Annotated in this window: 57 protein-coding genes (2 of these 57 cut by a window edge); 21 read left to right on the top strand and 36 right to left on the bottom strand. The window is 63.4% G+C overall.

The genetic code is table 11. The features are described 5' to 3' along the window. Together ABEA18_RS08590 and ABEA18_RS08595 are read right to left on the bottom strand one after the other, a co-directional pair. Positions 1–680 carry the 5' portion of an ABC transporter permease gene (locus ABEA18_RS08590; protein WP_345448881.1) on the bottom strand. The gene continues 130 nt to the left of window position 1, outside the view, so 680 of the gene's 810 nt are visible here — the first part of the coding sequence; its start codon is at positions 678–680; its stop codon lies beyond the left edge, outside the window. Beyond that, the gene (locus ABEA18_RS08595) at positions 677–1,597 is read right to left on the bottom strand and encodes an ABC transporter ATP-binding protein (RefSeq protein WP_345448883.1); all 921 of its coding nucleotides are present in this window, start codon (positions 1,595–1,597) and stop codon (positions 677–679) included. The genes ABEA18_RS08590 and ABEA18_RS08595 overlap by 4 nt, the downstream gene beginning before the upstream one ends. A 121-nt stretch (positions 1,598–1,718) precedes the next feature. On the opposite strand from ABEA18_RS08595, the gene ABEA18_RS08600 reads away from it, so the two are divergent. After that, positions 1,719–2,234, top strand: coding sequence for a DUF2127 domain-containing protein (locus tag ABEA18_RS08600; RefSeq protein WP_345448885.1), 516 nt, complete (start codon positions 1,719–1,721; stop codon positions 2,232–2,234). Between the two features lie 274 nt (positions 2,235–2,508). Then, positions 2,509–4,005, top strand: a complete 1,497-nt coding sequence (locus ABEA18_RS08605; protein ID WP_425550497.1) for an HNH endonuclease — start codon at positions 2,509–2,511, stop codon at positions 4,003–4,005. Between the two features lie 25 nt (positions 4,006–4,030). Here ABEA18_RS08605 and ABEA18_RS08610 read toward each other — a convergent pair whose 3' ends face one another. From ABEA18_RS08610 to ABEA18_RS08655, 10 genes are all read right to left on the bottom strand, one after another. Further along, positions 4,031–4,612 carry a cation efflux transmembrane domain-containing protein gene (locus ABEA18_RS08610; protein ID WP_345448888.1) on the bottom strand — a complete coding sequence of 194 codons (582 nt, stop codon included), beginning with the start codon at positions 4,610–4,612 and terminating at the stop codon, positions 4,031–4,033. After that, positions 4,548–4,739, bottom strand: coding sequence for a cation efflux transmembrane domain-containing protein (locus tag ABEA18_RS08615; RefSeq protein ID WP_345448889.1), 192 nt, complete (start codon positions 4,737–4,739; stop codon positions 4,548–4,550). The genes ABEA18_RS08610 and ABEA18_RS08615 overlap by 65 nt, the downstream gene beginning before the upstream one ends. Before the next feature lie 27 nt (positions 4,740–4,766). After that, positions 4,767–5,546, bottom strand: coding sequence for an enoyl-CoA hydratase/isomerase family protein (locus ABEA18_RS08620; protein ID WP_345448890.1), 780 nt, complete (start codon positions 5,544–5,546; stop codon positions 4,767–4,769). An 11-nt stretch (positions 5,547–5,557) separates the two neighbouring features. After that, complete coding sequence (paaE, locus tag ABEA18_RS08625) at positions 5,558–6,793, bottom strand: 1,2-phenylacetyl-CoA epoxidase subunit PaaE (RefSeq protein WP_345448891.1); 1,236 nt, start codon at positions 6,791–6,793, stop codon at positions 5,558–5,560. A gap of 10 nt (positions 6,794–6,803) precedes the next feature. Continuing rightward, positions 6,804–7,343, bottom strand: a complete 540-nt coding sequence (paaD, locus tag ABEA18_RS08630; RefSeq protein ID WP_345448893.1) for a 1,2-phenylacetyl-CoA epoxidase subunit PaaD — start codon at positions 7,341–7,343, stop codon at positions 6,804–6,806. Between the two features lie 11 nt (positions 7,344–7,354). Continuing rightward, on the bottom strand, positions 7,355–8,305 hold the full coding sequence (gene paaC / locus ABEA18_RS08635; RefSeq protein WP_345448895.1) for a 1,2-phenylacetyl-CoA epoxidase subunit PaaC: 951 nt from the start codon (positions 8,303–8,305) through the stop codon (positions 7,355–7,357). Next, positions 8,302–8,664 carry a 1,2-phenylacetyl-CoA epoxidase subunit PaaB gene (paaB, locus tag ABEA18_RS08640; RefSeq protein ID WP_345448897.1) on the bottom strand — a complete coding sequence of 121 codons (363 nt, stop codon included), beginning with the start codon at positions 8,662–8,664 and terminating at the stop codon, positions 8,302–8,304. The genes paaC and paaB overlap by 4 nt, the downstream gene beginning before the upstream one ends. Then, positions 8,661–9,656, bottom strand: coding sequence for a 1,2-phenylacetyl-CoA epoxidase subunit PaaA (gene paaA / locus ABEA18_RS08645; protein ID WP_345448899.1), 996 nt, complete (start codon positions 9,654–9,656; stop codon positions 8,661–8,663). The genes paaB and paaA overlap by 4 nt, the downstream gene beginning before the upstream one ends. Before the next feature lie 516 nt (positions 9,657–10,172). Beyond that, positions 10,173–10,565 (bottom strand): hypothetical protein, encoded by a 393-nt coding sequence (locus ABEA18_RS08650; RefSeq protein WP_345448901.1) that lies wholly within the window; start codon positions 10,563–10,565, stop codon positions 10,173–10,175. A 256-nt stretch (positions 10,566–10,821) separates the two neighbouring features. Then, positions 10,822–12,522: a sensor histidine kinase gene (locus ABEA18_RS08655; RefSeq protein ID WP_345448903.1), complete on the bottom strand. Its 1,701-nt coding sequence runs from the start codon at positions 12,520–12,522 to the stop codon at positions 10,822–10,824. 254 nt (positions 12,523–12,776) lie between these two features. Here ABEA18_RS08655 and ABEA18_RS08660 point away from each other — a divergent pair, with 254 nt between their 5' ends. Further along, positions 12,777–13,607, top strand: coding sequence for a response regulator transcription factor (locus ABEA18_RS08660; protein WP_345448905.1), 831 nt, complete (start codon positions 12,777–12,779; stop codon positions 13,605–13,607). A gap of 15 nt (positions 13,608–13,622) precedes the next feature. On the opposite strand, the gene ABEA18_RS08665 is transcribed toward ABEA18_RS08660, so the two are convergent. The 13 genes from ABEA18_RS08665 to ABEA18_RS08725 form a co-directional block, all read right to left on the bottom strand. Beyond that, complete coding sequence (locus ABEA18_RS08665) at positions 13,623–14,078, bottom strand: Hpt domain-containing protein (RefSeq protein WP_345448907.1); 456 nt, start codon at positions 14,076–14,078, stop codon at positions 13,623–13,625. Positions 14,079–14,205: 127 nt separating this feature from the next. Continuing rightward, positions 14,206–15,090 (bottom strand): type II secretion system F family protein, encoded by an 885-nt coding sequence (locus tag ABEA18_RS08670; protein ID WP_345448909.1) that lies wholly within the window; start codon positions 15,088–15,090, stop codon positions 14,206–14,208. Positions 15,091–15,098: 8 nt separating this feature from the next. Then, on the bottom strand, positions 15,099–16,031 hold the full coding sequence (locus ABEA18_RS08675) for a type II secretion system F family protein (protein ID WP_345448911.1): 933 nt from the start codon (positions 16,029–16,031) through the stop codon (positions 15,099–15,101). A gap of 7 nt (positions 16,032–16,038) precedes the next feature. Next, a complete protein-coding gene (locus tag ABEA18_RS08680; protein WP_345448914.1) occupies positions 16,039–17,565 on the bottom strand; it encodes a TadA family conjugal transfer-associated ATPase in 1,527 nt (508 codons plus the stop codon). Continuing rightward, positions 17,565–18,758, bottom strand: a complete 1,194-nt coding sequence (locus tag ABEA18_RS08685) for a CpaE/TadZ family protein (protein WP_345448916.1) — start codon at positions 18,756–18,758, stop codon at positions 17,565–17,567. Before ABEA18_RS08685 ends, ABEA18_RS08680 begins: the two co-directional genes overlap by 1 nt. Beyond that, a complete protein-coding gene (gene cpaB, locus ABEA18_RS08690) occupies positions 18,755–19,504 on the bottom strand; it encodes a Flp pilus assembly protein CpaB (protein WP_345448918.1) in 750 nt (249 codons plus the stop codon). Before cpaB ends, ABEA18_RS08685 begins: the two co-directional genes overlap by 4 nt. A 33-nt stretch (positions 19,505–19,537) precedes the next feature. Continuing rightward, positions 19,538–20,572 carry a Tad domain-containing protein gene (locus ABEA18_RS08695; protein WP_345448920.1) on the bottom strand — a complete coding sequence of 345 codons (1,035 nt, stop codon included), beginning with the start codon at positions 20,570–20,572 and terminating at the stop codon, positions 19,538–19,540. Beyond that, positions 20,560–20,934 (bottom strand): TadE/TadG family type IV pilus assembly protein, encoded by a 375-nt coding sequence (locus ABEA18_RS08700; RefSeq protein ID WP_345448921.1) that lies wholly within the window; start codon positions 20,932–20,934, stop codon positions 20,560–20,562. The genes ABEA18_RS08695 and ABEA18_RS08700 overlap by 13 nt, the downstream gene beginning before the upstream one ends. A gap of 125 nt (positions 20,935–21,059) precedes the next feature. Further along, the gene (locus ABEA18_RS08705; protein WP_345448923.1) at positions 21,060–21,287 is read right to left on the bottom strand and encodes a Flp family type IVb pilin; all 228 of its coding nucleotides are present in this window, start codon (positions 21,285–21,287) and stop codon (positions 21,060–21,062) included. Positions 21,288–21,337: 50 nt separating this feature from the next. After that, positions 21,338–21,553: a Flp family type IVb pilin gene (locus tag ABEA18_RS08710; RefSeq protein ID WP_345448926.1), complete on the bottom strand. Its 216-nt coding sequence runs from the start codon at positions 21,551–21,553 to the stop codon at positions 21,338–21,340. Positions 21,554–22,164: 611 nt separating this feature from the next. Beyond that, positions 22,165–25,017 carry a PEP/pyruvate-binding domain-containing protein gene (locus ABEA18_RS08715; RefSeq protein ID WP_345448928.1) on the bottom strand — a complete coding sequence of 951 codons (2,853 nt, stop codon included), beginning with the start codon at positions 25,015–25,017 and terminating at the stop codon, positions 22,165–22,167. Positions 25,018–25,116: 99 nt separating this feature from the next. Further along, on the bottom strand, positions 25,117–25,797 hold the full coding sequence (locus tag ABEA18_RS08720) for a PAS and ANTAR domain-containing protein (RefSeq protein WP_345448930.1): 681 nt from the start codon (positions 25,795–25,797) through the stop codon (positions 25,117–25,119). A gap of 196 nt (positions 25,798–25,993) precedes the next feature. Further along, positions 25,994–26,956, bottom strand: coding sequence for a plastocyanin/azurin family copper-binding protein (locus ABEA18_RS08725; protein ID WP_345448932.1), 963 nt, complete (start codon positions 26,954–26,956; stop codon positions 25,994–25,996). 419 nt (positions 26,957–27,375) lie between these two features. On the opposite strand from ABEA18_RS08725, the gene ABEA18_RS08730 reads away from it, so the two are divergent. The 6 genes from ABEA18_RS08730 to ABEA18_RS08755 all read left to right on the top strand — a co-directional run bounded on the left by ABEA18_RS08730 (position 27,376) and on the right by ABEA18_RS08755 (position 34,850). Then, positions 27,376–28,419 (top strand): LCP family protein, encoded by a 1,044-nt coding sequence (locus ABEA18_RS08730; protein WP_345448934.1) that lies wholly within the window; start codon positions 27,376–27,378, stop codon positions 28,417–28,419. A gap of 203 nt (positions 28,420–28,622) precedes the next feature. After that, positions 28,623–29,249: a TasA family protein gene (locus tag ABEA18_RS08735; protein ID WP_345448769.1), complete on the top strand. Its 627-nt coding sequence runs from the start codon at positions 28,623–28,625 to the stop codon at positions 29,247–29,249. 84 nt (positions 29,250–29,333) lie between these two features. After that, positions 29,334–30,320 carry a signal peptidase I gene (locus tag ABEA18_RS08740; protein WP_345448936.1) on the top strand — a complete coding sequence of 329 codons (987 nt, stop codon included), beginning with the start codon at positions 29,334–29,336 and terminating at the stop codon, positions 30,318–30,320. Positions 30,321–30,378: 58 nt separating this feature from the next. Beyond that, positions 30,379–30,876, top strand: a complete 498-nt coding sequence (locus tag ABEA18_RS08745; RefSeq protein WP_345448939.1) for a hypothetical protein — start codon at positions 30,379–30,381, stop codon at positions 30,874–30,876. Positions 30,877–30,942: 66 nt separating this feature from the next. Further along, positions 30,943–33,162: a S9 family peptidase gene (locus ABEA18_RS08750; RefSeq protein ID WP_345448941.1), complete on the top strand. Its 2,220-nt coding sequence runs from the start codon at positions 30,943–30,945 to the stop codon at positions 33,160–33,162. 56 nt (positions 33,163–33,218) lie between these two features. Then, complete coding sequence (locus ABEA18_RS08755) at positions 33,219–34,850, top strand: ATP-binding protein (protein ID WP_345448943.1); 1,632 nt, start codon at positions 33,219–33,221, stop codon at positions 34,848–34,850. A 188-nt stretch (positions 34,851–35,038) separates the two neighbouring features. Here ABEA18_RS08755 and ABEA18_RS08760 read toward each other — a convergent pair whose 3' ends face one another. The 3 genes from ABEA18_RS08760 to ABEA18_RS08770 form a co-directional block, all read right to left on the bottom strand. Next, complete coding sequence (locus ABEA18_RS08760) at positions 35,039–35,212, bottom strand: hypothetical protein (RefSeq protein ID WP_172465637.1); 174 nt, start codon at positions 35,210–35,212, stop codon at positions 35,039–35,041. 82 nt (positions 35,213–35,294) lie between these two features. Then, a complete protein-coding gene (locus ABEA18_RS08765) occupies positions 35,295–36,104 on the bottom strand; it encodes a response regulator transcription factor (RefSeq protein ID WP_345448946.1) in 810 nt (269 codons plus the stop codon). A gap of 67 nt (positions 36,105–36,171) precedes the next feature. After that, positions 36,172–36,738 (bottom strand): GNAT family N-acetyltransferase, encoded by a 567-nt coding sequence (locus tag ABEA18_RS08770; protein ID WP_345448948.1) that lies wholly within the window; start codon positions 36,736–36,738, stop codon positions 36,172–36,174. A gap of 130 nt (positions 36,739–36,868) precedes the next feature. Here ABEA18_RS08770 and ABEA18_RS08775 point away from each other — a divergent pair, with 130 nt between their 5' ends. The 3 genes from ABEA18_RS08775 to ABEA18_RS08785 are packed head-to-tail and all read left to right on the top strand — an operon-like array spanning position 36,869 to position 39,367. After that, positions 36,869–37,351, top strand: a complete 483-nt coding sequence (locus ABEA18_RS08775; RefSeq protein ID WP_345448951.1) for a hotdog fold thioesterase — start codon at positions 36,869–36,871, stop codon at positions 37,349–37,351. 7 nt (positions 37,352–37,358) lie between these two features. Continuing rightward, positions 37,359–38,711, top strand: a complete 1,353-nt coding sequence (gene paaK / locus ABEA18_RS08780) for a phenylacetate--CoA ligase PaaK (protein ID WP_345448953.1) — start codon at positions 37,359–37,361, stop codon at positions 38,709–38,711. 53 nt (positions 38,712–38,764) lie between these two features. Then, positions 38,765–39,367: a TetR/AcrR family transcriptional regulator gene (locus ABEA18_RS08785; protein WP_236812614.1), complete on the top strand. Its 603-nt coding sequence runs from the start codon at positions 38,765–38,767 to the stop codon at positions 39,365–39,367. A 156-nt stretch (positions 39,368–39,523) separates the two neighbouring features. Here ABEA18_RS08785 and ABEA18_RS08790 read toward each other — a convergent pair whose 3' ends face one another. Further along, entirely contained in the window at positions 39,524–39,931 is a 408-nt protein-coding gene (locus ABEA18_RS08790) for a VOC family protein (protein WP_345448956.1), read from the bottom strand. A gap of 212 nt (positions 39,932–40,143) precedes the next feature. On the opposite strand from ABEA18_RS08790, the gene ABEA18_RS08795 reads away from it, so the two are divergent. After that, entirely contained in the window at positions 40,144–40,464 is a 321-nt protein-coding gene (locus tag ABEA18_RS08795; protein ID WP_345448958.1) for a GYD domain-containing protein, read from the top strand. Positions 40,465–40,600: 136 nt separating this feature from the next. Here ABEA18_RS08795 and paaZ read toward each other — a convergent pair whose 3' ends face one another. Next, the gene (gene paaZ / locus ABEA18_RS08800; protein WP_345448960.1) at positions 40,601–42,703 is read right to left on the bottom strand and encodes a phenylacetic acid degradation bifunctional protein PaaZ; all 2,103 of its coding nucleotides are present in this window, start codon (positions 42,701–42,703) and stop codon (positions 40,601–40,603) included. Positions 42,704–42,945: 242 nt separating this feature from the next. Continuing rightward, positions 42,946–43,671 carry a tyrosine-protein phosphatase gene (locus tag ABEA18_RS08805; protein ID WP_345448962.1) on the bottom strand — a complete coding sequence of 242 codons (726 nt, stop codon included), beginning with the start codon at positions 43,669–43,671 and terminating at the stop codon, positions 42,946–42,948. 296 nt (positions 43,672–43,967) lie between these two features. Here ABEA18_RS08805 and ABEA18_RS08810 point away from each other — a divergent pair, with 296 nt between their 5' ends. From ABEA18_RS08810 to ABEA18_RS08840, 7 genes are all read left to right on the top strand, one after another. Beyond that, on the top strand, positions 43,968–44,981 hold the full coding sequence (locus ABEA18_RS08810) for a LacI family DNA-binding transcriptional regulator (RefSeq protein WP_345448964.1): 1,014 nt from the start codon (positions 43,968–43,970) through the stop codon (positions 44,979–44,981). Positions 44,982–45,122: 141 nt separating this feature from the next. Then, the gene (locus tag ABEA18_RS08815; protein ID WP_345448966.1) at positions 45,123–46,358 is read left to right on the top strand and encodes a sugar ABC transporter substrate-binding protein; all 1,236 of its coding nucleotides are present in this window, start codon (positions 45,123–45,125) and stop codon (positions 46,356–46,358) included. Between the two features lie 10 nt (positions 46,359–46,368). Beyond that, complete coding sequence (locus tag ABEA18_RS08820; protein WP_345448968.1) at positions 46,369–47,385, top strand: carbohydrate ABC transporter permease; 1,017 nt, start codon at positions 46,369–46,371, stop codon at positions 47,383–47,385. Between the two features lie 175 nt (positions 47,386–47,560). Next, entirely contained in the window at positions 47,561–48,313 is a 753-nt protein-coding gene (locus ABEA18_RS08825; RefSeq protein ID WP_345449082.1) for a carbohydrate ABC transporter permease, read from the top strand. Positions 48,314–48,426: 113 nt separating this feature from the next. Next, positions 48,427–49,194, top strand: coding sequence for a ThuA domain-containing protein (locus tag ABEA18_RS08830; RefSeq protein WP_345448970.1), 768 nt, complete (start codon positions 48,427–48,429; stop codon positions 49,192–49,194). Beyond that, positions 49,191–50,324, top strand: a complete 1,134-nt coding sequence (locus ABEA18_RS08835; RefSeq protein WP_345448972.1) for a Gfo/Idh/MocA family protein — start codon at positions 49,191–49,193, stop codon at positions 50,322–50,324. The genes ABEA18_RS08830 and ABEA18_RS08835 overlap by 4 nt, the downstream gene beginning before the upstream one ends. 167 nt (positions 50,325–50,491) lie before the next feature. Continuing rightward, positions 50,492–51,343: an SGNH/GDSL hydrolase family protein gene (locus ABEA18_RS08840; RefSeq protein ID WP_345448974.1), complete on the top strand. Its 852-nt coding sequence runs from the start codon at positions 50,492–50,494 to the stop codon at positions 51,341–51,343. 35 nt (positions 51,344–51,378) lie between these two features. Here ABEA18_RS08840 and ABEA18_RS08845 read toward each other — a convergent pair whose 3' ends face one another. After that, positions 51,379–51,972 carry a GNAT family N-acetyltransferase gene (locus ABEA18_RS08845; RefSeq protein ID WP_345448976.1) on the bottom strand — a complete coding sequence of 198 codons (594 nt, stop codon included), beginning with the start codon at positions 51,970–51,972 and terminating at the stop codon, positions 51,379–51,381. A 71-nt stretch (positions 51,973–52,043) separates the two neighbouring features. Here ABEA18_RS08845 and ABEA18_RS08850 point away from each other — a divergent pair, with 71 nt between their 5' ends. Then, complete coding sequence (locus ABEA18_RS08850) at positions 52,044–52,565, top strand: hypothetical protein (protein ID WP_345448977.1); 522 nt, start codon at positions 52,044–52,046, stop codon at positions 52,563–52,565. A gap of 127 nt (positions 52,566–52,692) precedes the next feature. Here ABEA18_RS08850 and ABEA18_RS08855 read toward each other — a convergent pair whose 3' ends face one another. From ABEA18_RS08855 to ABEA18_RS08870, 4 genes are all read right to left on the bottom strand, one after another. Further along, complete coding sequence (locus ABEA18_RS08855) at positions 52,693–53,556, bottom strand: 3-hydroxyacyl-CoA dehydrogenase family protein (protein ID WP_345448978.1); 864 nt, start codon at positions 53,554–53,556, stop codon at positions 52,693–52,695. A gap of 2 nt (positions 53,557–53,558) precedes the next feature. Next, positions 53,559–54,359 (bottom strand): enoyl-CoA hydratase/isomerase family protein, encoded by an 801-nt coding sequence (locus tag ABEA18_RS08860; RefSeq protein ID WP_345448979.1) that lies wholly within the window; start codon positions 54,357–54,359, stop codon positions 53,559–53,561. Continuing rightward, complete coding sequence (locus ABEA18_RS08865) at positions 54,359–55,582, bottom strand: thiolase family protein (RefSeq protein ID WP_345448980.1); 1,224 nt, start codon at positions 55,580–55,582, stop codon at positions 54,359–54,361. The genes ABEA18_RS08860 and ABEA18_RS08865 overlap by 1 nt, the downstream gene beginning before the upstream one ends. A gap of 130 nt (positions 55,583–55,712) precedes the next feature. Next, positions 55,713–56,316, bottom strand: partial view of a pentapeptide repeat-containing protein gene (locus ABEA18_RS08870; protein ID WP_345448981.1) — the 3' portion only. The gene runs 56 nt beyond the window's last position; 604 of the gene's 660 nt are visible here — the last part of the coding sequence; its start codon lies off the right edge, out of view; it ends in the stop codon at positions 55,713–55,715.

Genomic DNA, 56,316 nt, shown 5'->3' on the forward strand with positions numbered 1-56,316 from the left:
GTGCCCACAATGGTGTTGAACACCCGGCCCGGGAACCACTGGGTGACCTGCGGCAAAACCACCGCGATGATGCCTTCTACGACCAACATGTAGGCCAATGCGATCCCGACGGCGGCCGCGACCGAACGGGTGAGCACGGCGATGAGCATGCCCAGGGCGCTCACCCCGATGAGGCACAGCACCTCATTGCCCAGGAACGCGAGGAAGACCTGCAGCCCCTCCGGCGAGGTCCAGGCATCCGTCTGAATCCCCTGACCTTGGGCAATGACAAGGATGAATGTGCCGCTGATGAGCAGGGTGAGCAGCATCGAGAGCAGCACAAAAAGCACCAGCGCCAGCATTTTGCCCGCCAGCCAGCGCAGGCGGCGCGGCTCGCAGATCAACAGGTTGCGCAGTGTCCCTTGGGACCATTCCGCGGCGAGATTGGCTGTCACCATCACCAGCGCGATGGCAATGATCACTGAACGGGCCTGACCAATGATCGAGACCAATCCCTGAGGTGTGTTGAACGCAGCAATCAGGCCGGTCATCTCCCGGCCTGTGGATCCGGATGCGATCTGGTGGAACGTCAGATAAGCAATAAAGGTGCTCACCACCAGCATCGCCCCCGCGACCGCTAAAACACTCCAGCGGCGGAACTTGAGCACTTCGTTGCGGAATGCACGGATCACGGAAATCATGAGCGCTCTCCTTTCAGCAAAGCCAGGAACAGCTGCTCGAGGCTGGCTTCCCTTACCCGGATGGCCAGGTCCGGCGCGCCGGCTTCCCTGGCCTGCCGTTTCAACGTGTCGGCAAAACCGGCAGAACAGGCGATGCGCAATATCCGGTCCTCCTTCGTAACCGTGTAGCCGGCCTCGCCCGCGATCCGGCCCACCAGATCCAACTGGACAGCGTCCTGGGCTTCGACCACTACCTCGACGAGTTGGGCCAACAGTTCCCGGGCCGGCCCGCAGAACAGGGCCTTCCCCTGATTGAGCATGATCAGCCAGTCGGTGAGCTGTTCCAACTCGCCGAGCAAGTGGCTGCTGAGCAAGATGGTTTTCCCCTGGCCGGCCAAACGGCGGAGCATCTCGCGCATTTCGATGATGCCCAGGGGATCAAGGCCATTGGCTGGCTCGTCGAGAATGAGCAGTTCGGGATCGGGCAGCAGGGCCATCGCCACCCCAAGGCGCTGCTTCATGCCCAGCGAATACGTCCCGACCCGGTCACGCGCCCGATCGGAGAGTCCCACCACCTCCAGCAGTTCGCCCACCCGGGAACCGGGGTGGCTCCCAAGGCGGGCGAGCACCTCCAGATTGGTCCGGCCGGAGAGGCCCGGATAGAACGCCGGCGCTTCGACGAGTGCCCCCACGCGCGGCAGGTAGCGCTCGAATTCAGTGAGAGAGTGGCCCAGAACAGTAGCGCTGCCCGCATCCGGCCGCACCAGCCCCAGGAGGAGGCGAAGAGTGGTCGTCTTGCCTGCCCCATTGGGACCGATAAAGCCCGCGATGGCTCCCGCAGGCACGCTCATGGTCAGGCCGTCGACGGCGGTATGCCTGCCAAAGTGCTTGCTCAGGCCATGTGTTTCAATGGCGAAGGCTCCTGCGGGATCAGGCATGTGCTACGTCCGTGCGGTTCATGGAAATAGTTCCTTTCGCGGAATGGACGTTCCGGCGCAATGAAATCCCGCAGTGTCCACATAAGAAAGAATGTATCTTGAGGTAGCGGAGGGAAGCGTGATGGAAACGAAACCGGCTGGAACAACCCTGCTCGACCGGACATTTCGCGTGAGCCTCATCCTGAAGGGCCTGGACGGCATCCTGGAACTGGTCGGCGGCGTCCTCCTCTTGCTGGTGACGCCCAAACAAATCGGAGATCTGGTCCGGTTCCTTACCCAGCACGAACTCGCCCAGGATCCGAACGACTTCCTGGCGAACAGCCTGGTGCACCTGAGCTCAAACCTCTCAGGTTCGGCGACGCTCTTCGGCGCGATCTACCTGTTGCTGCACGGACTGGTCAAAATCGTTCTGGTCTGGGCCGTCCTGAAGGACAAGCTCTGGGCTTACCCGTGGATGATCGCGTTCCTGCTGATCTTCATCTTCTACCAGGGCTACCGGATCGTTGTGGCTTTCTCCTGGGGCCTTGTCCTCCTGACGGCCTTCGACATCTTCATCGTCTGGATCACCGGGCGTGAGTACCGGCTGCACCGGGCCCGGAATCAACAGCCCTCCCCTACGTCCCAGCCGGCAGACTAAGGAACCTGCTCGCTTTTTGTCACCGTCGGATCCGTGGGTGCGGGCCCAGCGCTAGGTTCCGGAACGCAGCGGCCGGACCTCACCCACGATTTCAACAGACGAGGGCTTCCAGCAGGGAGCCCGCTACCCCTTTAAGACCGGCGCCCCCCTTCTTTTGGAACGCCCGGAAACCCTCGGCTTAGTCCTCGGTCTTGCAGAGCCGCGCCTGCTCGCTTTTTGAGCGGAAGGGGTCCTCCGGCCTAATAATGTCAGGGGTCCCTGAAATGCTTTGGTTATGGCCGGGAACCGGGGAACACAGCTGATCGGATCAGGCGCGCCTTCCGGCGACGCTGGTTCGGGAGCTGCAATGTCGGGCGTCCGGGGGCCGGGCGTCCGGATGCGGGATCTGATCGACGCCGTGAGCTCGCTTCGTCCGACCGCTGCATTTGAACTTGCCGACCCCGCTGAACTGATAGACCAGTTGCGTGGACTTGAGGATTTGAAGTCCGCGGCCGCGGCTGCGCAAGCCCGGATCGCCGTCGCGTTCGATGCCGCCCAGCGCAGCGCCGACGCGGCGGCGGGTGTCCCGGCCGAGGAGCAAGGACGCGGCGTCGGAGCCCAAATCGCGTTGGCCCGGCGGGAGTCCCCCGCCCGCGGATCCCGGCTCCACGGCCTCGCCAAAGCGCTCGTGAGCGAAATGCCGCGCACCCTCGCCGCCCTCGAGACCGGGCAGCTGAACGAATGGCGGGCGACGCTGCTGGTGAAGGAAACAGCCTGCCTGTCCGCCGAAGACCGCTGCGCGGTGGACGAGGAGCTCGCCGCCGACACCGGAACCTTCGACGGCTCCGGAGACAAGGCGATCATCGCCGCGGCCCGGGCCGCTGCCTACCGTCGGGACCCCCGCTCGGTCACCCAACGCGCCAGCCATGCGGCGGCGGAGCGGCACGTGAGCCTGCGCCCGGCGCCTGACACCATGGCCTACCTGACCGCCCTGCTCCCGGTCGCCCAAGGCGTGGCCGTGCACGCGGCTCTGACCCGGCACGCCGACACCCTCCGAGCGGGAGGGGACACTCGCACCCGCGGACAGCTCATGGCCGACACCCTCGTCGAACGCACCACCGGCACCCCCGGCGGGATCACGGGCGTGGAGATCCAGCTCGTCATGACCGACCGGACCCTGTTCCAGGGCGATGCCGAACCCGCCCGTCTGCCCGGTTACGGCATCGTGCCCGCGGGTTGGGCCAGGACACTACTCGCCGGGAACCAGAACCAAGCCGAGCCCGGGCAGGACCAGGACCTGAAAGCCTGGCTCCGTCGCCTCTTCACCGCCCCCGGGACCGGGGACCTTGTCGGCGTCGATTCGAGGGCGCGGCTTTTCCCGGCAGGGCTGCGGCGCTTCATCCAGGCCCGCGACGACACCTGCCGCACCCCGTACTGCGACGCACCCATCCGGCATTTCGACCACATCATCTCCTGGCACGACGGCGGCCCCACCAGCCTTGCCAACGGCGCCGGCCTGTGCGAAGCCTGCAACCACACCAAAGAACTCACCGGCTGGACAGCACAAACCAGAGCAGCACGAACCGGAGCACCAACAACAAGCCCCGGGACACGGCATGTCCTCGACATCCGCACCCCCACCGGACATACCTACCGTTCAACAGCCCCACCCTTACCCGGGACCCCCGAGCCGGAGATTCAACCTGCGCGTTCCAGGCACCACCGGCGGCGACTTCGCCACCCAGCCAAGGCGCTGAAATACGCCCATCTTACGGAACTCCAGATCGCGTGAATCGCGCCCGGGGGGCCTGGGGCGCTCATGGCCGCGAGGCACTTCGCCGATGCGCGTGCAAAGCCTCGAAGATTTCGATGAGCAGCCGGACCGCGTGATATCCCACCACCACGGCAATGATCGCCGCGACAACAGGATCAAGCCAGTAAAGGCCCTTCGTCATGTAAATGATGGCACCGGCCACGGCGACGCCGGCCGCAGCCGCAGCATCGCCGGCGGTATCGAGAAGGACGGCGCGCATGTTCAGGTCGCCGCCGGCTTTGTTGTCGCTATCACTGTTGTCGCTGTCACTGTTGTCGCTGTCACTGTTGTCGCTGTTGTCGCTGTCACTGTTGTCGCTGTCACCGCCGAGGATAAGCGCACCCACGAACATCACCACGGCCGCAATCCCGCTGACAATGAGGACCGGCAGCCCGTGAACCTCACCGGTCCCGGTGAGGAGTCGTCCGGCCGCGCCCACCAGAATCGCGACGCTCAAGACGAGCAGCCAGCCGGCGTTGACACCTGTGGCCCAGTGTGGCCATCGGATATCCCTGCGGACGCTAAGAAGTCGGCGGCAGCTTGGACACCCTGACAGCCAACAACGACCCCCCGATGGCGGCAGCATCGGCCAGGTACTCCGCGCCCTCGGCAAGCACACCCAACGAGTTCGCCGAGATTCCCACAACAACCAGCCCGGCCACGAGCACCAGGTTCAAAATCAGGACGACGCTCAGCCGACGAGTACGGGTCACCCCTTCAGCGTAACCATCGGGAGCCTGCTACCCCTTGAAGACCGGTGCCCGCTTCTCCTGGAACGCCCGGAAACCCTCCGCGTAGTCCTCGGTCTTGCAGAGCCGGGCCTGCTCGTCGTTCTCTTCGGACATGGCGGCCCACAATCCAAGTCGCTGATCGCGGATATGGGCCACGAGCTCTTTGCTTGCCGTGAACGCACCGGTGGCACCCGCGGCGACCCGCTCAACGATGATCCGTGTGGCCTCCAGCAAGGCGTCATCAGGCATGACCCGGCTGAACATTCCCTGCGCCACGGCCTCGGCGCCGCTGATCAGGTCCGCGGTGTAGATGAGGTCCAAGGTCCGGTGCATGCCCAGGCGTTCCGTGAAGTACCAGTGCCCGCCCGAGTCCAAAGTGGCGCCCAGCTTGGCGAACGGCGAACCGAACTTCGCGTTCTCCGCCACGTACACCACGTCCGTGGCCAGCAGCAGGCCGAGCCCGACGCCGAGGCACGCGCCGTGCGCTGCGGCGAAGGTCGGGGCGGGGAAGGCTGCCATCTTCTTGAGCAGCGGCTCCACGAGCCCGTTCAAGTACGCCTTCGCATCGTCGCTCTCCGGCGTCACCCCGGCAATGTCGCGTCCCGCGCAAAAGGCGCGGCCCTCTCCGCGGATGAGCAGCGCCCGCACCATTCCGCGGGAGGCGGCGGCAGCGGCGTCGTCGTACGCTCTATCCAGTTCCGCAAGCGCCACCTCGTCGAGCGAGTTCAGCTTTTCCGGGGCGTTGAGGACAATTTCGGCGATGCCGTTGGCGATGGAGAGCTCGATCATTCGTATATTCCTTAGACGTCGAAATCGACCGTGACGGATTCACTTGTGGGGTGGGACTGGCACGTCAACACGTAGCCCTTGTCCAACTCATCCTGCTCCAAGGCGTAGTTCTCGTCCATGCTGACCGTCCCAGAGACCAGTTTGGCGCGGCACGTGCCGCACACGCCACCGGCGCACGCGAACGGAACGTCCGGGCGGACCCGCAAGGCGGCGTTGAGGATGGATTCACGCGCGTGGGTGGGGCTGGCGACGTCGCCGGTCAAACCATCGAGCTTGAAGGTGATCTTGAACGTATCCTTCGACTCGTCCTCCACAACGGGCCGGCCGGCGTTGCCTTCGGGGCGGTCCGGGCGGCCGGTGGTGAAGAGTTCGAAGCGGACGTGCTCGGGCGCCACGCCGCGGGCGGCGAGGGTATCCCGGCACAACTGGACCAGCTCGAACGGTCCGCACAGGAACCATTCGTCCACATCCTGGGCGTGGATGGCCGTGCCCAGCAGTTGCTGCAGCTTCTCGGCGTCGATACGTCCAGTCATGAGCGGCGCAATGCGCTGCTCGCGCGACAACACGTGGTGCAGCGCCAGTCGCGAGGGGTACTTGTCCTTCAGGTCCGCGAGTTCCTCGAGGAACATGACGTCCATGGCGGCCTTGTTGGCGTAGATCAGGTCGAAGCGGGTCTCCGGGTTCGCGGCCAGCAGCGTGCGGGCGATCGCGATCACCGGGGTGATTCCCGAGCCGGCGGCGATGGCCACGAAGGAACCGGCGTCGCCGAACTCCCCTGCCATGTTCTCCGGATTGTTCATGGAGTTCATGACGTTCTGCTGGACAGTCTTGCCGTCCTTGCCATGCTTGGAAATGAACGCGCCCATGGGGCTCATGACGTCCAGCGTGTCGCCGGCCTTGAGCTCCGCATTCGCCCATGTGGAGAAGATGCCGCCCAGGTCCTTCTTGATGGCCACGCGGATCTCGCTGCTGCCGTCCGCGAAGCTGCGCGGCTCTGCGCAGATGGAGTAGCTGCGGCGGACTTCGTGCGGCTCACCGCTCTCATCGGGAAGCGTGGTCCGCAGCGCCACGTACTGGCCGGGAAGATAGTCGTACTGGCCGGCGAGTTCAGCCGGAACATCGAACGTGACCTCGATGGCGTCTTCAGTCAGGCGGCGGACTTCCGAAACACTGAGGGAATGAAAAGACGCACGACGGCGGCCGGTGGCCTGCGCTTGTTCGGCTGCGGTCTGGCGGACAACGGGCATGTCGGATTCCTTACAGGACTTTGAAGTAGTCGAACGGTTCTTTGCAGTCCTGGCAGACGAAGAGCGCCTTGCAGGACGTGGAACCAAAGCGGGTGATTTCCTTGGTGTTCAGCGAAGAACACTGGGGGCATTTCACGGCGAGCTTGAGCCGTACCGGCCCGGAGTGGCCGCCGGCCTTTGAGTGGCCACTGGGGGGTGCGATTCCGTACTCCAGCAGCTTGGCCTTGCCGTGCTCCGTCATCCAGTCCGTGGTCCAGGCCGGGGCCAGGACCAGTTCCACATGGACGCTCGGGTAGCCCGCTTGGTGGAGGGCCGTCTTGACGTCGTCCCGGATGGCATCCATCGCAGGGCAACCTGAGTACGTCGGCGTGATGGTGACCTGGACCGCGGGGACCAGCCCGCCGTCGTCGAATAGTTGGACGTTCCGGAGGATCCCCAGATCCTCAATGGTGAGGACGGGAATCTCCGGATCGCAGACCGTGGCAGCAATCCCCCAGGCCTTTTGCTCGGCGGTTTGCTTGGTCTGGATTGGCGTCTCTTGAACGAACATGTCCATCACTGTCACCAGCTTGCACCGGGATGTTCGCGGGCCAGCACCTGCATCTCGGCGAGCACGTAACCCAAGTGCTCGGAATGCTTGCCCTGGCGGCCGCCACCCAAGGATTGCGGGATTCGTTCGAGGTTCAGCTCCTCATCGAGGCCGGCTTCGCTCAGGATTTCGCCCGTGAGCTGGTCGAAGTCCGCGCGGAGGCTGGAAGGCTGTACGCCTGCTCCGCTTTCGGCGAGGCGGGCCGTGAGCTCGTCGTCTTCGAAGAGTTCTTCGACGTACGGCCAGACGAGCTTGAAAGCCTGGACGATACGACGGCGGGACTCTTCGGTGCCGCCGGCAAGCCTGAGGACCCATTGCGCGCTGTGGTCGCGGTGATAGTCGACCTCTTTGAGGGCCTTCGCCGCGATGGCCGCGATGGTGGCGTCCGTGGATGCGGTCAGCCGCTTGTAGAGCTCGAACTGGTAGTAGCTCACAATGAACTGCCGGGCGATGGTGACGGCGAAGTCCCCGTTGGGCTGCTCGAACAGGTGGGCGGAGCGGAACTCGTGCTCCCGGCGGAAGTACGCCAGATCGTCCTCGGACTTGTCCCATGCCGCACCGGCGTAGGTAAGGAAGGAACGGGCGTGGCCGAGCTGGTCGAGGGCGATGTTTCCGAGGGCGACGTCTTCCTCAAGCTCGGGGGCGCGGGAGATCCAGTGGCCCAGGCGCTGGGCGAGGATCAGCCCGTCGTCGCCGATGCGCAGGGCGTATTCCGCGACGTCGTCGCTTGGCTTGACTTGTCCCTTGCGGATCTCGAGGGCGATGTCCTCGGGGCGCAGTGCGTTCCCGGGGGTGATGCGCGTGGCGCTTGCCGAACCGTCTCCGGAAGCACCTGCACCCTTGACGCCGACGGAAATGTCGCCGTGGCCCTCGATGGCGAAGTCCTTGTTTTCGTTTTCGTTTTCGTTTGCGGGGGCGGTCACAGGTGCTTCACGCCTTCGCTCTTGGTGTAATACGTCGCGTGGCGGTAATCCTTGCCCTGCGGGGATTCGAAGAAGGAACCCTTGGAATCCGGGTCGCTCGAGGAAATAGCATCGGCCGGAACCACCCAGATGGACACGCCTTCGTTGCGGCGCGTGTACAGGTCACGGGCGTTGCGCAGCGCCATCGCCGCGTCGGGTGCGTGCAAGGATCCGGCGTGGACGTGGGACAGGCCGCGGCTTGAGCGGACGAAGACTTCCCAAAGGCTCCAGGGAGTTTCGTGGGGTTCGGCCGAGGCAGGGGCCACGACGACAGGGGTCCCCGGCCGAGCTTGCGAGGTTGGGGAGTCGTTGGGGATCATGCTGCGTATTCCTTCTCTGCTTGCTTGCGGGCGTACTCGGCGGCCGCTTCGCGGACCCAGGCGCCGTCGTCGTGCGCTTCGCGGCGGCGCTCAAGCCGCTGGGCGTTGCAGGGACCCTTTCCGGCGAGAACGTTTTTGAATTCGTTCCAGTCCAGGGGGCCGTGCTCCCATTTCTTGGTTTCTTCGTTGAAACGGATGTCCTTGTCCGGGAGGGTGAGGCCCAGGACTTTGACCTGCTCCACCATCATGCCCACGAAGCGGCTGCGGAGCTCATCGTTGCTGAACCGCTTGATGTTCCAGGCCATGGACTGCTTGGAGTTAGGTGAATCGTCGTCGGGCGGGCCGAACATCATCAGCGCCGGCGCATACCAGCGGTTGACTGCGTCCTGGGCCATTTGCTTCTGGGCAGGCGTGCCGTTGGACAGTTCAAGGAGGATCTCGAAACCCTGGCGCTGGTGGAACGACTCTTCCTTGCAGATGCGCACCATTGCGCGTCCGTAGGGGCCGTAGGAAGCGCGGCACAGGGGAACCTGGTTGCAGATCGCGGCACCGTCGACGAGCCAGCCGATCGCGCCCATGTCCGCCCAGGAAATCGCGGGGTAGTTGAAGATGGACGAGTACCGGGCCTTGCCGGCGATCAAGTCGCTGGTCATCTTGTCCCTGCTTTGGCCGAGGGTTTCCGCGGCCGAGTAGAGGTACAGGCCGTGGCCCGCCTCGTCCTGGACCTTCGCCATGAGGATAGCCTTGCGCTTGAGGCTCGGAGCCCTGGAGATCCAGTTGGCTTCCGGCTGCATGCCGATGATCTCCGAATGCGCGTGCTGCGAGATCTGGCGGAGCAGCGTCTTGCGGTAAGCCTCCGGCATCCAGTCGCGGGGTTCGATGCGCGAGTCCTCGGAGATGATGCGGTCAAAGTACGCCTGACCGGCCTGTTCCCGCTCAAGCTCTTCGGGGGACAGCTCAGCGGGCACAGACTGCAGATTCTGCGATGCCATGGTTGCTCCTAAATATTTACCGACCGTTCGTTCAGAATATGCGGAAGGCGCGAGATGCGTCAAGCGTTCGGGTCGGCGGGGCTGGGTCTACACAACGCCCGCTCACATATAAGGCTCTCTCCCCCGACGCGCGCTCACATATAAGGCTCTCTCCCCCGACGCGCGCTCACATCATGTGAGCGAGCATTGGGCCGGAAGGGCTTGTTTGTGAGCGAGCGTCGGAGGGGGAACGGCACAAAGGCGAGACGACGGCGAAACGGGACTGCCGCCGTCGGGCGCTAAAAGACTGTTCCCGGCACATCGACCGAAACGCTCGCTCACATATATGGCCAAACGCCGAAACGCTCGCTCAGACGTAGAGGGCTCTCCCCCGACGCTCGCTCACATCTAAGGCGCTTTCCCCCGACGCGCGCTCACATATATGGCCAAACACCGAAACGCTCGCTCAGATCATCTGAGCGAGCGTCGGGCCGGAAGGGCTTGTTTGTGAGCGAGCGTCGTGAGGAGGCGTGGCACTCAGGCGGCGGCCGATACCGGAACCAAGGCGGGTCGCGGTGTCAGTTGCTTCCGCGCCCAGCGGGCAAGCTTCTTGCCTTTGCCCTTCCACCAGTTGTCCTCGTCCTTGTCTTGGTGCCAGCGGAAGATGATCATCACGATCACGAAAACGCCCATGGCCACGTCCGACCAATTCCATTGGATTGCCTTGGCGAGCACACTGACGCCCATGACGAGAATCGACGGGACCGCCAGGGTCTTGAAGATGGTGTTGGCGACATAACGCCGATGCGACCGCGGCACGGACACGGCACGGACCATGTCGAAACACACGCACACCACCACCATTGCCTGGCCGAAGTCCATCAGAATGAGCCCGGGCAACGACCCGGCGAACATGGAAGCGGATTCCATCCCCGCGCTCAACGGACTGCCCCCGTCGCTATCGGACGCGGAAAGGACACAACAGGATTGCAGGAAACACACATACGGATGACCCCCAGAGACCAGGAACTACATTGAGACCAACTGCGTTCCATTCAATCCGTTGGCTCCAGGGCCGGTCACGAGTAGTGGGTACTCTACTTTTCTCGCCCGAATACTTGCACGGCGGCCAGTTACCCGGTCCGGCGACCGGCCTAATACAGTGCCGGCCTAATACCGTGCCGGCCTAATACAGTGCCGGCGCGCCTGTCTGTGACGGCTCCTGGGGCGGGCCAGCCGGCAGCGCCACGGTGAAGGTGCTTCCACTGCCGGGCTCGCTGCTGCAGGAGATGCTGCCTCCGTGTCGTTCGACGATGGACTTGGTAATGGACAACCCGAGGCCGACGCCGGGTATCGCGGCTTGACGGGCTGCGTTTGTCCGGAAGAACCGGGTGAAAATCCTGGCCGACTCGTCGGTGGTCATGCCCATTCCTGTGTCCTTCACTTCAAGCTGGACCCAACCATCGTTCCGCTCGGCCCTTATGGTCACCAGTCCGCCACCAGGTGAATACTTGATCGCGTTGGATACCAGATTGTCCAAGGCCTGTCCTAGCCTCAAGGGATCGGCGTTCGCCCACAGGGGTGCCGGAACGTCGGCGACGAGGCCCACGTGCGCGGCGTCGGCCTGAGCCCGTGCAGAAACCAGGCTGTTTTCGACCAACCCTGCCAAATCCGTACGCCGCAGATGCACGCTCTCTACCGCCGCGGCGGACGAGAGCAGGTCCTCCACCAAGGCCCGGAGCCGCTCGGCATTCCGCTCCGCAATTTCCAAGCCAAGCCTTGTTCCCGGTTGGAGCTCCTGGGCGCCGCGCAGCACAAGATCGATGTTGCCCAGGATCGATGTCAGCGGCGAACCGAATTCGTGAGACACGTTGGCAACCAATTCGTCCTTGGCGGCAAGTGCATCGACAACATCCGTCACGTCCTTGAAAACGATCACCGCACCACCAAACCCGTCGTCGAGCTCGCTCTTCATACCCCGCGCGGCGGTTGAGATGGCCCGTTGGCCGGTACCGGCGCCGAACCAAAGGAGATAGTCGGAAAATGTTTCCCCTTGAACGGCCTTCCGAACAGGGCCCTTTTCACGGGGAACGGGCGTTCGCCGGTCCTGGCCGAAAACCAGCCAGTCTTGTTCCGCGGTCCCCCGCGGGCCTTCCGCGGGCATTGCCATTTTCAGGAATGCCTTTTGTTGGTTGTTGATCAGGAGGGTTTCGCCCTTCGAATCGACGGCGATAATTCCGACGTCGATGGTGTCCAGGATTGTCTTGAGCAGTGTTTCCCGCTCCCTGCTCGCGGCCAACAATTGCCGCAGGGCCTGATCCCGCTGGCTTACCCGCCGTTGCTGCAGACGGGCATTTGAGCCGGCCAGACGAATGGAGACTGCCATTGCAAACATCATGAGGGGTAAAAGCAGTACTGAAGAAATGTCTGACGACGTCGGACGGGGCATGTGCGAAATGACCGGCGGAATCGCGATGAGGAAAGGACCCACAAAGCTGAGGATCAGGCTTGTCCTGGAAAGCATGCCCGAGGCAGACAACCAGATCACGGGAAAGATAGCCAACGTGATGAGGCCCGGCACCGCGCTGAAGGCGCCGTTTCGAGTGAACCATAGGGCAACAAAATCCAAAATAGGGATTGCCAGGCCCGCGCTTGGCGACAATCGCTCCCAAGGGACCAGCAGGCATCCCAGGAACAGGACGCCGTGGAGAAGGACTCCAGTAACGAACAACCAATTTTGGGTCAACCCTGGCCAAACAGTAGGTGCCGCGATTGCCAAGCCCGCGATGATGAGCGTCAGTGGCAATTCACAGACAGCCAGCCGGGCGCGAGGCGTGAGTTTCCTGAAGAAACGCGCGGCCGCGCGGAAAAATGGCTGCTCACTCAAAGTCGAGACCCTTCGTTGGAGATTCGCGAACCAATTACTGCTCCACGCGATGCCCAAAGGAACCGCACGGAACCCACTATTCCCCCCAAGGAACCACAATACGACGCCCCGAACGATCCAACTGGAAGTTCGGAGCAGCGCTTAATCCACATATTAGATGCCAGATGGCTTCAATGCTTGTATCGTGAGTATTTGGGTGGCATTTACCGCATTGCGCTGGGCTGTGCGGCGATGTGCACCCTCAAGGATGTCCAATGAGCGAGCCTGGGGTAGCTGTAGTCATTGAGGATGACGAAGATGTACGAAATCTGGTTGACGCCATCCTCAAAGAAGCTGGATTTGTGGTGCATTCTGCCGCCACCGGACGCGAAGGGGTGGAGGTCGTACGGGACCACCATGCCTCCGTGGTGACGCTCGACGTCGGGCTTCCGGACATGGACGGCCACGAAGTCCTGCGTCGGATTCGGCAATTCAGCGACGCATATGTCGTGATGCTGACGGCCAGGCGCGACGAGCCGGACACGTTGACGGCGTTCCTGACCGGCGCGGATGACTACGTCAAGAAACCGTTCCTGCCTCGTGAATTGAGGGCCCGCGTCACCGCCATGATGCGGCGGCCTCGCGCGGAAGGCAGGCTTGCGTTGCCGGAGGAGGATCGCGGGGGTCCCGACCGTTTAGCCGGTCCCGACGGCGGTTCGGCCCGTTTTGACGGGGGTGCTTACGCTCCCGCCCGCTCAGCCGAAGCCGACCAAGCGGTGATCAAGCACAATGGCTTGGCCTTGAACTACAAATCACGCACGGTGACGCTTCAAGGTTCGGCCCTGACGTTGACGAGAAGCGAATTCGATCTCCTCTTTGACCTGCTTCGGGCCAAAGGCGAGGTGCGGACGCGCGCCGATCTCGTACGGGCTGCGCGCGGTGACTACTACGACGACGATGCGTACATCAGCGACGCCGACGAACGCGCAGTTGAGACCCACATCGGGAACCTCCGCAGAAAGCTTCGCGAAGATCCACAATCTCCACGCTTTCTACAGACTGTCCGGGGAGTCGGCTATCGGCTGACGCCGAAAAGATCGGATTAATTAAGCGAGCCGGCGTCAATCGTTCCGGAGAACGTAACTGTCCTTTAGTTCCCGGACAGTCAGGTGCCCGCATTCAGCAAGTTCCTTGAGCAGGGGCCGGGCCTCACGCAATTCACGTTTTCGAATGCGTTCCTCCAGTTGCGCTGCAAGTACTGCGAGGCGAACACCACCAACCATGATGGAAGAGGTCCTGAGGCTTAGGACCGCGTTCAGGGCCGCGGCCACGTCGCCGCGCTCGACGGCGGTCGCGAGGATTTCGTATCGCTTGGCCCAGAGTTTTGCGAAGTCGCCGGCAAACGTGCGTGCGACCAGCGGATTGTCCACTTGGTCTTCCAGGAGTTGAAACTCCGCGAGGTCCAGTATGGGATGTTCGGTAAGCGGGACGACGGGCAGCCCATTGGAGTCGTCGACCGAGCCCGGATGGCTCGGATCTGAATCCTCGTTGACCTCGCTGGAACCTGAACTGAACATAGCCCAATGCTACTTTCTGAATTCCGGAAAAAACCGAACTTATGGCTATCTTAAGGAAATCTTAGGCCTTTCTTGATTTAACTCCTTTTCATCCAGCACACCCCATCCTTGGAATGTGATATTACGCTTAGCCTCCGCTGAAGGTGGCTATAGCATTGATGACCGCCGGCCCCAGGATGGCGATGAACAACACGGGGAAAATGAAGAGCAGAAGGGGGAAGAGAACCATCACCGGAAGCTTCATCGCCTTCTCTTCGGCACGTTGGCGGCGCTTAACCCTCATGACCTTCGCCTGGACCCTCAAGACCCGGCTGATGGCAATGCCGTAAGTGTCTGCCTGAATCACGGCCTGCACAAAGCTTCGGAGCTCCGGAACGTTGGTTCGTTCGGCCAACGCCAGATAGGACTCGCGGCGGCTCCGTCCAACCTGCATGTCCTGCAGCGTCCGCACCAACTCCTCGGCCAGCGGCCCCTTCCCGTTTTCGCCCGCCCGAGCCATTGCTCCTTCAAAACCGAGGCCCGCCTCGACCGATATCAGCATTTGGTCCATGGTATTTGCGAGCTCCAATTGCATGGCCTTTTGACGTTCTTGCCCTTTGCTGTACAGCATTAGGTCCGGGATAAAGTACCCGAGTAATACAACAAATATCCCCACGAGCTTAAGGATTCCGCTCGAGCTGTTGGCACTAATGAGAATTCCAAAAAGTGCGCCGAACAATCCGAGCAGGGGCTTGGCCGCGAGGACGCGCCCCAAAGGGAGCGACGGCGGCCGGCCGGCCAGCGAGAGCAGCCGGTCCAGCTTCTGGACGTAGCTGCCGGGAGTCAGGCGATAGCCAATGAGCTCGAGTGCACTGCCACCACTTTGTGGGCCAGCTTCCGCAATGTCTTGACCCCGAGTCAAGAGATCCCGGACGGCACTTTGGGCCTTGCGATCAACCGACAGGAATGACCAGGCGAGGTAGGCGATAGGCAGAGGAACCAGGAGGAGGGAGACAAGGAGAGAGGGATTCACGGGTCACCTCAAAACTTCAAGTCGATGATCTTGCGCATCCAGAGACCGCCGATCGTCATGAGAATGATTGACAACCCGATCATTCCCCAACCAAGCGGCTGGGTGAACATCACGTTCATGTAGCCGGGGTTGACAAGCAAGAGCATGGTGACGATGCCGAAGGGAAGGGCCATCAGGATGTATCCCGAAAACTTTCCTTCCGCGGCCAAGGATTTGATATGTCCCTTGATCTCGCTGCGTTCGCGTATGGTCTCGTTGACTTGGTCCAGGACCTCCGCAAGGTTTCCGCCCACCTCGCGGTTGATTTGAATGGCTTGCGCTATCCACACGAAGTCTTCGCTCTGCATTCGCTCCGCTGTGTCGGTAAGCGATGCCTCAAGATCGCGGCCAAGGCTCGTCTCTGTAATGATCCGGCGCATTTCCTCGGACGTTGGGCTGGCGGATTCTGTGGCGGCAGCGTCGATGGCACGGAGGATGCTGTGCCCGGCCCGCAAGCCACCAGCCAGTAGTTGGAGGGTGTCCCCAAGCTGAGCATCGAACTTCGCACGCCTCTTACCGGCGAGGGAGCTCACGATGATCCGTGCCACGAAGGGCGCCGGGATAAAGAACAGGATGGCCACCAACGGACCGCCGATGACCAGCCCGATCAAGGCACCCACGAATGCGCCGGCAATTACAAGGATGAAGAAGTCCGCCTGGCTCATTCGCAGCCCGGCATTCTCCAGTTGTTCACGATTGAAGAGCCGGACGTTGCGCCTGGTCAATACCCCATCGACTACATCGGCGGCAGATCCTGCGAAACGCGTCAGCTGGGAGCCTGATCCTACGTGGTAAGGCCGCCGTCGATCGAACGGAACTTCCGGGGTTTTCGGCAGGATCACCGCCACGCCGAGGAGCAGGATGGCTGAAAACATCAGGGTCATTCCGGTCAAGAGCATCATTTTCCGCTCACGCCCTTGCTGCTGTTGCTGTTGCCAAGGGAGCGGCGAATACTCCGGGAGATACATGGATGCCCAAGTCATCGAAGCGGTCGATGAAGCGCGGACGGATACCCGTTGGGACCGGCCTTCCAAGAAACCTTCCGTGGGCGTCGACGCCTGCCGAGTAATCGAAAACAAAGGCGTCTTGAAGGGTGACAATGTCACCTTCCATGCCCTGGACCTCGGTCACGTGTGTGATGCGGCGCGTTCCGTCCCGCAACCGGGAGATCTGGATGATGAGATTCACCGCGGACGCTATTTGCTCACGGATTGCCCGCAATGGCAGATCCATGCCTGCCATGAGCACTAGGGTTTCGAGGCGCGCCACGGCGTCCCGAGGAGAATTCGAGTGCACCGTGGAGAGGGAACCATCGTGGCCGGTGTTCATGGCCTGCAGCATGTCGAGGGACTCCCCACCACGGACCTCGCCGACGACGATCCTGTCCGGGCGCATACGAAGCGAGTTCCTCAGCAGCTCCCTGATGGTCACTGCACCCTTTCCCTCGGTGTTCGGTGGCCTGCTCTCAAGCCTGACCACATGTTGCTGCTGGATCTGCAGTTCCACGGCATCTTCAATAGTGACAATGCGGTTGTCTTCCGGGATGAAAGATGAGAGCACATTCAACAACGTGGTCTTTCCCGTTCCGGTGCCTCCGGAAACAATGATGTTCAGCTTCGCCTTGACGCAGGCATTGAGGAGCTCCGCCATTTCGGGCGTGAGCGTTCCGAAATCGATCAGATTCCTGATGGTCAACGGTATTTTGCTGAATTTTCGGATGGTCAACGACGAGCCGCCCACCGCAAGCGGAGGGATCACCGCGTTGACTCGGGATCCGTCCTCAAGTCGGGCGTCAACGAGCGGGGACGATTCATCGATCCTGCGGCCCACCTTCGAAACGATGCGTTCAATGACCCTCCGGAGATGGTCCTCGGAGCTAAATCCGGAGTCCGTGAGGATCAGCTTGCCTTTTCGTTCGACATAGATCTGGTCCATCCGGTTGACCATGATTTCGGTGACCTCTGGATCGTCCAGCAAGCGCTGGAGCGGCCCATAGCCAAGGACGTCATCCGCCACGTCGGCGACGAGCCTACTGCGCTCGTCCGCGGACAGCGGGACCTGCTCGGCGTCGATGATCCGGGTGAGTTCTTCCCGCGCAGTCGACCGCAACTCATGTTCGCTGACGCTCGAATCATTGAACCTCGCCCCCAACCGCTCGAACAACGCGGTGGCTGCGCGGACTTTGAGGGCAGCGAAGGCATCCACCGGCTGCTGGGCCCTGAGTTTCGGCGTGTCAGGGACGTCGGACAGCTTGACTGAAGTGTGGGGTTTTACGGCACTGCCGGACTTCGCCATGGGATGCGCCATGACTTGCTGCGTGGACTCGGCGAATGTCGGTTTAGGCGCAGAGGGCGCACTCGCGCCAAGGTCCACCCCGGGACCGGCGGACCTTTCGGCCTTGTCCTCGACTGCATGCAGGCGTTCAGACAGCTTCATTAGACCACCACCCTTCTGTGCAGTTTGCGCTGTGCTGTGGCACGCCACGCGGGATTGAAACGCTCCACAAGTTGCTTGAGTCCCTTGACGGCCGGATCCTTCACCGAGTCCTGGAGCACGGGAATGCCGCGGTTGGTGGAGAACGCTACAGCCTTCGATCGGGGGATGCTCACGTCAACCGGGGCGCCTACGGTGGACTCGACGTCCTGCACCGACAGCCCCGACTTGGAATCAGCCATGTTGAGCACCACATGCCGGGTTTCCGGCAGGAGGTTCAGCTTGCGGAGAATGTCCAGGCCGGAACGGAGGCCACGGACACTCGGAACGTCCATGCCTGTCACCCAGACAGCGTCCGAGCATTGCTCGAGGGCAGCTAGCCCGATTTCGGGAAGTCCGGGTGCCGTGTCAACAACCACATATTGGAACTCTTGAGCGAGCTGTTCGAGGAGCCTGCCGACTTGTTCCGGAGAGATCTCGTCTGCTTCGACGGGGTCCTTCGGTGCGCACAAAGCATAGATGCTTGCCGGGTGAACAGTGAGAAATGCCTTGAGCACCAGGGAATCCTGGCTGGCCGAGGGAGTAACGGCATCGGTGACAGTATGCTCCGGATTGAGGTAGAGCCCGGAGGCGACGTCACCGAATTGCAGGTCCAGATCCACGATTACAACGCTCATCGGCGCGATCTTGCCCAACCCCACGGCGATGTTCGTGGCGATTGTCGTCTTGCCCACGCCACCTTTGGGGGAAAAGACGCCAATCACCAAGCCCTTCGGCGAGCCCGATTGTTTGGGTTCTCCGGTGCGCCGCCGGCTGGCGAAAGACTGGCACGCACGCTCGAGCATGACCCGTATCTGCGCCAGGTCCGCATCGGGGCTCATGATGTCGCGGATGCCGGACCGCATGGCTTGGAGGACGAACGCGGGATCGAGTTCACTGACAAGGATGACGCTCAGTTCCGGCAACTGCACATCGAAGACGGTGGCCAGGCGCAGTGCGTCTTCCACCGGCACGTCGGGCCCCAGGATCAGCACTTCGAGTTGTTCCTGATTGAGCGCGCCGAAGAGTTCTGCTGGATCAGCCGGCAAAATGCTCGTGAAGAAGGTCTGCACGCTTCCGGGGAGGCCACCCGCGACAGCTTGGCGCAACCGTTGGTCAAAATCGGTATTGGGCGTAATCAGGACAAAGCGGCTCACTTGTATACCCCGCTCTGCTGCATGAGGGTGGGGCCACTGTCTTTGGCATCCAACGGCTCTTTGCTGAGCCAGATCTTTGCGTACTCGGCGGCGAAGACAATCTTGGATGCGTCCACATCGCTCACGGCAACGGTCAGCAGGAGGATTCCGGCGGGAAGTGCACTGTCCTTGGAGCCGGCAGCACCGGACGTGGGACTCGGCGTCGCTTGTGCACTCGCGGCTGTTTGGGGGGCGCGTTGGATCATCGTCACAAGAACCTTGTGAATCGCCAATTCGGTAGTTGGCTTGTCGGTCGACATGGAGATGAATATTCCAATGTGGTCACCAGGAACCAGCAGTCCCCCGACTACCCGCTGGGGTTCCAGTTGAAATGAGACCTCCTGGAGCCCTGCGGGCACCTTGACGTCCCCTGGGGTCTTGAGTGCATCCGGGGCCACCAGACGTTCGGCCACCAACGTCTCGCCAGGGACGAGGTCGACGGCGGCCACCTTGCCTGCTGAGTCCCCCAAGTTGTGTAGCGCTGTCTTGGGGACGGCCGATTCCGGCAGTTGCTCAGTGGCGAGAGAATCCTTCATGGCGTCCACTGAAGTGCCAGCCGGGATGGCCGTCTTGACCACCAACACGTCAACAGGGGCCAGGTTCTGGACTGCCCGTTGATCCGCGCCTTGAGCGTAGGAGAAGACGAGAATCACCCCGACGAGGGCCAGCACTGCCGCTGCCGACCCGGCCAACAAGCGTGACTTCACTTACAACTCCTGTGCTCAAAGAACGGATGAAAACTAGTTAGTGATGCGGACAATGGTGGCCCCAAACGCATCTACCGGGCCCAGCGTGTAGCCATCCGCCAGCGAGACGTATTTGATGAAGCTCCCGATGATTCCGCGGCAGTTGCCGTTGCAGGAAACTGATGAAGGGACATCAGGACTTGTGTTGTGGAAACTGTCCGGAAGACTGTTGTTGCCGCTGAACGTCCATCCGGCCACTTTGAACGCCGCGAAGGAAACCAGATGGTAAATTGCGCCGGCACCCGTACCTGTAACGGCGTCGAAGACCGGAAGCAGGACGACGACGTCGCGGCCAGCGTTGATGGTGTCTGCCCACTTTTGAAGGGTGGCTGCGCAGTTACCCGGCGAACTGTTACCAGGGGCGCTCCCGCCTTCGCTGACAGCGAGGTTAATCGTGCCGCCACACGCACCGGTGTCTTGGACTATCCAACCGTAGCCACCGGCAACCGTGGCACCCGAAGGACCGTAATTGCAGCTGGGGTTGGCACCTGAGCCGTGATCCTGAAGTAGCTGGAGGCCCCCGCCGATATATCCCCGCACCTGGCAGATGGAATACGCGAGCGGAAAGGCGGTTCTGCCCGCGACGGCGCTCCCCCACTGAACGCTGGACGTGGTCAAGACATTGGTGGAGTTGACGCCCAGGACGCGTTCGAAAAAGAGCGAGACGGCGTTCGGCGTCCCGCCTGCCTGCTGGGCCCCGGCGGTCACGGTGACTTTCCGGTTTGTCAGGTCCAGATTGATCGACTTGATGTTGTTCAAGCCATCGTTTGCGTTCTTGTTTGCGATGTCGGAGGCGATTGGGGAGGTGGTAGAGCAATTCGGATCGCTCGTATTCGCGGCGCACTTCTGCGCCACGGCGAGGGCTGCGGCATCGGATCCGTTCTGCACTTGCGCCCGTTCCGAATACAGCATTCCCGCATCCACGGCGAGGGCGGCAAACCCGAGCAGCACCACCAACAAGAGCGCGACGAGGACGGCAATCGCGCCGCGCTCGCCGTCGTCGTTTTTGGGGACCATCAGCCGCCGCATACCATGACTCCTACTCCTTGCATGGGGAAAGGCCCCGCGATTCCCGTGAGGGTGCTGAGGGTGTACTTGATGGTCACGGACATCTGGGCACCGGACGTGCAGCTGGTCGGACTGAACGTGAAGTTCGTGTCCGCTAGTTGTGGATTCAACGACACTGCCGCGCTTTTCGCCGCTGTCTTGGCGGCCGTCTGATCATTCGAAATCGCCATGACCCGGACACCTTCCCGTGCTGCGTTCGAGAGCGACACCTGCACGTTGTAAGCCCTGCCGAATTCCATGATGCCTAGGAGCAGCATGATCAGGAGCGGTGCCAGGATCGCGAACTCGACTGCCACGGCACCGCGCTCTGAAGACCTCGGCATGATGTTGCCCTCCCAGAGAACGGATACTTCGAATCAAGCAGAGTGGCGGCCGCGTGAATGCTGCCGCCACCCGGAGTTGCTTGGTGTGCTGGTATTGCCTTCCAAGGCACCTTGCCGGGAGACTTCTAAGGGCAGGCGCCCTGACCGGCGCTTGCCCCTGCGCTGTAGGTAGTTTTGCCAGACACTGAACACTGGACCTGGGTGAACGTGTCCTTGACCGTCCCGCCGAGGGCAGTCACGGCGACGATGATAACAACTGCGATGAGCGCAACCATGATGCCGTATTCGACGGCGGTGGCACCGGTTTCGTCACGCCGGGCGTGCGAAACGGACTTCAGGAAAGCGGACAGCATTGGGGCTCCTTACTGAGGAAAGTGCTATCGATCCGCACGAGGCAGTCGTTCTAGCTGCAAACGTTCGTGGTACTGTTCCAGGTTTTACCGGTGGTCATCGAACACTGGACTTGGTTGAAGGTGTTCTTGACCGTCCCACCCAGCGCCGTGACGGCGACGATGATGACAACAGCAATGAGGGCGACCATGATGCCGTATTCGACGGCGGTGGCGCCCTTTTCGCTACGACGGATGCGCGAAGCGGCGTTGAAGAAGAAAGCAAACATGTGAAACTCCTGAGCGAGTTGGGAGATATGGGCTGGTCCAGCACCAGCTCTCTAGCAACTTAGCAACCCCAAATACCCCGTGGAGCAGTCCTTGGGACAACCTGTGCCAAGACTCGCGATCCTGCGCATTTCTTGGGTCAAACCTGTGGAAACCCTGCGATCCTGGGCTTCCCCGCCAAGCCCGAGCAAAGGTGGGAAAACAGCGCAACTGCCCCGCCGCCGTCGGGCCCTCCCAAGACCCTCGCTCACATATACGGCCAAATCCCAAGACCCTCGCTCACATCAAGTGAGCGAGCGTCCGCCCAAAACCCCACACAAGTGAGCGAGCGTCCGAGGAGACCGTCATCCGAACGTGAGATGCTAGCGCAAATGCTGGAATACACCGCAACCGGTCCGCAATCCCAAGACCCGCGCTCACATATATGGCCAAATCCCAAGACCCGCGCTCACATATATGGCCAAATCCCAAGACCCGAGCTCAGATCAAGTGAGCGAGCGTCCGCCCAAAACCCCACACAAGTGAGCGAGCGTCCGCCCAAAACCCCACATATGTGAGCGAGCGTCCGCCCAAAACCCCACACAAGTGAGCGGGCGTCGGGGGGGGCGCAGCGCTAGGCGGGTGGGTGCTCGACGGTCACGGTGCCGGCGTCGCCGTCGACGGTGATTTGTTGCCCGCTCGTGAGCCGCTGCGTGGCGACTCCGGTGCCGAGCACAGCGGGGATGCCATACTCGCGGGCCACAATCGAACTGTGGCTCAATGGGCCGCCGACGTCGGTGACCACGGCGGACGCCATCGCGAACAGCGAGGTCCAGGCGGGAGTGGTGATACGGGCAACAAGGACCTCTCCGGGCGCCATCTGGCCGAAATCCTGGGGCCCGCTGAGGACTCGCGCAGGAGCACTGACGCGGCCCGCACTGGCGCCGACTCCTTTGATGACGTCGCCCGGCTGATCCTGGGAGTGTGCCGGCATCATCGATTCGAATGCGCCCTTCATCCAACGTGTCTCCGGCAGCAGTTGCGGGGCGGCCGCTTTGGCCTGGCCCCGCCAAAGCATCTTGCGCTCCTCGACGACGTCGGCGCGGACAGGGCGCGTTGCCCCGGTAATTGCCACCGCCACGGGTGCGGGCGGTTCCGCCGTGCCCGGTGGTTGCGGCGCGGCGAGGCCGAACGCGACGGCGCTTTGCAGCTCCTGCTGCCGCAGCCAGAACACGTCGGCGGGACGGGCGATGACGCCGGAGTAGACCAGCCGTTGTCCGAGTTCGAGCAGCAACCGCCGGATCAGCGGCCAGGCTAGCCCGACGTCGGCCAGGGCGTCTTCGCGGACGGGTGCGGACTTCTGCGCCCACCGGAGCAGACGGATGAACGGCGCCTTGCGAGTCCGCCCGAGCCGGGTCCGTCCGAGCCGGGCAAGCATCCGCTCGGTTTGGTCCTCCCGCCGGGCTGCCGAGAGCCGCTGGCGCTCATGCGGGTCGTTGCCTTGTCCCCGCAGGTAGAACTTCATCGTATCCAGCAGCGCCGAAGGATCGTCCGCCGGCACCGGGCTGGCGAAATCCAGGTTGTAGACCGCATGGCCGAAGCGATCGAGATGGGCCTGGAAACGCGGACGCCATTGCTGCCAAAGGGCGGGGTCCATGCCGGCAGGCGGGAGCCAGTTTCTCTGCGACTCGGCCAGCGCCTCCGTCGGTTGATTGAGGATCGCGGGAGCGAGGCCCTCGACATCCCGGGCCCAAGACGCGAGATCGTACAACGATTTCTCTGCACGGATGGGTTCGCTGTCGTAGCCGAGGAGGAATGTCTCGGCAGTGGGATCTCCAGCGCGCCGGATGAGTTTGTCATAGAACGCCCGGAACGCCATTTCGCTCGTCGCAGCGATCGGAATGATTGACTGCACAGCCGTGTAGTACACGGTTCCGGCGTCCAGCAACGTCCGGACACCCTCAAGCAGTTCCTCTCCCGATAGCTCCCCCGCAGGCTTTGCCGACCAGGCCCGGATCGCCCGCTCGTAGCGGGGATGCGAGAATTCCCGCCAGCCCGCCACACCCATGTGCGCCTTGCCACGAACCAAGGCGAGCATGGCGGCCGGCGACTTGCCCATTACGCGCCACATTCCCGAAGTGCGGTAATAGTAGTAGGCGTAACCGTTGATGGTGGGCAATCCGACGTCGCCCTCGCGGATGACTTCGCTCCCGACGGCTTCGTTCATCAGAGCCTTAAGCGAACGGGTCACAGAACCGTCAATGAGGTCGGCGAACAGCGGCGAGAGCGGGTCCGGCAGTTGTTCCACGATGCTCGCCCGGAAGTAGAGGCCCTTCGGGTAGGGCAACGGCCAGGTGTCCGGGGTGTCGGCCACGGGTTCAGGCAGTGCCGTTATGGGCCGGGATTGCAGCATGAAGAAATTGCCGCCGGCCCGTGCCCATTCGATGTCCTGCGGAGTTCCGAAGTAGTCCGAAATCCTCGTTCCATAGCGGGCCAGCGCGGCGGCAGCTCCGTCGTCGAGCACGGCCGTGTTGCGGAGCGCCGCCGGGACCGGCCGCTCCGCAGTGCCTCCTTGATCCTCGGCCCCGCAGTCGGCAGCGCCTTGGTCCGGGACGCCGTCCGCACCGCGGTCCGCGTACACGCCGTCCGCACCGCGGTCAGCGTACACGGTCATGACTTCCTTGTCGGCCGTCCGGCGCGAAAGCACGCGGCCTGTTCCAGCTTCGACCACAAGGTCATCCGTGGTGACTGTTCCACTGACCACGGACTCCCCCAGTCCCCACGCGGCACTGATGACGATCTGGTCGCGGCGCCCGTTGCCGGGATTGGCCGTGAACATGACCCCGGCCGACTCGGCCTCGACCATCCGCTGGACCACTACCGCGAGGCGTACATCGCCCGGTGCGATGCCTTCCCGGTTCCGGTAGGCCATGGCCCGCGCCGTCCATAAGGAAGACCAGCAATCGACGACGGCGGCATCCAACGCTTCCGCGCCGCGGACGTTGAGGTAGGTTTCCTGTTGCCCGGCGAAGCTGGCCGAGGCGAGGTCCTCGGCAGTGGCGGACGAGCGCACCGCCACGGGCGCGCCGTCGTCGCGGCCGCCGCCGCCGCCGTCGCGAGAGCCGCCGTCGTCGGGCGCGCCGCCGTCGCGAGAGCCGCCGTCGTCGTCGCGGAGGCCCTCATAGGCGGCGGCGAGCTCGTATGCGATGGCCGCAGGTATGGTGCCGCCGGTGAAAAGGGCACGGATCGCGGCCGAGGCGTCCTCGTAATCCTGCGGCGCGGCCTCCGACGGCAGGGACGCCAGTTCCTGGATGCGCGACTGAATCCCGTTGGCATCCACGAAGGCTTCATACGCCCCAGTGGTCAGCACGAACCCTGGAGGGACCGGAAGCCCTGCGCTAACAAGGTTGCCCAGCCCGACGCCTTTGCCGCCCGCCACGGCGACATCGGCTGCTTGCACATCGGCGAAGTTGTAGATGTAGGTCATGACCGTCGCTCCTTGTCGCGGAGACGCCCTCAGCGAGCCTGACCCACAACATACTGCCACGCCGTCCGGCGGGAGGCGATGGCTGCGTCGGGCGGCTTCTTACTGCGGACCCAACGCGCGTTTTACGGCCGCCTGGTCGCAAGCCCGGAGAACACGGATAAACTCGTCCATTGCTTCCGGCCCCTCATCGGTGTCGGCTACGCGAACAAGGTGGGAGGCGAGGACTGCGACTTTGACGTTCGTCATGCTGCTGCAACTCGCGAGCAGTTTGAAGGCGGCCTCGGAGCTGAGGAGCAGACGCCCCATCAGGATGCCGCGCGCCTGATTGATGACGCCCCGCGTCGCATTGGCGCCCGCGACTGCGTCACGCGCCGCCTGCTCGGTTTCCCGCCGCAGCGTGGACGTCAGGTCGACCGTGGTCCCCTCGAGCGCGACGGCCCCCGATGGGCCGAGTTGAGCATTCCCTGCCGTCAGCACCCGACGGACATGTCCCTGCGCATCAATGATCCGGTGGTAAATGCAGAAATGCCCGCCGTCGCGGAATACTTGGGCCAGGATATCCTTGGCCGGCGGCCTGTCATCCGGGTGCTTGTGCGACATCAGCAGCTCGAGCGTGGGCACAACTTCCCCACGCTGGTAGCCGTGGAGATTGAAGAGCCCGTCGGACCATTCCGCTTTCCCTGTGAGCGGGTCAAAAAGGAAGGTTCCGGCTGGAAAGCCGGGGGAGCCCAGTGCACTCGAGTACGTATGAGGGCTGTCCAACATGGCGCAAAGACTCATTTCCTAAGGTTGCTTATCAATTCAGCTAAGGGTACAGAATACAACGCGTACGACGGCGGCACGCGCCGTCGCGTCCGCCCCCGCCCGCACCCGGGGCTTGGTTCCCAGTCGGTTGCTTGCAGTAAACCAGCACCGGATATGCAAGAAACTACCACCGAACGGGAAACAAGCCCCAGCATGCACTCAAATCAGGAGCTTAGTCCTTCACCACCACCTTGCCGGCCATTCCAAAGTAGTCGTGGAGTGCGCAGATGTAGTCATACACGCCTGCCTTGTTGAAGGTGACCGTGAATGTCACGCCCGGCGGCAAAATGCCTGAATTGAGCTGTCCACCCGTGTAATTCGTTGGATCGCCGAGCGGCGGGAACGGGTTGGCAGGTTCGGTACCGAAGGTGATCGTGTGCGGCTCGCCCATGCCGTTGTTCACGAAGCTCACTTTCTCACCAACGTGAATGACCACTTTGGGTTCGATGAACCGCATGACCATAGCGACGCCGTCGTCGGCTCCAGCAATCACGGTGTGGTTGTCCGCCTGGTCGCGGGCGTCGCTCCATAGCTGGTAGCCGTCACGGATGATGGCCCGTTCAGCCCGCTCTACCCGGTTGTTGTATTGCTCCTGGGTGTACGGGTAGTCCGTACCCTTGGCCCGCACATGGACTGTGCCCTTCTGGGCCGCGCCATGCACCAGGCAGTAGTACGTGAAATCGCCTGTATCCGGGAACTTCAAGGTGTAGGAACTGACTTCGGCGAACCCACTGTTCGAGACGTTCGACATCACGCCGGAGTTGTAATAGGAGTGCCCGTCGTAGGACGTGCCGCCCTGCGCGGATATGTAGAGGGGGCTGAAAGGATCAAAAGGTTGCGTGGACTCGATGGTTTGCCCCTCGGCCAGGAACGTGACCGTATGGATTTCGGCCGCGTTGGCCTCCCAGGTGACTTTGTCACCGGCATTGATGTAAATGTTCTTCGGCAGGAAGGACATTCCCTGGATGGCCTGGTCCGACGATTCGGAGCCGACCTGAACGGTCCACGTCCTTGCGGACTTGCCACCGTCCGCCGCCGCTGTGCCACTCAGGGCCACCGGCAACACGAGGGCAAGTAGCAAGACCATGAGGGCTCGAAGGCGCGGCAGTAGGACGGGTTTTGGATGAGCAGTCATAAGACTCATTCCTTAGGAAAATCTTTGCTGACCGGCTGTTATTAGCCTGGAAATTTTGAGGCGCCGGAGACCATGGCGTCGTTTGACGGTGACTCGGTTTCTTTTAAATTCCCTATGAACTTCAGCTCGCAACTGCCGCCCGTCCCCCGCATACGGTGCGGTGCCACGACGTTGGGGCCATGCAGGATCCTCCCTTGCTCGCAGGGATAACGTCCAGCTCCGTGGGCTAAGAGCCCCCCATTGCGGAACCGAAAGGACACGGCAAAGCCGGCCCATGTGAAGGCGAGAGATTTATCTCTCATCGTGCTACCTGGACGTTATTTTGTCGAGACTCCGGGACTGCATACAGGCGATTATTGTGGCCGAAATGAGGCCTTCCCTGGCGCGTTTTTAACTCATCTGGGTGATACGTTCCGGACATGAACGGACGACGGCGACTGTGGCTTGCGGCGGGACTGGCAGTTCTGCTGGCCCTCGTGGTAGTTCTGGCCGCGGTCATCGCCGGATCCAACAGGACCTCGTCCGGACCGTCGCCCTCAAGCGCCTCCGCAGGCGCAACGGCTACCCATACTCCATCCCCCACCAAGTCCCCTGCGCCAACCGCTGCCGCACCGGCCCCGCCCACCATCCCCGAGCTTCCCGCGACCCCCATGAACATCCTGGTGATTGGCAGCGACAGCCGTGCCAACGCCAGGGACCAGAACAACCAGACCGTCACAACGGGGCAATCATCGGACCAACGCTCGGATTGCCTGATGCTGATCCACGTCCCAGCAGACCGGCACAAGGTCTACGGTATTTCGATCATGCGCGACAACTGGGTGGACATCCCGGGCTATGGCGCATCCAAAATCAACGCCAGCCTTGAGGTGGGGGGCATCCCCCTGGTGGTCCGGACCGTCGAGACGCTGTTGGGCACGCACATAGACCACACCGTCATGCTGGACTTCGAGGGCTTCAAAGTCCTGACCGACGGCCTCGGAGGGATCGACGTCAATGTCACACTGCCCTTCACCGCCAGCTTTGACACCCATCACACCTTTGTTGCCGGCATCAACCACTTGGACGGAGAAGCCGCCCTGGAGTTCGTCCGCGAGCGCTACTCGTTCGTGGACGGAGACTACCAGCGCGTCCGCGACCAGCAGACGTTCCTCCGCGCCCTCTTGGCCAAGCTTTCCGGGGGCGTCCAGACTCCTGCCGGCGTGTTGGGACTCGTCCAATTTGCAGCCAACTACCTCACTGTGGACCAGGGATACGACCCCGCTGCCGTCGCCATCCTGGCCTACGGACTCCGCACCGTGGACCCCAAAGCCTCCGTCTTCTTCACCATGCCCACTGCGGGCACGGGTACCTCCCCGGACGGACAATCAATCGTGCTGCCGGATTACGCGGGAATCGGAGAAGTGGCCGCGGCGCTGCGGGACGACACCCTGCCTGAATATGTGGCCGCCCACGGTTACTGAGCCGGCCACGGGCTACTCGTTTCCACTACCCGGTTGCAGCAACCGCCTGCCTCCCACCACTCGAAACTACTTGATCCAATCTTTAACTAATCTTCGAGAAAAGCTTGCGGGAACCTTGCGGCTTCCTAAAAATCCTGCCGGAAAGTAGAGGTCATCGGACAGCAAAGTCCCGGTCTCACGGGCTTCAAGAAACGGAAAACATCATGGGTCTCAACCTGAAAACCACCACCGGCAAAGTCATTGCATCCCTGGCCCTGGTCGGCACTGCTGCCGGCGTGGCAGGACTGGGAACCTACGGCGCCTTCACCTCCAGCACCTCCGCCAGCAACACCGTCGCCTCCGGCATCGTGAACATCGCCCTCGGCGCAACCGGCACCACGAACCGCCTCAGCGTCGCCGCCTCCGGCCTGGTCCCCGGCGACACCGTCCAACGCGTAGCCACCCTGAGCAACGCCACCGGAAACCAGAACCTCTCCGCGATCACCCTGACCACCGCAGCGACCGCTCCCGGCTCCAAGCTGGACACCGACCCGACCATGGGACTGCAGATGACCGTCGACGAATGCTCCGTCCCGTGGACCGAAACACTCACCGGCACCGCCTACACCTACGCCTGCACCGGCGGCACCATCACCTCCGTCCTGGCCTCCCGCTCCGTCATCGGCGCCAACGTCCCCCTGGCAAACCTCACCTCGCTCGCACCCGGACACACCGACGACCTCCGCGTCACCCTGACCCTGCCCGCCACCGCGGACAACTCCCTCCAGAACCAGAGCAGCACCATCGCCTTCACCTTCACCGGAACCCAGCGCACCGCCGCCGCCCAGTAACACCCCAACCCCAGCCAGCCCTCCGCCGTCGAGCCCCCCTGAAAACGACGGCGGAGGGCCTCCCCCAAGAACGGAGACCCAGCCATGACCGCATCACTGCTACGCCAACGGCGGGTCTCCCGGACAGCCACCACGACGGCGACACCCGGCACCGATAAGAACTCGGGAGTTGGGTCGAAGGTTGCCCGGGCCATGGTCAGCGTCATCACGACCACGACGATGGTCGCCGCGGTCGCTGCGTTCCTGTTCCTCGCCGTCGGGCCCCGAGTCCTCGGCTACCAGACCAGCACCATGCTCACCGGCTCGATGTCGCCGCTGATCAACCCGGGAGACGTGGTTGTCACCGTTCCCGTGGCGGTCCAGAACCTGAAGGTCGGGGACATCATCACCTACCACATTCCGGTGGAGGACCAGCGGGTGGAGACCCACCGGATCATCGACCTCACGGTGAACAACCAAGGCACTGCCACCGTCCGCACCAAGGGCGATGCCAACAACGGCGCCGACCCCTGGACAGCGACCCTGGCAGCAGGCCAGGTTGACCGCCAGGTGTTCACCGTCCCCTACCTCGGCAACGCGATCCGCGCCCTTCGTGATCCCGTTGTCCTGAAGGTCCTGATGTACGGCGCTCCCGCTGCCCTGGTAATCATGGTGCTCGTCTCCATCTGGCGGAAAAAGCCCGAAGGCGACGACGCCGCCGTGGACGCCGGCGCTGCCCTACCGGCCTTTGACCGCCGCCCCCTCAAGCGCCTGGCCAGGGAGATGAAGAGCAAGGAGGCCGCTGAGAAGTTCGCGGCCGCCTACGCGAGGCTGCTGCCCCAGCGGGTGGAGAAGATCAGCCACGCACTGAGCACTGGCGACAGTGACCTCGCGATGGATGCGGTGCTCAGCCTGAAAACCAGCTCCTCGATGGTAGGGGCGCTCCGGATGGAAGAGCACTGCGTCCGCCTCGAACACGCCTTGGTCACAACCGATCACACCGCGGCGATCCAAGCCGGGGAACTCGTCCGCCAGCACCAGCCACAGCTGGAAAAAGCCCTGGGCGGTCACACCGCCCGGCGCGCTGCTTGAAATCCTCTTCAAAGAACCAAACCGGGTCCGCTGCCTTTACCGCATGAATGCGGTGAGAATGGGATGGACCACCGGGCCTGACAGAAAGCCGCTGACCTTGCGTAGAAGCCGGAGCACCGCCGACGCCGCGCAGACCCCTGCGCTGGGGCGCGTCGCCGCGGTCCTGGCAGCGGCTGCGGTACTGGTGTTCGCTCCGGGTATCGCGCAGGCCGCGTTCAACGGGTCCGCGAGCGCCGCCCTCCCCGTCTCCTCCGCCACGATTCCGGCATCCACGGCAACCGTCAGCGCGAGCTGCTCGGGAGCGAACCTCAACATCAGTGTCACAAACTGGGCGATCGCGGATCCGCGTTTCGTAGGACAGTTCACCGTAACTAGCGGCGGAGCCAACCTGTTCACGGGCACCAGCAACCAAAGCGGAGGGGGAAGCTACATGGCGACGGTCTCTCACCCCAAGGGGGTCACGTACTCCTGGACCGTACAAAACAAGTACATGGTACCCGGCACCAGCAACGTCTGGACCGGCACGCCTATGTCGGGCCAGTTCACCTGTACCTAAGGCCACGCAACTACCCCCGCAGCGAACGCGGGCGCCGGCGTCGGTCAGGCTCTATATATTGAGAGCATGACCCAGACTTCCGGTTCCGCCCAGCCATCCCACGCCGAAGGCCCAACGGCTCCCGTCGCCAAGAAGGTGCCGCACACCCGCGAGCACCACGGCGATGTTTTCGTGGACAACTACGAATGGCTGCGGGATAAGGAATCCTCCGAGGTCATTGAGCATTTGAAGGCCGAAAACGCCTACCAGGAAGCCGTGACCGCACACCAGGAACCGCTGCGCGAAGCCATCTTCCAGGAAATCAAGGGCCGCACCCAGGAGACCGACCTCTCGGTCCCCAGCCGCAAGGACGGCTGGTGGTACTACACCCGTTCCGTCGAGGGGAAGGAGTACGGCATCCATTGCCGCGTCCGGGCGGCGAACTCGGGCAATCCCGTAGCGGACTGGACGCCCCCGGCGGTGGAACCCGGCGTCGAGCTCCAGGGCGAAGAAGTCCTGCTGGACGGAAACGCCGAGGCGGAAGGCAAGCCGTTCTTCTCCGTTGGCGGCACGGCCGTGACGTTGGACGGCAACCTTTACGCCTACGCCGTGGACAATTCCGGTGAGGAACGGTTCACGCTCCGCATCAAGGACCTGCGGACGGGCGAACTGCTGCCCGACGTCATTGAGAACATCTTCTACGGCGTGGCCTTCTCCCCCGACGGCACCCGGATCTTCTACACCGTCGTCGACGATTCGTGGCGCCCCTACCAGGTGAAGTCGCACGTCCTGGGCACGCCGGTCAGCGAGGACGAGGTCATCTACCAGGAGGACGACGTAGCCATGTGGCTCGGATTCGAGCTCTCCTCCGACCGGCGGTACCTCGTGCTGGGCATCGGCTGCTCGGAATTCAGCGAGACGCGCCTGCTGCGCTTTGACGACTTCGACGCCGGCCTGTCCACCGTGATTTCCCGCGACGAACACATCCTCTACGAGGCCGAGCCGTTCCTGCTCGATGGTGTTGAGACGATCCTCCTGACCCACAACAAGGACGCCATCAACTCGATGGTGTCCATCGCGGACCCGGCCGAGTTCGCCAAGCCGCTGGCCGAGCAGCACTGGCGCACCGTCGTCGAGCATTCCGACGCCGTTCGCGTCAACGGCGCGGGCGTCACCTCGACGCATCTGGTGGTGTCGGTACGGCAGGACACGATCGAACGCGTGCAGGTACTGCCGCTCGCCGGGCTGGGAACCGCCGCGCAGGGCGCAGCTGTGGAGCCCGCCTTCGACGAGGAGCTGTACACAGCCGGCGTGGGTGGAACCGATTATGAAGCGCCCGTGATCCGCATCGGGTACACGTCCTACTTCACGCCGTCGCGGGTGTACGACTTCGTGCTGCCCACCGCCGCGCTGCCGCAAGGCGAACTGCTGCTGCGCAAGGAAAGCCCGGTGCTGGGCGGGTACACCGCGTCCGACTACGTCGCCACCCGGGAATGGGCGACGGCGGCGGACGGCACGCGCGTGCCGCTATCCGTGCTGCGGCATGCCTCCCTTGCGCAAGACTCAAGCGCCGCAGGCCTGGTCTATGGCTATGGCTCGTACGAGGTCAGCATGGATCCGGGCTTCGGCGTCGCGCGTTTGTCCCTCCTCGACCGCGGAATCGTCATGGTGATCGCGCACATCCGCGGCGGCGGCGAGCTCGGCAGGCGCTGGTATGACGACGGCAAGAAGCTCAACAAAAAGAACACCTTCACGGACTTCATCGCCGCAACGGACTGGCTCGCGTCCTCCGGTTGGGTGGCGCCCGGGCGGATCGCGGCCATGGGCGGCTCCGCAGGCGGCCTGCTGATGGGCGCCGTGGCCAACCTTGCGCCGGAAAAGTACGCGGCGATCGTGGCTGCCGTGCCGTTCGTGGACGCGCTCAACACCATCTTGGACCCGGAGTTGCCGCTCTCCGCGCTCGAATGGGAAGAATGGGGCAACCCCATCACCGATCCCGAGGTGTACGAGTACATGAAGTCCTACACCCCGTACGAGAACATCCGCGCGGCTTCGTACCCGCGCATCGCAGCCGTCACGTCCTTCAACGACACCCGTGTGCTCTACGTTGAGCCGGCCAAATGGGTCCAGGTACTGCGCTCCGAGACCACCGGCGTGGCGCCCATCGTGATGAAGATCGAGATGGACGGCGGACACGGCGGAGCCTCGGGACGATACGTCCAGTGGCGCGAGCGTGCTTGGGACTATGCCTTCGTCGCGGACTCGCTCGGCGCCGTCGATCTGCTGCCCGGTGCAGGGCTCAAGTAGCGTTCTCGAGAGTAGGCTCTCCCAAGGGAGCCGAACCGAAACAGTAGGAGCGCAGCTTGACTAACGATGCATCGGTGCCAAACCGGGCTTTGGTGGCCGACCCTGACCCGGTTCGTCACGCAGAGACTGTTGCGGCGCTCGCCGCGGCGGGGTTCATGGTTCGTTCAGCGCACGACGCCGGTTCCCTTGCGGCCGCGCTGGAAAGCGAACCGAGCGACGTTCTGGTGGTGGACAACGACCTCCGGGAGTTCCTTCCCCGTAACAGCGTTCCGGTTTTGCTCCTGCTGGATCCTGAGAACGAGCTGGATGTTGCTGCCCTGGAAGGGTGGACGATTGCTGATTTCACCTACCGGGGCCAGCCCCCCGCATTTCGGGTGCACCGGGCCTTGGTACTGATAGCCCGTGCCGCCGAACGGACGCGCCGCCGTTCGGCGGCCGAGTCACTGAGGGAGAGCCTGCGAAAAGTGTCCGCGGCGATCCGGTCCACCATTGATCCGGGGCTGATTGCCCGGCATCTTGTGGATGGAATCGGCGAGGCCTTGGGCGCGGAGCATGTCTGGTTCACCACCTTCCCGGACGCCCGGGTGCCGCAGGTGAGGGCGGAATGGAACGCTCCGGGACTGGTACCAGGTGTCCTGCCGGACGAACTCACGGACGACATCGCCAGGTTCGCACTGGCGGAGCGGTTGTGGGCGGAAGCGGAGGTGCAGCCGCTCCCGAAACGGACTCCCGCGGGTGACTCCGGTGGTACGGGCGCGCCGGGTGGTGCGTGGGCGCCGTCGGCCTCGGTTGTGGTACCGGTAGGCGAGGGAGATCTCGTACTCGGGGTCATCTGGATCGCCCGCCCGGACACGGCACAGGAATGGACCCGGGCCGAAATAGGCCTGATTCAGCACGTCTCGGGGAACTTGGCGTACGGCTTGATGCAAAGCCACCTGATCGGCGCGCAACAGCAAGTCATGTACAAGCTCCAGGAACTCGACCAGGCCAAGACCGACTTCCTCACTACGGTGAACCACGAACTTCGAACTCCCCTGACGTCCATCACTGCCTATCTCGACATGATCCGCACAGGCGCCGGTGGGCCTCTTCCCGCGGGTGTCGGGAGGATGGTCGACGTCATTTCACGAAATGCCGAGCGGCTCCGACGGCTGATCGAAGACATGCTCACCGTTTCGCACCAGGACACCTCCGGCGACCTCCAATTGAGCCGCGTGAATGTCGGCACCTTGCTCAGGCTTGTTGTCTCGACCTTGCAGCCGCTCGCCGACTCCCGTTCGCTGTCCCTTACCGTCACGCATGCACCCGGAACCATGACTGTGCAGGCCGACGAGGCCAAGCTCGAGCAAGTCTTCGCCAACATCATCAGCAACGCAATCAAGTTCACGCCCGACGGCGGCCACGTTGCCGTGAGCAGCGGGATCACCTCGGAACCGGATTTGGTTCCCAGCGTGGTGGTCCGCGTGGAGGATACCGGCGTCGGGATCCCCGAAACCGAAATCGAGCAAGTGTTCACGCGGTTCTTCCGCGCATCAAACGCCTCCACTGCGGCCATCCCCGGGAGCGGGCTTGGCCTGGCCATAGCCCACGACATTGTGGAACGCCATTCCGGCCGGCTCGATGTCGAGTCTGTCCTCGGCGTGGGTACCACGGTTTCAGTCCGTCTCCCGCTGGACACGGAGAGCTAAGGGGCCGGTCGTCCAAAAGAACACCGCCCCTCGGCGGTGGCCCGGGGCGGTGTTTGGAATTGCTCTATCGTCTACCCAAGTAGTCCCCACCGCCACCCTCGCCTCGCAAGCTCGGCCAGGGAACCCTGGGGGCGTGGGCCCCCGCAGTTAATGCCGTTTTGAGGCGTCTAAACGACATCTAGTGCGAGTCAGTTGGGCCACCAACCGATCTGGGCGTAGTTCACAACAGTGCCGGTGGTAACCGTCGTTACTGTTGTGCCGGTGGTGTCGTGCGTGGTCTTCGGGGCGGCATTGGCAGGAGTAACAAATCCGCCAATAGCGAGCAGGCCCGTCATGAGCAGTGTTGCGGCGAACTTTTTCAAGAAGTGCTCCTTTGAGCCGTGAAAATCCGAAGTTGACTTTCTCAGCGTAAAGAGCGTTGTTAAAGGTTCCCTTAAGATTGGGTCAGTTTTCCGACGTCTTTGCAGCGAGGCGGTAACCGACACCGCGCACGGTTTCCACCCAACGCGGCGACTGCGCCGAATCGCCGAGCTTCCGCCGCAGGTTGGCGATGTGCACTTGGATCGCGCGCTCTTCGGATTCGCTGACATAGCCTCCGGTTTCGTACTCCCTGGCATGGAGCCAGCGGGCAAGCCCCGTGGTGCTTCGGACAACCCGTCCGGCCTCCATGAGGGCCTGGAGAAGGTCGAATTCGGTGCGGGTCAATTGCACCTCTTCGGTCCCCACCCGGGTTGTCCGCGTCGCAACGTCCAGGAAAAGGCCATTGTGTTCCAGCCCCGCCGGCTCGGCCGCCGGAAGCACGGGCGTGGGGCCGGTTGGCGAGTTCGGCGTCGGCGGCTGCTCCGCCGTCGGGCTCCCTCCGGAACTGTTCAAAAGCTTGCTGCCGCGCGGCCGGCGAAGGAGCGTCTCAACCCGGGCCAGAAGTTCGCGGGGACGGAAGGGCTTGGTGACAAAGTCGTCAGCGCCGATGGCCAGCCCTTGCAGTGTGTCCACTTCACGCGCGCGGGCGGTGAGCATGATGATGTAGGCGTCACTGAACTCGCGGACCCTACGGGTGACCTCGATCCCGTCGATGTCGGGCAGGCCGAGGTCCAGGGTGATCACGTCCGGGTTGTGAAGGCGGACCGCATCCACGCCGTCGACGCCGTTCCCGGCAGCGTAAACCTCCAGGCCCGATGCCTCCAGGACGGCATGGACCACCTCACGGATGTCATCGTCATCCTCGATTACTACCGCTACGCCCGATGCGCCCACGTCAAGATCCCCATCTCTTATGCTCAGCCCACCTTAACACCAGCGGTACCTGCTATTCTCGCGCATGTCATCGTAAATCCGCTTTCCGGGCGCGCCACTCGGAGTCGAGCATGGCGTAGATGACTTCAGTGGACCATTGGCCCTTGTAGTGCCAGTTGTCCACGAGCTCGGCTTCGCGGCGCATCCCAAGCCGCTCACACAATCCCGACGACGACGTGTTGAGGGCATCCAGCTTGGCGTCGATCCGGTGGAACATGAGGGTCTCAAAACCTAGACGGAGCACGGCCCCGGCTGCCTCCGCGGCGTAGCCATGGCCTCGGCTGTCCGGAGCCAGGATCCAGCCGATTTCGGCCTGTCCAGTGCCCGGCAGCCATTTGAGCACCACTTCGCCAAGCAGCCCCGGCGAGTCCGCGCGCTCTATGGCGAGGCACACCCAGTCGCCCTCTTGCTCGAAGGTGAAGTTGGCGTAGCGGCCCAGCGCTTCCATGGACTGCGTAAGGGTCAATTCCTGCCTGAGCAGGAATCGCGCAGTCTCGGGCAGTGACTGGTAGGCGTGGAATCGCTCCAGGTCGGTGGCCTCGAACCTGCGAAGCACAAGCCTCGGAGTCCGGATGGGGAGTTCGATAAGCGGCATGCCACGAGGCTACTACGTCGGGGTTTTTTGGGGTCCGGATCCGTCCCGCCGAGCGATCACCTCTTGACAGTTCAAGCAAACTGGGATTACCTAATGAACATTCGGTAAATAAAGCTGGAGGCAACGACGCATGGTTGAGACCACCCTTTCTGGCGCAGCGCAGCACCAGATCCTCAAAAACGACTACGCCTCTGAGTGGATGGGCCTGGAGGTGCTCAAGGTCGACGACGGCCACGCCACCGTCCGCATGAAGCTCCGGCAGGAAATGCTCAACGGCTTCGGAATGGCCCACGGCGGAATGATCTTCGCCTTCGCTGATTCAGCGTTTGCCCTGGCCTGCAACCCGGCCAACCCCTCGCCGTCGGAAGCAGACACCATAACTGTCGCCGCCGGCGTCGACATCAACTTCCTCAAGCCGGCCTATCAAGGCCAGGTGATCACCGCCGTCGCGAACCGTCGCGCCAACAACGGCCGCAGCGGCCTGTACGACATCCAAATCTTCGCGGCCGACGCAAGCGATCCTGCCGCCAGTGGGTCACCCGAGGATCCGGGCAGCTACGGCGAGCTCATCGCCGAGTTCCGTGGCCGCAGCCGCACCATCTCCAAGAAGTAGGAAGACCATGACACAGAACACCGTCGCCGCTCCCGACGCACCGCTTAACACCGCACAGCTGGACCGCGAAGAAACCATCTCCCGCGACGAGCTCGAGGCCCTGCAGCTCAGCCGCCTCCAGCACACCGTGGCCTACGCCTACGATCGCGTCCCGCTGTACAAGCGCAAGTTCGACGACGCCGCCGTCCACCCTTCCGATCTCCGCGAACTGTCCGATCTCGGCAAGTTCCCGTACACCACCAAGGAAGACCTCCGCCAGGAATACCCCTTCGGCATGTTCGCCGTGCCGCAGGACGAAGTAGCCCGCATCCACGCGAGCTCCGGCACCACGGGACGGCCGACCGTCGTCGGGTACACCAAAAACGACCTCGCCAACTGGGCAACCCTGGTGGCCCGCTCGCTCCGTGCTTCCGGGGTCCGCCCCGGCATGAAGGTCCACAACGCCTACGGCTACGGCCTGTTCACCGGCGGCCTGGGCGCCCATGCCGGTGCCGAAGCGCTCGGCTGCACAGTCATCCCGCTGTCGGGCGGCCAGACCGAACGCCAGATCCAGCTGATCCAGGACTTCAAGCCGGACGCCATCTTGGCAACGCCGACTTACCTGCTCACGATCGCCGACGCCATGGCGCACATGGGCGTCGATCCGGCGTCGACCTCGCTCAAGTACGCGGTGCTCGGAGCCGAACCGTGGACTGAGGAAATGCGGCACGAGCTCGAAACCACCATGAACATCAAAGCCTGCGACATCTACGGGCTATCCGAGGTCATGGGCCCGGGCGTCGCGGGCGAGGCAGTGGAGACCCAGGACGGCTGCCACATCTGGGAAGACCACTTCCGCCCGGAGATCATCGATCCGTTCGATCCCTCCCGCGGGGAAAGTGCCGTCTTGGCCGACGGCGAACCGGGCGAACTCGTCTTCACTTCGCTCACCAAGGAAGCGCTGCCGATCATCCGGTACCGCACCAAGGACCTCACCCGCCTGCTGCCCGGCACCGCCCGCCCCGCGCACCGCCGAATGGGCCGCATCACCGGACGAAGCGACGACATGATCATCCTGCGCGGCGTGAACCTCTTCCCCTCACAGATCGAGGAAATCGCCCTGCGCATCCCCGAGCTCAGCCCGCACTTCCAGCTCGAGCTCACCCGCCCCGAGGGCAAGCGCATGGATTCGCTGACGGTCAAGATTGAGCGCCGCGAGAACGTTTCGGTCGAGGCGGGCACGACGGCGGCACACGCCTTGCGCGAGCAGATCAAGATCCACGTGGGTTCTTCGTGCGTGGTGGACGTCGTGGAGCCGGGTTCGCTTGAGCGCTCCAACGGCAAGCTGCGCCGCGTCTACGACATGCGACCCAAGAGGTAACGTGGCCGGGCGCGTGCACGAATCAACCGACCGTTCATGAGAAAATGGCCAGCATGCCTAGTGAGACAGTAACCAAGCGGGGACGCCCCGGATACGACCAGCAATCAGTGCTGCTCATCGCCGTCGACGTCTTCAACCGCCACGGTTACGACGCAACCTCCATGGGCATACTGGCCGAAAACCTCGGGATCTCAAAGTCGGCCATCTACCACCACGTGCCTTCCAAGGGCGACCTCCTGAAGCTCGCCCTGGAGCATGCGCTGGGCGGGCTCGAGGCCATCCTGGAACAGCCAGAGGCTGTTACGGGGGCGGCGGATGCGCGTTTGGAATTTGTCCTGCGGCAGACCATCGCCGTGCTGGTGGAGCGCCTGCCGTTCGTCACGCTGCTCCTGCGTCTTCGCGGCAACACCGACATTGAGCGCGATGCCCTCGAACGGCGTCGGGCCTTCGACCACAAGGTGGCCGCACTGATCTCGGCAGCCCGCGAGGAGGGCACCCTGCGCCAGGACATCGACCCCCGCACCGTGACCCGGCTCCTGTTCGGCACCATCAACTCGATCGTGGAGTGGTACAAGCCGGGCGGCTCACTCTCCCCGCAGCGCCTGGCCGACGACGTCATCACCATGGCATTCGACGGCCTCCACGCCTCGGCATAGGCTCACCACTCGCGCCCCCTCCCTCCGACGCCCGCTCACGTATACGGCCCCTTTCGACCGACGCCCGCTCACATATATGGCCAATTGACAGAACGCTCGCTCACTAAAGAAGTGAACGAGCGTTCTGCGCAGTGTTCGTGAGTGTTCTTCAGCCGGTCAGAGCTGGTATTCGGCCTGGATCCCCAAGCTTTCATGGACGCAGAGGATGTTGTTTTCCGTGTCCATGAACCAGGCGCAACGGTCGGCGTCGGTGGTACAAATGTGGTGTTCTGTCTTAAGATCCGGAAGGTCGTAATCCCGGAATTCGACGCCGTTCGCCTCCATTTCGTCGACTGCCCGCTCGATGTCGCTGACTTCAAAGGAAAGGGCAGTGTGCGACGAGTGCATGCCGTCCTTGATGGGCATCAACTGCAGCATGGGACCGCCGTCGATGCCGAACAAATCATTTCCATCCCAGGTCATGCCGCGATGAGGGAGGCCGAGTTTCTCCGCGTAGAAGCTGCGGGCTCGGTCCACGTCGTCGACGGGCAAGACGGTTGTGGCTGTTCTGAGTGCTAGGTTCATTTCGCCACCTCCTACGCAAAAAATCTTACGCCGGGCGGGATCGGAAAGACCTTGTAAGCGAAGGTTAGCCTAGACCGTTGTCAGGGCGACGACCTCGGCCTACCATGTGCAGCACAGCCCCTCGCAGGGGAACAACTCCGGGACCTTCCCTCAACGGGTGATGGGAGCACCTGAGTAGGCCCGAGTCCTGGACATCACGGGACGGGAAGACAATGACCAAATATCTGTTCGAAGCAAACTACGTAGGCGACGGAATCAAGGGGCTGTTGCGCGAGGGCGGAACCAAGCGCCGCGATGCTGTGGTCGATGCACTCAAATCCGTCGACGGATCGCTCGAATGTTTCTACTACGCTTTCGGCGAGACCGACGTCGTCGGGGTCTTTGAAATCCCGGACGCGGCTAGCGCCGCCGCTCTCTCACTCATGATCAATGCGACAGGCGCAGTGCGCCTGCATTTGAAGCCGCTCATGACGGTTGAGGATCTCGACGAAGCTGCCAAGAAGTCCCCGACATACCGCGCCCCCGGACAGTAGAACGCCTCAGGCACGGAACGCTCCCTATTGCTGGGGAGCGTTCCGCGTATGCAGTACATACGTGAGCGAGCGTCCGGCCAAACACCCACAAACGTGAGCGAGCGTCCGGCCAAACACCCACATAGGTGAGCCGGCGTTACTTCTCCACGAGGGTCAGGACGTCGTAGGTGGCAACGATTTCGTCGTTCTGGTTGGTCAGCACGGCGTCCCAGGCGACTTCGCCGTATTCGTCCGTCTCGCGGGGCGTGATCTTCTTGGCGGTGAGCGTGACGCGGATCGAGTCCCCGGCGGCCACCGGAGTGATGAAGCGCAGGTTCTCCAAGCCGTAGTTGGCCAGAACGGGGCCCGGTGCGGGTTCCACGAACAGTCCGGCGGCCCAGCTGAGCAGCAAGTACCCGTGCGCCACGATTCCCGGGAAGAACGGATTGGCTTCGGCCGCTTCCTGGTTGGTGTGGGCGTAGAAGGTGTCGCCGGTGGAGTTGGCGAAGGCGGTGATGTCGTCCAGGGTGACCTGCCGTAGTTCGGACCGCACGGCGTCGCCGATCCGCAAAGTAGCGAGCGACTTCCGGAACGGGTGCGTACCTTCCGTCTCCACTGTGAAGTTGCGGTCCGCGCCGGTGTGCCAGACGCCGGTCACAGCAGTGAGCATGTTCGGCGAGCCCTGGATGGCTGTGCGCTGCATGTGGTGCATGACGGAGCGGATACCACCGAGTTCCTCGCCGCCACCGGCGCGGCCCGGTCCGCCGTGGACCAGGTGCGGCACTGGCGAACCATGCCCGGTTGACGAGCGGGCGTCCTCGCGGTTGAGCATCAGGACACGTCCATGGTGCGCTGCGATTCCGGTCACCAATTCGCGGGCAACAGCAGGATCGTTGGTGCATACGGAGGCCACGAGGGAGCCACCACCGCGCGCGGCGAGACGGACGGCGTCGTCGAGGTCCGCATACCCGATCACGGACGATACCGGACCGAAAGCCTCGAGCGAGTGGACGGCTTCAGCGTCCACATCGGCCCAGCTCAGGACAACGGGCGACATGAACGCTCCGCCCTCCACGACACCCACGGTGCCGTCGAGCGAGGTGACCGACGGCGAATCGAGCGTCCCGTACGCAAGCTCGCCACCGGCGTCGAGCATTGACTGCACCGCGGCGCGAACGTCGGCGAGCTGCTCGAGGGACGCGAGGGCGCCCATCGTGACGCCCTCTGCGCGGGGGTCGCCAACCACGACGCGTTCGTCCACGCGCGCGCCGATGGCGGAGACGACGTCGGACACCAGGGTCTGGGGCACGATGGTGCGCCGGATCGAGGTGCACTTCTGCCCGGCTTTGACGGTCATTTCGGTGACGACAGACTTGATGAAAGCGTCGAACTCGGGGGTGCCGGGCACGGCGTCGGGTCCGAGGATGGCGGCGTTGAGCGAGTCGGTTTCGGAGGTGAACCGGACGCCGCCCTGGACCACGTTGACGTGGGACTTCAGCGAGTTGGCGGTGGATGCCGAGCCGGTGAAGGCGAGAAGGTCGCGGTAGTCGAGGTGGTCCAGCAGGGTGCGGGCGGATCCCGAAATGAGCTGCAGCGAGCCTTCCGGGAGGATGCCCGACTCGACGATCGCCTTGACCACGACGGCGGCAACGTAACCGGTGGGGGTGGCGGGCTTGACGATGGTGGGGACACCGGCGAGGAATGCAGGAGCGAACTTCTCGAGCATGCCCCACACGGGGAAGTTGAAGGCGTTGATCTGCGCCGCGACGCCCGGGATGCGGGTGTAGATGTGCTCGCCGGCGAAGGAGCCGTCCTTGGAAAGGATTTCCATGGGACCGTCCACTACAACCTGCGAGTTCGGCAGTTCGCGGCGGCCCTTGGAACCAAAGGTGAAGAGCACGCCGATGCCGCCGTCGATGTCCACCATCGAGTCGATCTTGGTGGCGCCGGTTTTGAAGGAAGACGTGTAGAACTCCTCGCGGCGGCCGTTGAGGTACTGGGCCAGTTCCTTGAGTTTGAGGGCGCGCTGATGGAAGGTGAGCTTGCCGAGCTCGCGCTGGCCCACCGTGCGGCCGTAGTTCACGACGCCGGCAAGGTCCAGTCCGTCGGTGTTGACCGTTGCAAGGACCTCGCCTGTGCTCGCGTCTCGGACGGGCACGCCCGCCGAGGCATCGGCGCTGGGGGTCCACCACTCGCCTTGGACGAAACTGGGCACGGTTTCAACGGTTGTGGCTTCCGGAGCGACTGCGGTACTGGTCATCGTCGACGGGTCCTTCCAAGGCACGGGCACGAAATGGACTGAACGGCCGCAAATTACTGACCGGCCGTTCGGTAATATCCCCAGAATACATGAGAGCCCCGATCTGCACACTAGATGCCCCCTGGGGTTGCGTCCTTCCTGACCTTCTTTGACGCGCATTGACGCCCGGAAGTTGCGACTCGCCGCGTCGCAAGCGCTTTCCGAAATCAAAGAAGGTCACGACGGCGCGTGGCTACCTTCCGCTAGTCCGACCGGCTGCCGAGCTTGGTTCGAACGGCGGCGACTTCCGCCTCGGAGACCCCGTTGGTTCTCAGGAAGGCAACCATGTCCAAGGAATGCGCGAATTCCAAAAGGCTCACGCTGCGCGATGCCAGCATGGCTTCAAGGGCATCTTCCTCGAGGAAGGGATCATGGGCGTGCGGGGCGCGGTGGTGACGGTGGCGCTCGTTGATTCCACGCATTCCCCGCTGGTAACCCCGCACGATTTCCTCATCGCTCGCTCCTGCCAGGTTCTGCAGCATCACGGCGATGATCCCGCTGCGGTCGCGCCCGGCCGCGCAGTGCACCACCACCCCGCCGGGTGCCGCGGCGATGGCTTTGAAAACCGCTGCAAGCCTGCCCGGGAAGAGCCGCACGTAGTCGGCGTAGTGGGCAGGGTCTTTCAGGTATGGCCCAAAGCGCTCGGTGAACTCTTTGTCCTCCGGGTCTTCGGTGGGGCAATGGACGATGTCGAATCGCGCGGTCGCCTCCGCTGAAACCTCGGGATCGACCTCCCTGGGCTGCTGCTCACGAAGGGTCCGCAGATCGATAACGGTGCGGATGCCGGCGTCGTACATTTGCTGCCACCCGGCGTCGGTGAGCCATTCCCGCCGACCCATCCGGTACACGCCTCCGGCGATGTGCCAGGCGTTCACCGCGCCGTCCCAATGGACGCCCCGCTGCTTGGCGGCGGTTGAGATCCCATCCATACCGGACAGCTAACCACACGACGGGATAGGTGAGCGAGGGTCTGGGGAAAAGGCAGGATATCCGAGCGAGGGTTGGGGGAAAGGCGGCCATAGGTGAGCGGGGGTTGGGGGAAAGGCGGTCATAGGTGAGCGAGGGTTGGGGGAAAGGCGGTCGTAGGTGAGCGAGGGTTGGGCCTTGCGCGCTTTACGTGACCCATGTCATACTTTTCTTCGATACGCATCGACGATGCGTATCGACGACACACAGAACCACACATCAGATCAAGACCACTGGACCCGGCAAGGAGGCCTGGATCGTGCCCACTAGCAAGGATGTCGCCCAGGCTGCCGGCGTAGCCCAAAGCACCGTTTCGTATGTGCTCAGCGGCAAGCGGCCCATTTCCGAGAAGACCCGGAAAAAGGTCGAGGCCGCCATAGAGCAGTTGACATACCAGCCCAATGCAGGCGCCAGGGCCTTGGCAAGCCGCAAAACCCGGGTCATCGGCCTGGTTATTCCGTTCATCCCGGAGCTGGAAATGGGATCGATCATGGAATTCGTCTCGGTCATTGCCAGCACGGCCCGGCAATTCGACCACGACATTCTCCTCGTCACCGACGACGAAGGGGCCGCCGGACTGCGCCGCGTCGTCGGGCAGCAAATCTGCGACGGCCTGATCCTCATGCAGGTTGAGGACGAGGACGAGCGCCTCCCTGTGGCCCGCAGCCTGCACGTCCCGGTGGTGCTCATCGGCATCCCCCGCGATCCGTCCGGGCTGGTCTGCATCGACGCCGACTTCGAAATGGCCGGGGAGCACTGCGTCCGGGATCTTGCGGCCGCAGGCCACTCTGTAATTTCCGTCATTGATTGGCAGCCCGCCGTGATGGACCGGCACGTGAACTACGTCGACCGGTTCTTGCACGGCACGGATGTCGCGGCCAAAGCCCTAGGCGTAACCGTGCTCCATCTTCCCGGCGGGACGGACCGCGCCACCATTTCCGAATCGGTGGACAAGGCCCTCGCCAGCACCACCGGCAAGCCTGCCTTCATCGTGCCGGATCGCACCATCCAGGACATCCTGCGCCGCGACTTGGGCAGGCGTGGCCTGACATTGGGGTTGGACGTTTCAGTTATCGGAAGCGCCTCCCCTACCCTTGCCGAACTCCAACCCATACCGCTTTCCACCATCGACCTGCGCCCGGCGGAAGTATCCCGGCGGGCAGTCAAAATCATGTGCCAGCTCCTCGAAACCGACTCCCACGGACCACACGAATCCTTGGAGTTGGTGCCCACGGTCATCACGCACCGTTCCAGCACCCTCCGTTCGCAGTAAATCGCCACCCCTGATTCGCCGCGACAGCTCTTTTTGTTCCAGCTCGATATCCTTTTTCGTTTCGGCATCGTCGATACGCATCGACGATTCGATTCCGCTAACAATCGCACCACTCCCTTTCCCATCAACAAAGGACAGACAATGAAGTCAGCTATCAGGACACGCCGCCCGCTCGCCCTGGCCGTGGCAGCCCTCGTCGGCCTCCCGCTCGCCATCTCGGGCTGCGGTACCACTGCTTCCGCATCCTCCACGGACGCCGTGAAGGAAATCTCCGTGATGGACTACTACAACAATGAGCCGGACAAGTCCTTCATCGGCGACGCCCTGACTGCCTGCGGCACCAAGGCCGGCGTGACGATCAAACGCGAAACGGTGCCGGGCAAATCGTTGATCTCCAAGGTGCTCCAGCAGTCCTCTTCCAAGACGCTTCCGGATGTACTCATGCTCGACAATCCGGATCTGCAGCAGATTGCCGCTACCGGAGCACTGGCTCCGTTGTCCGATTTCAACATCAGCACCGCCGATTTCGCGCCCGGTGTCCTGAGCGCCGGCACCTACAAGGACAAGGTGTACGGACTCGCCCCCACCGTCAACACGATCGCGCTCTTCTACAACAAGGACATCCTGGCCAAGGCCGGAGTCACCCCGCCCACCACTTGGGACGAGCTGAAGACGGCGGCCACCAAGCTCACCTCGGGCGAGCAGTATGGCCTGGCCTTCAACGCCAACCCGACCTACGAGGGCACATGGCAGTTCCTTCCTGTGATGTGGTCCAACGGAGGCGACGAGAAGAACATCGACACCCCAGCGACAGCCCAGGCCCTCCAGCTTTGGACCGACCTCGTTACGGACGGATCCGTGTCCTCTTCGGCGCTGAACTGGACCCAGGCAGACGTCAAGGACCAGTTCATGGCAGGCAAGGCAGCCATGATGGTCAACGGCCCCTGGCAGATCCCGGCGCTGGACAAGAACACCGCGCTGAAATACGGCGTCGTGAAGATTCCGGTCCGTGACGCCGGCCAGACAGCCGTTGCCCCGCTTGGCGGCGAAGTGTGGACCGTTCCACAGACAGGCAACAAGGCCCATCAGGCCAAGGCCGCGGAAGTGGTGGCCTGCATGAACAGCGACGAAAACCAGCTGGCCATGGCCAAGGTCCGCAACACCATCCCGTCCAAGACCTCGCTGGCCGCGAAGTTCGCCACCGACAACCCGAAGCTCGCCACTTTCACCGATCTCATCAAGACAGCGCGTGCCCGTACCGGCGAACTCGGAGAGGGATGGCCGGCACAAGCGACCAAGATCTACACCGCTATCCAGACCGCGCTGACAGGGAAGGCCTCCCCGGCCGACGCCCTCAAGCAAGCCCAAGGACAGTAAGCAGCTGGACATGTCCCTCACAACTGATTCGTCGCAACCCAAAGCGCAGGCCAAGTCGCAGGCCAGCCAGCGCACCAAGTCGCGCGCCAAACCTGGATCGGAGAACACCCTGACCGGGGAGGCAACGCCCCGCAGGCGCAGCCGCAAACGCCGCGAGCGCCTCTTCCAATGGCTGTTCCTGGTTCCAGCCGTGACCTACATGGCGCTGTTCTTCGGCTACCCCGTGGTCAAGAACATCGTGATGAGCTTCCAGGACTACACCACGGCCACGTTCTTCACGGGCGAGGCCCCCTGGGTGGGGTTGGCGAACTACGCGAAGGTGCTGTCGTCGTCGTTGTTTTCCACATCCTTGGTGAACACCGCGCTGTTCACGCTGGGATCCATACTGGGCCAGTTCGTGATCGGGCTGGCGCTGGCGATCTTCTTCCAGCGCAAGTTCCCGCTCAACGGAATCCTGCGTTCGCTGCTCTTGCTCCCCTGGTTGCTGCCGCTCATCGTGTCCAGCGCCGTGTGGAGATGGATCCTGGACAAGGACAGCGGAGCCTTGAACCGCTTCCTCGGCGAATTGCACATCGTGAACACGGGCGTTCCATGGCTCACCAGCACCTCGCTGGCGCTGATCGCCGTGGTGGGGGTGAACATCTGGATCGGCATCCCGTTCAATCTGACCATTCTCTATGGCGGCCTCCAGGAAATACCGGATGAGCTCTACGAGGCCGGTTCCTTGGACGGCGCCACCGGTTGGAAGGCGTTCCGGCACATCACCTGGCCGATGCTGCGTCCGGTGGTGAGCGTGGTCCTGGTGCTCGGCGTCGTCTACACCTTGAAGGTGCTGGACATCATCCTGGGCCTGACCAACGGCGGTCCGGCGAACTCAACCCAGACCATCGCCACCCAGTCCTACGATCTGTCCTTCCACGAGTTCAAATTCGGCGAGGGCGCCGCGCTGGGCAACGTCCTGGTGGTCATTTCGCTGGTCTTCGCGGTCCTGTACCTGCGAGCCAGCCGGCGGTCCGTCGATGAGTGAGGAAACCATGACGACGACGAAAATCACCAACCGCGGCTCGGCGCCGGCGAGCGCCCGGAAAGGGAGCGCCCGGAAAGCGGGCGTCCGCAAAGGCGCCGGACCGGTTCGCTCCGGGACCGGCCCCGGGCGCAAACCGTGGGGCTACACCGTCCTTGCCGTCTTCTTCCTGGCCATCATGTTGTTCCCCGTCTACTGGATGATCAACGCTTCGTTGCAGCCCAACGGCATCACGCTCGAAACCTCGTGGCTGCCGCTCAAGCCGGACTTCACGGGCTACGCCACGGCCATCAGCGAGCAGGGCGGGAACCTGGCCACCAGCCTGGTGATCTCGCTGGGCAGCGTGGTATTGAGCCTGGCCATCGCGGCACCTGCGGCCTATGCCTTGGCCTATTTCAAGGTCAAGGGCGCCGGCGTGGTCCTCTTCGCGATCCTGATCAGCCAAATGATCCCGGGGATCGTGGTGGCCAACGCGCTGTACACGGCCTACAACGATCTCGGCCTGCTCAACTCCATCCCGGGCCTGATCCTGGCCGATTCCGCCCATGGCATTCCGTTCGCGATCCTCATCATCAGGGCCTTCATGAACGGCATGCCGGCGTCTGTGATCGAGGCGGCGCGGGTGGACGGCGCCGGGCATTTGCGGGCCTTTTGGTCCATCGTGGTGCCGCTGAGCAGGAACTCGCTCATCACCGCGGGGCTCTTCACCTTCCTGTTCACCTGGAGCGACTTCCTTTTCGCCCTGACCCTGACCACTACCGAGGCGGTGCGGCCCGTGACCCTGGGAATCTTCCAGTACATCGGCGCCTACGTGAACGACTGGAGCTCGGTCATGGCCACAGCCGTGCTCGCCTCCATCCCGGCCATCATCCTGTTGGTCGCTGCGCAGAGGTACATCGCCGCAGGGACAACCGGCGGCGCGGTCAAATAGCGGCGGTCAAATAGCCAGCTCCCGACGGCGGGTCCCGCCGCGGGTGCCGACCTCACCGCCCGCGGCACCGCACCGCCGTCGGGCACCAAACCACAAACCTTCAAGGAGAAACCATGTCTGAACCAATCCGCGTCACCGTGTGGAGCGAAAACCGGCACGAAAAGCGCGACGAACTGGTGGCCCGCCTCTACCCGGAAGGCATGCACGGAGCCGTGAAGGCCGGCATCGAGGAGAATCTCGGCGCCAACGCCAGCGTCCGCACCGCCACCCTCGACGAGCCGGAGCACGGCCTCACCGAGGCAGTCCTCGCCAACACGGACGTCCTCACGTGGTGGGGGCACATGTCCCACGGTGATGTCGACGACGAGATCGTCGAGCGCGTGCACCGCCACGTCCTGTCCGGCATGGGCTTGATCGTGCTGCACTCTGGGCACTGGTCCAAGATCTTCACCAAGCTCATGGGCACCTCGTGCACGTTGCGCTGGCGCAGTGAGCAGGACCGCGAACTGGTCTGGACCGTGGACCCCACTCATCCCATCGCGAAGGGCGTGCCTCACCCCATCGTGATCGATCAGCAGGAGATGTACGGCGAATTCTTCGACATCCCCACCCCCGAGGAGCTCGTGTTCATCAGTTCCTTCAGCGGCGGCGAAGTCTTCCGCTCCGGCTGCACCTTCCGCCGCGGCCACGGCAAGATCTTCTTCTTCAGCCCCGGCGACCAGGACTACCCGGTCTACCACCACAAGGACGTCCGCCGGGTCATCTCCAACGCCGTCGAATGGGCAGTCACCGAGCGGCCGGAGCGGGCCCACCCCGAACTGCTGCGCTATGAGACCAACGACTTCTTCAACGGCAAGAGCTACCAGGGAGCCAACGCATGAGTGCCCCTTTCGCCACCATTCCCGACGACGGCACTCCCCTTCGCGTCGTCGTCGTCGGCGCCGGGGGCATGGGCCGTGCGTGGCTTAGGACCGTGCAGGAGTCGGCGCTCGTGGAACTCGCTGGCATCGTCGACCTGGACCTGGACGCCGCCCGCGCTGGCGCGGCGGCTATCGGGCTTCCCGATCTGCCGGTGGGCACCGGGACCGCGCAGTTGGCGTCCGACGTCGGCGCCCACGCGGTCATCAACGTCACCGTTCCGGTAGCCCACCATCCGGTGACCTCCGAGGCGCTGGCTGCAGGGCTCCCGGTGCTCGGCGAAAAGCCCGTGGCGTCCACCGTGGTCCAGGGGCTGTCGCTGGCCGCGGCGTCGGAGCTTACAGGCCAGTTGTTCATGGTCAGCCAGTCGCGCCGGTACAACAGGCATCTGTTCGAGGCCAAAAGGCTTTCTGCTTCTCTAGGCAGCGTGGGGATTGTCTCGGCCGAGTTCTTCAAGGCACCGCATTTCGGCGGATTCCGGGATGCCATGGACCACCCGTTGCTGCTGGACATGGCCATCCATCAGTTCGACATGGCCCGGTTCCTGCTCGACGCGGATCCTGTCTCGGTGTTCTGCGAGGAATACAACCCGTCCTGGAGCTGGTACCGCGGCGATGCAGGGGCCACCGCCATCTTCGAAATGACCGGTGGGGAGCGCTTCGTGTTCACCGGGAGCTGGTGCAGCCCGGGTCAGGAGACCTCCTGGAACGCGGCATGGCGGATCAGCGGCGAACACGGCACGGTCCTGTGGGACGGCGACAGCGAACCTGTGTCCTCGTTGCTCTTTCCGTCCGGAACCGGTTCGGAGGACCCAGGCGAGGAGATCGCCGGTTCGCTGCGTGACTTCGTGACTGCCGTGCGCACAGGGAACACTCCCATGGGGCAGGTCCACCAGAACATCATGAGCCTGGCCATGGTGGAAGCGGCCATGCTCAGCGCATCAACAGGCACGCGTGTTTCCGTTGATGCGTTCCTTGAGGAGTCCTACTCAGAGGCTGTCCTGACGGAACGCGACCCGGACGTGCTGGAGGTCCTCAAGTCCTGGACCTCGGTCCGCAGGGCCCTCACCCCTCCCGCCCACCAACCCAACTGACTGACAGTTGTTGTCGTTTTGAAGGCTCAGAACGACAACAACTGTCGGCTAGTTTGGTTTTCGTAGTCGTGGGCTCGCAGCTCGCGTAGTCTGGCCGCAAGACTGCCGGGCTGGGGTAGCCCGCGCCGCCAAGCGGCACTGCAGATCGACACGAGGGGATATCAATCATGCAAGCAGCTAATTCGCGACGCCGGTATGGCCGCCTGGCGGGCGCCGTCGCCGTCGTCGTACTCCTGGCAGGACTCGGTGCGGGACCCGCACAGGCGAATCCGACTACAACGAAACCGACCGATGTCTATGTGGCACTCGGCGATTCCTATGCCGCCGGCACGGGCGGCAGCAGTCCGGCTCCGGGCTCATCGCCGGGTTGCCATCAGAGCCTGGACAGTTACGCCGCCCTTTTGGGCGGGCTGAATCTGGGCTGCTTCGGCGCAACGTCGCTTGCCGTCAAGGCGGGCCTGGACAATCTGTCCCCCACCGACCCCGCTGCGATCGCTCTGGGGTCCTCTACCGAAGTCTCGGTCACTGTGGGCGGCAACGACGTCGGCACGGGAGCCGTGGCGATGGCCTGCACCAGCGGCGATGCCCTGGCCTGCGCTTCGGCCGTACAGGGCGTGGCGAATGCACTGCCCGCGCTACCCGCCAACATCACGGCCATGGTCCAGTCCATCCGGCAGAAGGCACCCCGCGCCCAGATCGTGCTGACCGGCTACCCGCGCTTGTTCACCGTCGGCCCCAAGATGCCTCCCGCGCAGAAAGAGTTGGCCACGACCCTGAACGTAATGGCTGACCAATTGAATGCGACCATCTCCGGCGCCGCCTCCGCGGCAGGAGTGGGCTACGTGAGCGTGACCGAGCGGTTCACCGGGCACGGCATCGGTTCCAACAATCCATGGATCCACTACACCCAGCCATCGCCCTTGGATCCGCCCGAGCTCGCGTTGGAGAACTTCCATCCCAACGACGCCGGCTACTCCCAGGGCTACCGTACGGCCGTGAACAGCGCGCTCAAGAAGTAGCCGCGCCGAGCTGGCCCCAGGCGCGCCGGGCGCGCTCAGGACCGCTTCGCGAGCCTGAACTCGAGGCCGGTGCGGACGGCGGGCCACTCGTGTTCGAGGATGGAGAACACTACGGTGTCGCGGAGCACCCCGTCCAAAGTCCGCGAGTGGTTCCTCAGCACGCCGTCCTGCTTGGCACCCAACCGTGCGATGGCCTCGCGGGACTGGTGGTTGAGCCAGTGTGTGCGGAACTCGACGGCGGGACAGCCAAGGGTTTCGAAAGCGTGGCGAAGGAGCAGCAGCTTGGAATCCGGGTTGCTCCCGCTGCCCTGTGCCGAGGCGGCGTTCCACGTGGAACCGATCTCGACGCGCGGAGTGGCGGCGTCGATATTCATGTAGGTGGTCATGCCGATGAGCTTGCCGTTCGCCTTCAACCGGGTGGCGAACGGAAGCATGGATCCTTGCTTCTGCAGCCCGAGCCGGCGGTCGATCTCCGCGGCCATGCCCTCCGGCGTCGGGACCGAGGTGTACCAGAGTCTCCACAACTCGCCGTCCTTGGCGGCATCCACCAGGCCGTCGTGGTGCTCGGGGCTGAGTGGTTCCAAGGTTACGAAGCGGCCATCCAGGGTCACGGGTGCAATGAGAGTCACCCAGTCAGCCTAACTGACCCAACTAGCTCGCATTTGTTGTCGTTTTGGCGGCTGAAAACGACAACAACTGCGTGAGCCTCCGGCGGTTGCGGCACCGATCGCTGCCCGCGCCGAGCCGGGGCATCCGGATTCCGGACCACGCATTGGTCCCGGGGCAGGCGGCGGACGCCGGTTTCATCCGGCCTTTCACCGCGGTGACCGAGTTCTCGGCTGCGTCGCACGCCACGGCCTTCGCTCTGTGGTCGTTCCCTGGGTTCCTCCCCGGTAGCGATGATCCGCGCGTCCACATCTCACGTCCGGACACCATGGCCATTCCTCGGCGAACCGGTGTGGTTGGGCATGTGGGTCAGTTCTTCGACGACGAAATCACCAGTCTTGACGGTCTCTTGATCACCACGCGCACCCGAACGTGGCTTGATGTGTCGCATTCCGAACCGGCCCAGATTGTCCGCGACATCGCCCGCGAAGAGGATTTCGCCCGTGCGGGCTGGCACTTGGTGAGGATCTCCAGACTGCACATGGCGAACGACGCACGGTCCGCCGTCGCGAAAGTCCGTGCCGTGCTCCTGGACCGGGGTTGGACCCCCAACTGACTCGCAGTTGTTGTCGTTCTGGGGCCTCAAAACGACATTAAGTGCGTGGGCCCACGCCGCCAGGGTTCCCTGGCCGAGCTTGCGAGGCGAGGGTGGCGGTGGGGACTAGTTGGGTGGCGCGAAAAAGCTAGTCAGCCCAGTCGAAGAAACCCTTGCCGGTCTTGCGTCCAAGTTCGCCGCGGGCGACCTTGTCGCGCAGGATCTGCGGCGGGGCGAAGCGCTCCCCCAGCGTCGAATGCAGGTACTCGGCGATGCCCAGACGCACATCCAGGCCCACGATGTCCGTGGTCTTGAGCGGTCCAGTGGGGTGCTTGTAGCCGAGCACCATGGCCGCGTCGATGTCCTCCGCGGAAGCTACGCCTTCTTCCACCATGCGCATCGCTTCGAGTGCGATGGCAACGCCAAGGCGCGAGGACGCGAAGCCGGGCGCATCGTTGACGACGACGGCGGTCTTGCCGAGTGCCTCGGTCCAGCTTTTCGCCGTTGCGGCGAGCTCCGCCGAGGTCTCCTTGGCCAGGACCACCTCGATGAGCGTGGAAGCCGGGACAGGGTTGAAGAAGTGCAGGCCAACGAAATTGGCAGGCCTCCGAAGCTGCGACGCGAGGCCGGTCACAGAGAGCGACGAGGTGTTGGAAGCCAGGAAGGCGTCAGCAGAAAGGTGCTCCTCCACAGCTTTGAGGGCCGCAACCTTGAGTTCGTAATCTTCGGGCACGGCTTCGACCACGAGTCCGCAATGGACGAAGGAGTCGTAGTCGGTGGAGGTGCTGAACCGGGACAAGGCCTCTTCGGCGCTCTCCGTTAGTGTGCCTCGGGCAGCGGACTTGGCCACAGCCTCGGCAACGCGACCCTGCGCGCCGGCGGCGGACTCGTGGTCGCGCTCGACGACAATCACGGTGGCGCCCTTGATCAAAAAGGCGTGGGCGATGCCGGCGCCCATGCGGCCACCGCCGAGGACACCGACAACATGCGGGATAGCGGGCGTTGCTGTCATTTTCAGGTCCTGTCTGGGTTGTCGCTGGACTGCTTGTCACTGGATTGCTTGGCGCTCTTCTTGTCCAGGAACGCCTGCATGCGGTCGAACTTGGCTTGCGATTCGAAAAGCATGCCCTGCGCCAGGGTGTCGATCACGGGGTGCGCCTCGGCCGGAGCGTGAAACACGGACTTGGTGATCCGCACGGCCAGGGGATCCTGCCGGCCGATCCGGTCCGCAAGGTTGTGGGCCGCTTCCATCAGCATGGGAGCTTCATGGATCTGGGTGATGAGATTGATGCGAAGGGCTTCCTCGGCACGGAGGACCGCCCCGGCAAGGAGGATCTCCTTGGCGATCGGCTCCCCCACGAGTTCCTTGAGTCGCCACGTGGCACCGGCTGCAGCCATGATGCCCAGCCCGGTTTCCGGGTTGCCGATGCGAAGGCTCGGCGTGCCGATGCGGAAGTCCGCGGCGTAGGCGAGTTCGGCCCCGCCACCCAGGCAATAGCCGTCCAGCGCCGCGATGACGGGCATGGGCAGCTTCGCGATCCGCACGAAGATGGTGGAGTTGATGCCCCGCAAGGCATCGTCGCGGCGGCGTTCCCTCAACTGGCCGATATCTGCACCTGACGCAAAGACGCCTTCGACGCCGGCAATGATCAGGATTTTCGGCTCGCGTTCAAGGTAATCGCACACCTGATGGAGTTCGTCCACCATCTGCAGGTCTATCGCGTTGCGGACCTCGGGCCGGTTCAGCAACACGGTGACGCGGTCTTCGCGTTCCTCGATGAGCAGGGTTCCGAATTCCTCGGGGTTCAACGCCATTACATGCCTTCCAGGAGAATGGCGGCGCCCTGCCCGACGCCGATGCACATCGTCGCGAGGCCGATCTTACGGTCGGCGGGGCCCAGCTCGCGTTCCATGCGACCCAGCAAGGTGATGGCGATACGCGAGCCGCTGGAACCCAGCGGGTGCCCCAGAGAGATGGCACCGCCGTCGAGGTTCACGATCTCAGGATCCAGGCCCAGACGCCGCATGCTCGCGAGCGATTGCGTCGCGAAGGCCTCATTGAGCTCGACGGCGCCAAGGTCACCAACCGTGAGTCCGGAACGGCCCAGGATCTTTTGGGTGGCCGGAACCGGGCCGATGCCCATGATTTCGGGTTCACAGCCGGCCGAGCCGCCGTCGATAATCCGGGCCCGCGGAGTGAGGCCGAACTTTTCGATGGCAGCCTCGGACGCAACGATGATGGCGGACGCGCCGTCGTTGAGCGAGGAGGAGTTGCCCGCCGTGACGACAGAGCCGCCGGCGACCACCGGGCGGAGCCCGGCGAGGACCTCCATGGTGGTTCCTTCGCGTGGGCCTTCGTCGGTGTCCACCACCGTTTCGCCCTTGCGGGTCTTCACAGTGACCGGCACAATCTCTTCCTTGAAGCGACCGCCGGCGATGGCAGCAAGTGCGCGTTCGTGCGAGCGGACGGCGAAGGCATCGGCGTCTTCCCGGGAGATGCCGTCCACCCGGGCGACTTCCTCGGCAGTTTCCGGCATGGAATACGTCATCTTCCCGCCGCGGGACAGCTCGCCCTTGCTGAACAGGGGGTTGGCGAAACGCCAGCCGATGGACGTGTCGAAGATCTGGCCAGGCTTGGCGAAGGCTGTGGTGGGCTTCTCCTGCACCCAGGGGGCGCGGCTCATCGATTCGACGCCGCCCGCCACCACGATGTCCGCCGCACCGGCCTTGATCATGTGGCTGGCCATGATGATTGCGCTCATGCCGGAGGCGCAGAGGCGGTTGACGGTGATGCCGGGGATGTGGAGGGGCAGGCCCGCCAGAAGGGTGGCCATGCGGGCGACATTTCGGTTTTCCTCGCCGGCGCCGTTGGCGTTGCCCAGGATGACTTCATCGATCGCGTCGGGGTCGACGCCGGCACGGGCCACCGCTTCGCGGACCACGAGGGCTGCCAGGTCATCAGGCCGGACCGCGGAAAGCGCGCCGCCATAACGGCCTACAGGGGTGCGGGCACCGCCAACAAGAAAAGCCTCGACCATGAGAACATCCTTCGCGAAGGGAGCGGGGCCGGCGAGTAATTTACCGACCGTTCGTTCTATAAAGATTACACGGCGTCGCGCACCGGTCAACCGTCGCCCGGTATACCGTCACCTAGCGGTCAACTGTCACTCAGACCACCCGGATACCCAGATGTCCGGCCAAAAGGGGTGCCAACAGGCTGAGCTGGTAATCATCGATGACCACGCCGGACAGGCCGCCGAGTCCATTGATCATCCGGAAGTCCGAGCCACGCAGGTCCACATCCTTGAGCTTGGCCCCGGTGACATCCAGCGTCCCGATGGTGCAATCCTTGAGCACAACCCGGGTCGCGGTACAAGCCCCGAGATCGAGCTCGTTGATGATGCAGCCCGTGATCACCACGTCCGTGAGCTTGGATCCACGCAAGTTCAGGAAGTCCAGCTTGCCGCCGTCGATCTTTACTGAGTGCCAGGCACCCTCGTACATCTCCGCGGAACCCCAACGCGGGTTGCTGATCTCCACTTCGCGCCATGAGGTGCGCGCAGCGGTAAATACCGGCGCGTAGGGCTCATTCAGGATGCAATCCCGGAAGGTCGCGCCACGCAGCTGTGCCTCGTTGAAGGAGACTCCGTTGAATTCACACTCGATGAAGTCCGCTCCGCTCAGCTCCGCTCCGTCAGCCACGGCACGGGTGAGGCGGACGCCGTCGTACCGTTCCCCGCGCTGAAAGTCCGGCGCGGGGTCGTCGCGGAGT

This window comes from Arthrobacter gyeryongensis, assembly GCF_039543785.1.
GTDB classification, from domain to species: Bacteria; Actinomycetota; Actinomycetes; order Actinomycetales; family Micrococcaceae; genus Arthrobacter; species Arthrobacter gyeryongensis.

Coding starts and splice junctions, on each gene's coding strand:
- ABEA18_RS08830 (WP_345448970.1), top strand. CDS start 48,427: ATGTCTGAACCAATCCGCGTCACCGTGTGGAGCGAAAACCGGCACGAA.
- paaK (WP_345448953.1), top strand. CDS start 37,359: ATGACACAGAACACCGTCGCCGCTCCCGACGCACCGCTTAACACCGCA.
- ABEA18_RS08745 (WP_345448939.1), top strand. CDS start 30,379: ATGGGATGGACCACCGGGCCTGACAGAAAGCCGCTGACCTTGCGTAGA.
- paaE (WP_345448891.1), bottom strand. CDS start 6,793: ATGCCCGTTGTCCGCCAGACCGCAGCCGAACAAGCGCAGGCCACCGGC.
- paaB (WP_345448897.1), bottom strand. CDS start 8,664: ATGATCCCCAACGACTCCCCAACCTCGCAAGCTCGGCCGGGGACCCCT.
- ABEA18_RS08605 (WP_425550497.1), top strand. CDS start 2,509: ATGGCCGGGAACCGGGGAACACAGCTGATCGGATCAGGCGCGCCTTCC.
- ABEA18_RS08750 (WP_345448941.1), top strand. CDS start 30,943: ATGACCCAGACTTCCGGTTCCGCCCAGCCATCCCACGCCGAAGGCCCA.
- ABEA18_RS08825 (WP_345449082.1), top strand. CDS start 47,561: ATGTTGTTCCCCGTCTACTGGATGATCAACGCTTCGTTGCAGCCCAAC.
- ABEA18_RS08650 (WP_345448901.1), bottom strand. CDS start 10,565: ATGGAATCCGCTTCCATGTTCGCCGGGTCGTTGCCCGGGCTCATTCTG.
- ABEA18_RS08835 (WP_345448972.1), top strand. CDS start 49,191: ATGAGTGCCCCTTTCGCCACCATTCCCGACGACGGCACTCCCCTTCGC.
- paaZ (WP_345448960.1), bottom strand. CDS start 42,703: ATGACCAGTACCGCAGTCGCTCCGGAAGCCACAACCGTTGAAACCGTG.
- ABEA18_RS08795 (WP_345448958.1), top strand. CDS start 40,144: ATGACCAAATATCTGTTCGAAGCAAACTACGTAGGCGACGGAATCAAG.
- ABEA18_RS08735 (WP_345448769.1), top strand. CDS start 28,623: ATGGGTCTCAACCTGAAAACCACCACCGGCAAAGTCATTGCATCCCTG.
- ABEA18_RS08820 (WP_345448968.1), top strand. CDS start 46,369: ATGTCCCTCACAACTGATTCGTCGCAACCCAAAGCGCAGGCCAAGTCG.
- ABEA18_RS08595 (WP_345448883.1), bottom strand. CDS start 1,597: ATGCCTGATCCCGCAGGAGCCTTCGCCATTGAAACACATGGCCTGAGC.
- ABEA18_RS08730 (WP_345448934.1), top strand. CDS start 27,376: ATGAACGGACGACGGCGACTGTGGCTTGCGGCGGGACTGGCAGTTCTG.
- ABEA18_RS08675 (WP_345448911.1), bottom strand. CDS start 16,031: ATGATGCTCTTGACCGGAATGACCCTGATGTTTTCAGCCATCCTGCTC.
- ABEA18_RS08610 (WP_345448888.1), bottom strand. CDS start 4,612: ATGCTGCCGCCATCGGGGGGTCGTTGTTGGCTGTCAGGGTGTCCAAGC.
- ABEA18_RS08855 (WP_345448978.1), bottom strand. CDS start 53,556: ATGACAGCAACGCCCGCTATCCCGCATGTTGTCGGTGTCCTCGGCGGT.
- ABEA18_RS08680 (WP_345448914.1), bottom strand. CDS start 17,565: ATGAAGCTGTCTGAACGCCTGCATGCAGTCGAGGACAAGGCCGAAAGG.
- ABEA18_RS08710 (WP_345448926.1), bottom strand. CDS start 21,553: ATGTTTGCTTTCTTCTTCAACGCCGCTTCGCGCATCCGTCGTAGCGAA.
- ABEA18_RS08715 (WP_345448928.1), bottom strand. CDS start 25,017: ATGACCTACATCTACAACTTCGCCGATGTGCAAGCAGCCGATGTCGCC.
- ABEA18_RS08665 (WP_345448907.1), bottom strand. CDS start 14,078: ATGTTCAGTTCAGGTTCCAGCGAGGTCAACGAGGATTCAGATCCGAGC.
- ABEA18_RS08660 (WP_345448905.1), top strand. CDS start 12,777: ATGAGCGAGCCTGGGGTAGCTGTAGTCATTGAGGATGACGAAGATGTA.
- ABEA18_RS08815 (WP_345448966.1), top strand. CDS start 45,123: ATGAAGTCAGCTATCAGGACACGCCGCCCGCTCGCCCTGGCCGTGGCA.
- paaA (WP_345448899.1), bottom strand. CDS start 9,656: ATGGCATCGCAGAATCTGCAGTCTGTGCCCGCTGAGCTGTCCCCCGAA.
- ABEA18_RS08790 (WP_345448956.1), bottom strand. CDS start 39,931: ATGAACCTAGCACTCAGAACAGCCACAACCGTCTTGCCCGTCGACGAC.
- ABEA18_RS08840 (WP_345448974.1), top strand. CDS start 50,492: ATGCAAGCAGCTAATTCGCGACGCCGGTATGGCCGCCTGGCGGGCGCC.
- ABEA18_RS08865 (WP_345448980.1), bottom strand. CDS start 55,582: ATGGTCGAGGCTTTTCTTGTTGGCGGTGCCCGCACCCCTGTAGGCCGT.
- ABEA18_RS08770 (WP_345448948.1), bottom strand. CDS start 36,738: ATGCCGCTTATCGAACTCCCCATCCGGACTCCGAGGCTTGTGCTTCGC.
- ABEA18_RS08720 (WP_345448930.1), bottom strand. CDS start 25,797: ATGAGTCTTTGCGCCATGTTGGACAGCCCTCATACGTACTCGAGTGCA.
- ABEA18_RS08620 (WP_345448890.1), bottom strand. CDS start 5,546: ATGATCGAGCTCTCCATCGCCAACGGCATCGCCGAAATTGTCCTCAAC.
- ABEA18_RS08705 (WP_345448923.1), bottom strand. CDS start 21,287: ATGCTGTCCGCTTTCCTGAAGTCCGTTTCGCACGCCCGGCGTGACGAA.
- ABEA18_RS08805 (WP_345448962.1), bottom strand. CDS start 43,671: ATGGATGGGATCTCAACCGCCGCCAAGCAGCGGGGCGTCCATTGGGAC.
- ABEA18_RS08700 (WP_345448921.1), bottom strand. CDS start 20,934: ATGCCGAGGTCTTCAGAGCGCGGTGCCGTGGCAGTCGAGTTCGCGATC.
- ABEA18_RS08740 (WP_345448936.1), top strand. CDS start 29,334: ATGACCGCATCACTGCTACGCCAACGGCGGGTCTCCCGGACAGCCACC.
- ABEA18_RS08695 (WP_345448920.1), bottom strand. CDS start 20,572: ATGCGGCGGCTGATGGTCCCCAAAAACGACGACGGCGAGCGCGGCGCG.
- paaD (WP_345448893.1), bottom strand. CDS start 7,343: ATGTTCGTTCAAGAGACGCCAATCCAGACCAAGCAAACCGCCGAGCAA.
- ABEA18_RS08860 (WP_345448979.1), bottom strand. CDS start 54,359: ATGGCGTTGAACCCCGAGGAATTCGGAACCCTGCTCATCGAGGAACGC.
- ABEA18_RS08775 (WP_345448951.1), top strand. CDS start 36,869: ATGGTTGAGACCACCCTTTCTGGCGCAGCGCAGCACCAGATCCTCAAA.
- ABEA18_RS08785 (WP_236812614.1), top strand. CDS start 38,765: ATGCCTAGTGAGACAGTAACCAAGCGGGGACGCCCCGGATACGACCAG.
- ABEA18_RS08600 (WP_345448885.1), top strand. CDS start 1,719: ATGGAAACGAAACCGGCTGGAACAACCCTGCTCGACCGGACATTTCGC.
- ABEA18_RS08725 (WP_345448932.1), bottom strand. CDS start 26,956: ATGACTGCTCATCCAAAACCCGTCCTACTGCCGCGCCTTCGAGCCCTC.